Source organism: Cellulomonas shaoxiangyii (assembly GCF_004798685.1).
Lineage (GTDB): Bacteria > Actinomycetota > Actinomycetes > Actinomycetales > Cellulomonadaceae > Cellulomonas > Cellulomonas shaoxiangyii.
Window position 1 is genome coordinate 1318861 of sequence record NZ_CP039291.1, and the last position, 57022, is coordinate 1375882.

Sequence of the window (57022 nt, forward strand, 5' to 3'; positions counted from 1 at the left end):
AGGACGTGCGCGCGGCGAGGAGGTGATGCCGCCCCCGTGCCCCTGACGGGGCCGCAGACGTATGTCCCGCCCGGGCGGGCGCAGCCCGCCCCTGACCTCCCCAGGAGGCCCCCATGGAGATCGTGGTCGCAGGCCGGCACACCGAGGTGACCCCGCGGTATCGCGCGCACCTCGAGAACAAGCTCGCCAAGATCGAGCAGCTGGCCCCGCGTGCCCAGCGTGTCGACGTCATCGTGTCGCACGAGCCGAACCCGAGGCAGTCGGACAGCAGCGAGAGGGTGGAGATCACCGTCGTGGACAAGGGTCCGGTGATCCGCGCCGAGGCCTGCTCCGACGACGCGTACGCCGCGCTCGACCTCGCGCTGGGCAGGCTGATCGAGCGGCTGCGGCGCGCGCGCGACCGGCGCAAGGCGCACCGCAACCACGGTCAGGCCGCCCCGGGCGACGCCATGCCGCTCGAGCCGGAGGACCTGCCGGACGAGCCCGCGCCCGCGCCGCAGCGCGACGAGGACGGCGTGCTCGAGACGACCCTGGGCGACTCGCCCGTCGTCATCCGCGAGAAGGTCCACCACGCGCAGCCCATGACGCTGGACGACGCCCTCTACGAGATGGAGATGGTCGGTCACGACTTCTACCTCTTCGTCGACGCCGAGACGGCGCAGCCGGCGGTCGCCTACCGTCGGCGCGGCTGGAGCTACGGCGTGATCAAGCTCGACGCGCCCGTCCGTGACGTGGGTCCCGCCGCGGACCAGGTCGCCGGCTGACCGGTACGCGCGCGTCCGCACCGGCGGGCGCCGCGCGGCTGCACGGGGCGGCGGCCCGACACGGCCGCCGCCCCGTCGCAGTGACCACGCCCGCCGCGCGCGCCGTCCCGCCCCGGCGGGCGTTGTCGGCGCCTGGCGGCAGGATGCCGACATGAACGTTGTGCCCACCGGTGCCGAGGTCCGTCGCACCCCCGCCCGTCCGTCCGCGGGCCTCCTCGCCGCCGCGCGCCCCGCGCCGCGCGAGACGCTCACCGTCGCGCAGGTACGCCGCGCCGCGCTGCGCGCCTCCGGGCTCGACCGGCCGCGCCCGGGGCGCACCGGGCCCGTCGGCACGCGCGGCCTCCAGGCGGTCGTGGACCGGCTCGGGCTGCTGCAGATCGACTCGGTCAACGTGCTGGCCCGCGCGCACCTCGTGCCGGTGTACGCCCGGGTCGGCCCGTGGGACCCGACCGCCCTCGACCGGGCGGCCGGCGCGGCGCCGCGCCGGCTCGTCGAGACCTGGGCCCACGAGGCGTCGTTCGTGCCGCCCACGACCTTCCGCGACCTCGCCTTCAAGCACGACCGGTTGCGCGACCTGGCGCTGCGTCGGGGCGTGCACATCCACGGCGTCCCCATCGACCGGTCGGCCGAGGTCGCGGAGGTGCGGGCGCTCGTCGACGCGCACGGCCCCGTGACGGCGCGCGAGGCGCACGCGCTCCTGGGGTCCCGGCACGCGCGGCCGACGGACCACTGGGGGTGGAACTGGACGGTCGCGAAGCGCGCTCTCGAGTACCTCTTCGACGTCGGCGAGCTCACGTCGGCCGGTCGCAACGCGCAGTTCGAGCGCCGCTACGACCGTGCGGACCGCGTGCTGCCACCGGCCGTCGTGGCCCTGCCGCGGGCGGACGAGGCGGAGTCGGCCCGCCGGCTCGTGGCGACGGCGGCCCGCGCCCACGGCGTGGCGACCGTCCGCACGCTCGCCGACCACTGGCGGATCCGCGTCGACCGGGCGCAGCGGGCGGTCGACGAGCTCGTCGAGGAGGGCGTCCTGGTGCCCGTGCAGGTCCTGGGGTGGCGTGGGCCCGCGTACCGGCACCGCGACTCGACCGTGCCGCGGCGGGTGGCGGGCAGCGCCCTGCTCAGCCCGTTCGACCCGCTCGTGTGGGAGCGGTCGCGCACGGAGGCCCTGTTCGGCCTGCGCTACCGCATCGAGATCTACGTGCCCGCCGAGCGCCGCGTGTGGGGGTACTACGTGCTCCCGTTCCTGCTCGGCGACCGCCTCGAGGCGCTCGTCGACCTCAAGGCGGACCGCGCCGCGGGCGTGCTGCGGGTCGCGGCCGCCCACCGCGCCCCCGGCGGCCCGGTCGGGGGCGACCTGCGCGACGACGTCGTCGTCGCGCGCGCCCTCGCGGCCGAGCTGCGGACCGTCGCGCGCTGGCTCGGCCTGGGCGACGTGCTGGCGGACGGTGCCGCCGGCGGGCTCGCCGTCGCGCTCGGGCCCGCGCTGCGGGAGGTGGCCGACCCCGGCGCCTGACCGGCCGCCGAGCCGCCCGTGCCCCCGCCGGCGCACGCGACCCGCCCCACGCCGCGGCCGCACTCGCCTACGATGGACGCGCCCGGCCGAGCGGCCGGGACACGGACCGCCCCGGCGCAGTGCGCGGACGGGGCGCAGCACGTCGGGAGAGATGCGTGACGGCGATCCTCGAGAAGGTCCTCCGACTGGGCGAGGGTCGGGTCCTCAAGAAGCTCTCCGGCATCGCTGCGCAGGTCAACGCCCTCGAGGACAGCTTCACGTCCCTGTCCGACGCAGAGCTCCGCGAGGAGACGGACCGGTTCAAGGCCCGGCTCGCCGAGGGCGAGACCGTGGACGACCTCCTGCCGGAGGCGTTCGCCGCCGTCCGTGAGGCGTCGCGGCGCACGCTGGGGCTGCGCCACTTCGACGTCCAGCTGATGGGCGGCGCCGCGCTGCACCTGGGCAACATCGCCGAGATGAAGACCGGTGAGGGCAAGACCCTGGTCGCCACGGCACCCGCCTACCTCAACGCCCTCGAGGGCAAGGGCGTCCACGTCGTCACCGTGAACGACTACCTCGCGGGCTACCAGGCGGAGCTCATGGGCCGCGTCTACCGCTTCCTCGGCCTCACGACGGGCACGATCCTCGCGAACATGACGCCGGCGCAGCGCCGCGAGCAGTACGCCGCGGACATCACGTACGGCACGAACAACGAGTTCGGCTTCGACTACCTGCGCGACAACATGGCGTGGAGCGTCGACGAGCTCGTCCAGCGTGGCCACCACTTCGCGATCGTCGACGAGGTCGACTCGATCCTCATCGACGAGGCGCGCACGCCGCTGATCATCTCGGGCCCCGCGTCGGGGGACACCAACCGCTGGTACGCGGAGTTCGCCAAGGTCGTGCGCCGCCTGCAGCCGGAGCGCGACTACGAGGTCGACGAGAAGAAGCGCACCGTCGGCGTGCTCGAGCCGGGCATCGAGCGGGTCGAGGACTACCTCGGCATCGACAACCTCTACGAGTCGCTCAACACCCCGCTGATCGGCTTCCTCAACAACGCGATCAAGGCCAAGGAGCTGTTCAAGCGCGACAAGGACTACGTCGTGATGAACGGCGAGGTCCTCATCGTCGACGAGCACACCGGCCGCATCCTGCCCGGCCGTCGCTACAACGAGGGCATGCACCAGGCCATCGAGGCGAAGGAGGGCGTGGCGATCAAGGCGGAGAACCAGACCCTCGCCACGATCACCCTGCAGAACTACTTCCGCCTGTACGAGAAGCTCGGCGGCATGACCGGTACGGCCGAGACGGAGGCCGCCGAGTTCCAGGGCACGTACAAGCTCGGCGTCGTGCCGATCCCGACGAACCAGCCGATGATCCGCCTCGACCAGAAGGACCTCGTCTACAAGGCCGAGGAGGGCAAGTTCGACGCCGTGGTGGCCGACATCGTCGAGCGCCACGCCAAGGGCCAGCCCGTCCTCGTCGGCACCACGAGCGTCGAGAAGTCCGAGCTGCTGTCCTCGAAGCTGAAGAAGCAGGGCGTCCCGCACGAGGTCCTCAACGCCAAGCAGCACGCGCGTGAGGCCGCGATCGTCGCGCAGGCGGGTCGCAAGGGCGCGGTCACGGTCGCCACCAACATGGCGGGGCGCGGCACGGACATCATGCTCGGCGGCAACGCCGAGTTCATGGCGGTCGCCGCCCTCGCCGAGCGCGGCCTGGACCCGGCGGAGAACGCGGAGGAGTACGAGGCCGCGTGGCCCGACGCCCTCGCCGCGGCGAAGGCAGCCGTGGCGGCGGAGCACGAGGAGGTCACCGACCTCGGCGGCCTGTACGTGCTCGGCACCGAGCGGCACGAGTCGCGGCGGATCGACAACCAGCTGCGCGGCCGCTCCGGCCGGCAGGGGGACCCCGGCGAGTCGCGGTTCTACCTGTCGATGCAGGACGACCTCATGCGCCTGTTCAACGCCGGCCTCGCGGAGTCGATGATGACCCGCGCCGGCTTCCCCGAGGACATGCCGCTGGAGTCGAAGATCGTCACGCGCGGCATCCAGTCCGCGCAGTCGCAGGTCGAGGCCCGCAACTTCGAGATCCGCAAGAACGTCCTGAAGTACGACGACGTCATGTCGCGCCAGCGCGAGGTGATCTACGAGCAGCGGCGGCGCGTCCTCGAGGGTGAGGACCTGCGGGAGCAGCTCGCCCACTTCCGCACGGACGTGCTGACCGACTACATCGCGTCGGCGACCGCCGAGGGGCGCCCGGAGGACTGGGACCTCGACGCCCTGTGGACGGCGCTCAAGGGCGTCTACCCGGTCTCGATCACGCCGGAGGAGGTCGTGGAGGCCGCGGGCGGCGAGACCCGCCTGTCGAGCGAGCTGCTCACCCGCGAGGTCCTCTCGGACGCCGAGCACGCCTACGCCGAGCGCGAGGAGCAGCTCGGCGTGGACAACATGCGCCAGCTCGAGCGGCGCGTCGTCCTCTCGGTCCTCGACCGCAAGTGGCGCGAGCACCTGTACGAGATGGACTACCTCAAGGAGGGCATCGGCCTGCGCGCGATGGCGCAGCGCGACCCCCTGGTGGAGTACCAGCGCGAGGGCTTCCAGCTCTTCAACGCGATGACCGACGCCATCAAGGAGGAGTCGGTCGCGTACCTGTTCAACCTCGAGGTGCAGGTGGCCCCGGCCGGGGCGGCGACCGATGCCGCCGGTCAGCCGGGCGGCCCGGTCGTGAGCGTCGAGTCCGCGGCGGCCGCCGCCGGCAGCGCGGGTGCGGCGGCAGCGGCGCGCCGGCCCGAGGCGGTCGCCGAGGCCCCGCAGGAGGGTCGCCTCGTCGCCAAGGGCCTGGACGGCCCGGCGGAGCGCACCCCCCTGCAGTACACGGCGCCGTCGGTGGACGGCGACGGATCCGTGGTGACGCGCGGTGACGGCAACGGCGCCCCCGCCGGGCAGCGCTCCGGTGGCTCCGGCGGCGACGGCGCGAACCGTGCCGATCGGCGCAAGGCCGCCAAGCGCAAGCGCTGACGGCGGCGTGCACGCGCCGACGCCCGTCCGTGGCACTCCAGACAGTGCGCGGGCGGGCGTCGCTGCGTGTCGGCGTCAGCCGATCTCCAGGATCGTGACCCGCCACCCCCCGCGGTGCGCCTCGAGCCGCAGGGCCACGGCGCGCACCCGGGTGCCGTCGTCCACGACGAGGCACGCCTCGGCGGTGCGCGCGTCGATCGCGCACACCCGCACGCGCCGTGCCTGGGGCCGCCGCGGGGGCGTCGGCACGCCCGCGCGCCGGGAGAGGGCCGCCCGCTCCTGGACCGCGTGCAGCACGCCCGGCGCCAGCCAGCGGGCGAGCTGACCCGCAGGACGGCGTCCCTGGACGACCTCCACGCACGCGAGCCCCACGCCGTGCGCGAACCGCCCGGCGTCGACGTCCGGCTCCGGCCCCGGCTCCTCGTCGGCGGCCTCGGCGACGAGCGCGCGGTCGCTGGCCACGAGGCGGACGCGGTCGGCGACCGTCGGCGGCGGACCCAGCGGGCGCTCGGCCCGCAGCCGCGGCGCCGGTGCGGCCGCGGGGACGAGACGCAGGCGGGGCGTCCGCGCCGGAGTGGGCAACGGGTCGACGGTGCGCGCGCGGACGTGAGGGTCCGCGGCCGGCGTCGTCGGCACGGGCGTCAGCGTCGCGGTGACGGGGTGCAGACGGTGCAGCGCGGCCTCCACGCCGGTCGGCCCCGTGGCGTCCTGCAGCAGCGTGGTCATCGGGTGCTCCCGTCGGCGTCGGCCGGTACGACGAGCACCTGGCCGGGGCGGATGAGGTCGGGGTCCGGGCCCACGGCGGCCGCGTTGGCGGCGTACCAGGCGGGCCATGCGGCGGCCACGGCGGCGTCGGAGGCCGCCGGGCCGAGGTGGCGGGCGGCGATCGCCCACAGCGTGTCGCCCGGCTGGACGACGACGGTCGCCGGGGCACCCGGCGGGGTTCCTGCGTGCGGCGCCGGGCCCGGCGCCGTCGCCTGCGTCGTCGCCGGCGTCGTCGCCGAGCTGCCCCGCGGGGTCGTGGAGGAGGCCGCGGCCGGTCCCTGCGAGACGTGCGGCGGCGCTGCCGGGGCAGGAGGCGCCGACGCATGCGCTGCGTCCGCCGCGGTCCCCGCCACGCCGCCGGCGGGCGCCGGTGCGTCCGCAGCGGCCACGGCATCCGGGGCCGTCCCCGTGGCCGCACCGGGCGCCGGCGCGGCGGAGCCGTTGCCCGGGGCGGGCCCCGCCGGGTCCGACGACGGCGCTGCGGAGGATGCGCCGCGCGGCGAGGTCGACGTGGGTGCCCACCCGAGGTCCGCCGCGACGGGCGCCACCGCGACGGGCGCCGCCGTGACGGGCGCCGCCGTGACGGGCGCCGCCGCGGTGCGAGCCGCCGTGACGGCGTCGACGGGCTCGCCGTGGGGTGGTGCGGTGGCGTGCGCGCCGGTCGCCGCGCCGACGCCGACGGCCGCGACCACGGCGACGGCGAGCGCGCGCCGCACGGCGGCGGGCGCCCACCGGCGCACGGCGGTCTCGCCCCGGCTCCACACGTGACCCCCGGCGCGCACGACGGCGCAGGCGCCCGCGAGCACGGCGCTCGCCGCGATCCACGCCGCCGCGGCCGAGCCGACCAGCAGCACGCCGGCCGCCACGGTGGCGTCGACGCGGTGCAGGGGCGGGCCCATGAGGGCGGGCAGGGCGTGGGCGGCCAGCAGCACGGCGACCGTCGCGGCCCCGACGCCTCCGAGCAGGAGGCCGGCAGCGAGCGCCGCCGTCCGGCCGGGTGCGGGACGCGGGGGAGTGGGCGGTCGGATCATCGGTGACCTCACGATCATGCAGTTTGATGTCGTTTGATGTCGGAAGAGTGCCCTAGGTGTATCGACGTGCGTCGGCTCTGTCCACAGTTGTCCGGTCTGTGGCCGCCGCTGGGGCGGCGTACCCGCGGACGGTTACCGTCCGCGCATGCGGTGGGAGCGGCTGTTCGCCGACCTCGAGAGCCAGCTCGCGGCCGGTGCGGCCGAGCAGGGGCGGTGGGACGTCGCCGACCTGGTCCGCGCCGAGCGTGCACAGGTCCGCCTGCTGGACCGGGTGCGGGCCGCCCTCGGCACCCGCGTGCGTGTCGACCTCGCCGATGCCGGCGAGCCGCTCGCCGGGGAGCTGCTCGAGGCGGGGGCCGACTGGCTCCTGCTGGGCGTGACCCCGCACCGGCGGGCGCTCGTCCCGCTGGCGGCCGTCGACACCCTCACCGGGCTGCCCGGCGCGGTGGCGCCACCCGCCGGCCGCGTCGAGAGCAGGCTCGGCCTGGGTCACGTCCTGCGGGCGCTCGCGCGGGACCGTGCGTCCGTGGCCGTGCGCACACGGGGCGGGGCGTTCGGCGGGCGGGTCGAGCGCGTGGGCGCCGACCACGTCGAGTTCCTGCCGGAACCCGCCGGCGCGGGGTGCGCGACCGTGCCGTTCGCTGCGCTGTGCGCGGTGGTGTCGTCGTGAGCGCCCGCACGACCGCGGGCGCGCCGGAGGTCGTCGGAGCGGGCGCCCCCGCCGGTGCCGGACGTCGGGCCGGACCCGCCGGTGGGCAGCGGCGTCAGTGCCCGGCGTCGCCCTGCGAGCCGGCGTGGGCGTTGCGGGCGCGCGTCTGCTCGTACATCCGCTCGATGTACCGCTCCAGCTCGGTCGCCTCGACGCGCCACTGCAGCCGCCCGCCGATCTGGATCGCGGGCAGCTCGCCCGAGCGCACCAGCGCGTACGCCTGCGGCGCCGAGACGTTGAGGATCTCGGACACGTCGGCGAGCGTCAGGAACCGCGGGGCCATGGCGGCAGTCTGGCACGCGGCACCTCGCCGCCGACGTCGTCCACAGGCGTCGCGGTGCGGCCGTCACGGCCCCCAGGAGGTGCGCCACACTCGGGCCTCGTGCGGCGCCCGGGCGCCGTCCCGAGCAGGGCCGGTGCCCGTCCCGACCGGTCCTCGCCCGACCGGTCCCCGCCCGACCGGGCACCCACCGTGCTGCCTGGCCCGCACCTGAGCCACCCGCCCGCACCCCCGTCCCGCCGAACCGTGGAGACCCCGTGGACACCACCGTGCTCGACCTCCCCGCGCCCGCCGCGGTGCGGCTGCGCCGCCCCGGCTGGCGCGACCCGCGCCTGCTCGTGGGTCTCGTGCTGATCGCCGCGTCGGTCGCGCTCGGCAGCTGGGCGGTCGGCACCGCGCAGCGGACCGTGCCGGTCTGGGTCGCGCGTGACGCGCTCACCCCCGGGGACGCCCTGCGCACCGGTGACCTGGTGGTCGCGGACGTGCGGCTCGGCGCGGCCGCCGGCGGCTACCTGCGCGCCGACACCGGGCTGCCCCAGGACAGCGTCGTGCTGCGGACCGTCGGCGCCGGCGAGCTGGTCCCGGTCGCGTCCGTGGGGGCTGCCGACGCGCTCGAGGTGCGCCCGGTGGCCGTGCCGCTGAGCGCGCCCGCCTCGCGCGGCCTCGTCCCGGGCGCGTCGGTGGACGTGTGGTGGACCCCGGCCGGTGCGGACGCCGTCGAGGACGGGGGCGAGGCGGCCGAGGGTGCGGGCCCGCGGCAGCTCGCGGGAGGCCTGACCGTGGCGGAGGTGAGTGCACCCGACGGCGCGTTCGGCTCGGGCGGCGCGCGCAGCGTGCACCTGCTCGTCCCCGTCGACGACCTGCCGGCCGTCCTCGCCGCGCTCGCGGGAGACGGCGTCGTCGACGTCGTGCCCGTGCCGGGCAGCGGGGGCTGACGTGGGCGTCGGAGTGCTGTGCGCCGTGCAGGGCGCCGCGGAGTCGGCGATCGTGCAGGCGGTGGAGGGCTCGGGCGGCCGCCTCTCCGTCACGCGGCGCTGCGCGGATCTCACGGAGCTCCTCGCGGCGGCCGAGGCGGGCCTCGGGGGCCTCGCCGTGGTGTCGGCGGACCTCGACCGCCTGGACCGGGAGGCGGTCGCGGTGCTGCACCGCTGCGGCGTCCGCGTCGTCGGGCTCGGCGACCCGACGCGCCCGTGGCTCGCGGAGCGGCTCACCGCGCACGGCGCCGACCTCGTGGTCGAGGTGCCCGCCGACGCCGACGCGGTCGTGCGGGACGCGCTCGGGGTGCTCGCCGGCGACGCCCCGCCGCGGGCGGTCGTCGCACCCGACCCGGTGCCCGTGGCCCGTCCCGGTGCCACGGTGGCCGTCTGGGGACCGACGGGTGCGCCGGGCCGCACCTTCGTCGCCGTCAACCTCGCAGCCGAGCTGGCCGACCTCGGGCAGGACGTGCTGCTGGTCGACGCCGACACGTACGGCGGGGTGGTCGCACAGGTGCTCGGCGTCCTGGACGAGTCGCCGGGCCTGGCGGCTGCTGCGCGCGCGGCCGGTCAGGGCACTCTCGACCTCCCGGCCCTGGCCCGGCTCGCGCCCGTGGTGCTGCCGCGCCTGCGGCTGCTGACCGGGGTGTCGCGCGCGGACCGGTGGCCGGAGCTGCCCGGGTCGTCGCTCGAGGAGGTCCTGCGCGTCGCCCGCGGGCTCGCGGACGTGACGGTCGTCGACACCGGCTTCTGCATCGAGCAGGACGAGGTGCTCAGCTACGACACCCGGGCGCCCGTGCGGAACGCGGCGGCGCTCACCGCCCTCGAGCAGGCGGACCTGGTGCTCGTGGTCGGCGCGGCCGACCCCGTCGGGGTGCAGCGCCTCGTCCGTGCCCTCGGCGAGGTGTCCGAGCGGGGGCTGGCGGCCACCCGCCGCGTCGTGGTCAACCGGCTGCGCCCCACCGTGGCGGGCCCGCGTCCGGCCGAGGCCGTGGCGGGAGCGCTGGCGCGGTACGCCGGGGTGCGCGACGTCGTCCTCGTGCCGGACGACCGGGCGGCGGCGGACGCGGCGCTGCTCGAGGGGCGGGCCCTGCGGGAGGTGGCGCCGGGCTCCCCGGCGCGCCGCAGCCTGGCCGCGCTGGCGGCGGACGTCGTGGTCGCCGTGGGCGCGGACGTACGCGCGAGCGTCACCTGACGCCGGCGGGCGGCAGACTGTGCCCGTGCGCGTCTACATCCCTGTCACCCTCGACGAGCTGCAGGAGTCCTCCCCGGTCCTCCTCGACCCCCGCCCTGCCCACGCGGTCACTGCCGCGCTGCGCGCGGCCTGGAGCGAGGAGGACGAGGAGGGCTGGGAGTACGCGGCGCAGGCGAGCGCGGCGGACGGCAGCCTCGTCCTGCTCGCCGGTCGGCCGGACGCACCGCGCCTGCGCGTGCTCGTCGCCGCCGACGTCGCCGACGCCTGCGTCACGGCGCCCGCGACGACCACCGTCCCGTCCGCCGTCGACGTCGTGTGCGGAGTCGGCCTCGACCAGATCGTCAGCATCCACGTCGACGAGCCGGAGGCCGCGGAGGACGTCGCCGCGGCGGCCGCGGGTGACGAGGACGCCCTCGAGCGCCTCGAGGAGCGGGACCTGCTCTGGTACGACGTCACGGAGGTGGCGGACATCCCGCGCGCGTGAGGTGGGTCACGAACGCGCGGCCCGGGGTGCGTCCGGGCGCGACCGGTTGGACCGAGTGCCCGTCGCTCGGGTAGTGTCCACTGCCGGTGCGGCGCCCACGGGTGCGGCACCACGGCGCTGGTGATCGACCCCCGGGTCGCGCTCCGAGACGTATCGGTGCAGGTCACAGCCCTTGGGGTATGGTGTAATTGGCAGCACGACTGATTCTGGTTCAGTTAGTCTAGGTTCGAGTCCTGGTACCCCAGCGCAGTCCGCGGAGCGATCCGTGGGCAGCACGGACACCCGTCGTACGCGGCGGGCCCGGCTCCGCCCGAGTTTCCGACTCGGACGGGACGTCGGGTAGAGTGTCCACTCGGCACGCGACCTACGGGTCGTGCGCAAGGCCCCCGTTGTGTAGCGGCCTAGCACGCCGCCCTCTCACGGCGGTAGCGCCGGTTCGAATCCGGTCGGGGGTACAGACGAGGCCCGGTCACCATCTGGTGACCGGGCCTCGCTGCGTCGTGGGCGTGGGTCGGGGCGTGCTCGCGTCGTACGGCGAGGGTGGCCAGGGACGACCGGCCGGCACGGGCGGCGGTCGCGCACCGGCCGACGATCGCCGACGCGTGCCCGTGCGGACAGCACGACGCCCCGGTCTCGAGGACCGGGGCGTCGGCGCAGAGCGGCGAGGACGGACGCGTCAGTCGGCGGTGCGGCGCAGCACCTCGGTGAGCCGGTTCGCGGCCGACACGACCGCGGCGGCGTGCAGCCGGCCCGGCTGGCGCGAGAGGCGTTCCAGGGGGCCCGACACGGAGACGGCGGCGACGACGCGGCCGGAGGGCCCGCGGACGGGCGCGGAGACGGAGGCGACGCCGACCTCCCGCTCGGACACGGACTGCGCCCACCCGCGGCGCCGGACGCCGGAGAGGATGGTCGCCGTGAACTTGGCTCCCTGGAGCCCGCGGTGCAGGCGGTCCGGCTCCTCCCACGCGAGGAGGATCTGGGCGGCCGAGCCGGCCTGCATGGTCAGCGTCGCGCCCACCGGGATGGAGTCGCGGAGTCCGATCGGGCGCTCGGCGGCGGCGACGCAGATGCGCTGGTCGCCCTGCCGGCGGTACAGCTGCGCGCTCTCGCCCGTGTGGTCGCGCAGCAGGGCGAGCACGGGCCCCGCGGCCGCCAGCAGCCGGTCCTCCCCGGCGGCGGTCGACAGCTCGGAGAGGCGCGGCCCGAGGATGAAGCGACCCTGCAGGTCGCGGGCGACGAGCCGGTGGTGCTCGAGCGCGACGGCGAGGCGGTGAGCGGTGGGGCGCGCCAGATGGGTCGCGGCGACGAGCTGTGCGAGGGTCGCCGGACCGGCCTCGAGGGCGCTCAGCACCGACGCAGCCTTGTCCAGGACGCCGACTCCGCTAGAGTTGTCCATAGGTCGATATTGACGTCTCGCTGACTGAGATGCAAGACAGACACGCGAGACGGGGCCCGAGAGTCGGGTCGCGAGCCGGGTCCCCCGCCCGGAGGAGAGGAACTGACGACATGGCCGGCACGCTGGCGGAGAAGGTCTGGGACGCGCACGTGGTGCGCCGCGGCACGGACGGCGCACCCGACCTGCTGTACATCGACCTGCACCTGGTCCACGAGGTGACCAGCCCGCAGGCGTTCGAGGGCCTGCGGCTCGCGGGCCGTCCCCTGCGTCGGCCGGACCTCACGATCGCGACCGAGGACCACAACACCCCGACGCTCGACATCGACCGCCCGATCGCGGACACGACGAGCCGGACCCAGATCGAGACGCTGCGCCGCAACGCCGCGGAGTTCGGCGTCCGCATCCACTCGCTCGGGGACGCCGACCAGGGGATCGTCCACCAGGTGGGACCCCAGCTCGGCCTCACGCAGCCCGGGCTGACGGTGGTCTGCGGCGACTCCCACACGTCGACGCACGGCGCCTTCGGCGCGCTCGCGTTCGGCATCGGCACGAGCGAGGTCGAGCACGTGCTCGCGACGCAGACGCTGCCGCTGGCGCCCTTCAAGACCATGGCGATCACGGTCGACGGCCAGCTGCCGCCGGGTGCGACGGCGAAGGACATCATCCTCGCGATCATCGCGAAGATCGGCACGGGCGGCGGGCAGGGCTACGTGCTCGAGTACCGCGGCGAGGCGATCCGGTCCCTCTCGATGGAGGGCCGCATGACCATCTGCAACATGTCGATCGAGGCCGGCGCCCGCGCGGGCATGATCGCTCCGGACGAGACGACGTTCGCGTACCTCGAGGGGCGTCCGCACGCGCCCGAGGGCGCCGACTGGGAGGCCGCGGTCGCGTACTGGCGCACGCTGCGCACGGACGACGACGCCGTGTTCGACGCCGAGGTCGTGCTGGAGGCCGCCGACCTCGAGCCGTTCGTCACGTGGGGCACGAACCCGGGCCAGGGCCTGCCGCTGTCGGGCGCGGTCCCCGTGCCGGAGGAGATCGCCGACGCCAACGAGCGAGTCGCCGCCGAGCGCGCCATCGAGTACATGGGTCTGACGCCCGGCCAGCCGCTGCGCGACATCCACGTGGACACGGTCTTCATCGGCTCGTGCACGAACGGCCGCATCGAGGACCTGCGCGCCGTCGCCAAGCTGGTCGAGGGCCGCAAGAAGGCCGAGGACGTCCGCGTCCTGGTCGTCCCGGCGTCCGCGCGCGTGCGCCTGCAGGCCGAGGCCGAGGGGCTCGACCGGATCTTCCTCGACTTCGGCGCCGAGTGGCGCAACGCCGGCTGCTCGATGTGCCTGGGCATGAACCCCGACCAGCTCGCGCCGGGCGAGCGCTCCGCGTCGACGTCCAACCGGAACTTCGAGGGCCGGCAGGGCAAGGGTGGCCGGACGCACCTCGTCTCGCCGCTGGTCGCCGCGGCGACCGCCATCCGCGGCACGCTGTCGTCCGTCGCGGACCTGGGCCCGGACGTGCCGGTGCCCGACGGCAGCCCGCTCGTGCGCACCGACGCCCTGCAGTCCGCCTGACGCCCCCACCTTTTCGGACAGGACCACCCTCATGGAGAAGTTCACCCAGCACACCGGTGTCGGCGTCCCGCTGCGGCGCAGCAACGTGGACACCGACCAGATCATCCCGGCGGTGTACCTCAAGCGGGTCACCCGCACGGGCTTCGAGGACGCGCTGTTCGCCGCGTGGCGCGGCGACCCGTCGTTCGTCCTCAACCAGGACGCGTACCGCGCCGGATCGGTGCTCGTGGCCGGCCCCGACTTCGGCACGGGGTCCTCGCGCGAGCACGCCGTCTGGGCCCTCAAGGACTACGGCTTCCGCGTCGTCATCGCGTCGCGGTTCGCCGACATCTTCCGCGGCAACTCCGGCAAGCAGGGCCTGCTCGCCGCGCAGGTCGCGCAGGAGGACGTCGAGCTGCTCTGGAAGGTCCTCGAGACCCGTCCCGGCACCGAGGTGACGGTCGACCTCGAGGCGCGGACGGTGCTCGCGGACGACGTGGTCGTGCCGTTCCAGGTCGACGAGTACACGCGCTGGCGCCTGCTCGAGGGCCTCGACGACATCGGCCTCACGCTGCAGCACGTCGACGAGATCACCGCGTTCGAGGAGCGTCGCGAGGCGTGGCGGCCGCGCACGCTGCCCGCCAAGCACCTCCCCTCGGTCGAGGTGCGCCCGGCGCGTCCCGTCGTGGGCGTCGAGCTGGGGACGACGCGGCTCGCCTGAGCTCGCGCGGCGCGTCCGCGTCGCATCCCGGGTCCGCCCGCTAGCGTGGCCGTGAGGCGCGCTGAGCGTGCGGGTCCGGGAGGAGCGTCGGACATGGCGGGTACGAGCGACATCGTGGCGAGGGTGGCCGCGCGGACGGCCGACGGCGGAGGGACGCGCACGCAGGCGTCGACGGCGGTCGAGGCGGTGCTGGCGGAGATCACCGCCGCGCTCGTCGCGGGCGAGCGCGTGACCCTGACGGGCTTCGGGACGTTCGAGCCGGTGCCGCGCGCCGCCCGGGCCGCCCGCAACCCGCGGACGGGTGAGCCCGTCCAGGTGCCCGCCACGACCGTCACCCGGTTCCGGCCGGGGTCGGGGCTGCGCGCCGCGGTCGCCGGGCGCCGGGGTGCGGCCGACGTGCCGGGGGGCACGGCGGCGGGCACTGCGGTGAGCACGGCGGTGGACGGCGAGGCCCTGACGGCCTCGACGGGCGCGTCCACGGGCCGCACGACGTCGGGCGGCGCGAAGGCCGGGAAGAAGTCGGCGGACGCGAAGGCCGGGAAGAAGTCGGCGGACGCCAAGGGCGGCAAGAAGTCGGCCGACGCGAAGGCCGGGAAGAAGCCCGCGGACGCCAAGGGCCGTAAGAAGTCGACGGCCGCCAAGGGCGGCAAGAAGTCGGCCGACGCGAAGGCCGGGAGGAAGGCGGCGGACGCCAAGGGCCGTAAGAAGTCGACGGCCGCCAAGGGCCGCAAGTAGTCGACCGTCGCGATGTCCGGCAGGTAGTCGACGGGCTCCACGCCGGGCTCGAGGTCCCGCTCCACCGCGACGGGCCGCGGTCGGTGCCTGCACGCTCGCACCCGCGGACGCGCGCGCCCGCACCCCGCACCACACGCCCCCGCGAATGTGAGAGTTTCGCGATGACCGCCCACGCCGGCAGCGTCGTGGTGCGGCACGGGTGGTGGGTAGTGGAGCATGGGGCCATGACCGACCTGCTGTATGTCGACGGTGGCAACCCGCTGCGCGGAGACATCACCGTCCGTGGCGCCAAGAACTTCGTCTCCAAGGCGATGGTCGCCGCACTCCTCGGCGAGACCCCGAGCGAGCTGCGCAACGTTCCCCAGATCCGCGACGTGGCTGTCGTCACGGGGCTGCTGGAGCTGCACGGCGTCCGGGTGGACGCCGACGCCGAGGGCGGGATCCTCCGCCTCGACCCCACGGACGTGGAGCAGGCGCACGTCGCGGACATCGACGCGCACGCCGGCTCGAGCCGGATCCCGATCCTCTTCTGCGGCCCGCTGCTGCACCGTCTCGGCGAGGCGTTCATCCCCGACCTGGGCGGCTGCCGGATCGGCGACCGGCCGATCAACTACCACCTCGACATCCTGCGCCAGTTCGGTGCCGTGGTGGACAAGACGGACAACGGGATCCACATCCGTGCGCCGCGCCGCCTGCAGGGCACGAAGATCGCGCTGCCGTACCCGAGCGTCGGGGCGACCGAGCAGCTGCTGCTCACCGCCGTCCGTGCCGAGGGCATCACGGAGCTGTCGAACGCCGCGATCGAGCCCGAGATCATGGACCTCATCAACGTCCTGCAGAAGATGGGCGCGATCATCTCCGTCGCGACCGACCGCGTGATCCGGATCGAGGGCGTCGACCGCCTCTTCGGCTTCCAGCACACCGCGCTGTCCGACCGCATCGAGGCTGCGTCCTGGGCGTCGGCCGCGCTGGCGACGGGCGGCGACGTGTACGTGCGCGGCGCGACGCAGCCGGAGATGACGACGTTCCTCAACACGTTCCGCAAGGTCGGCGGCGAGTTCACCATCGACGACGACGGCATCCGGTTCTTCCACCCCGGCGGGGACCTGCGCTCCCTGCAGCTCGAGACCGACGTGCACCCCGGGTTCATGACCGACTGGCAGCAGCCGCTCGTCGTGGCGCTGACCCAGGCGCGCGGCCTGTCGATCGTGCACGAGACGGTGTACGAGAACCGGTTCGGCTTCGTCGACGCCCTGGTGGGCATGGGCGCGACGATCCAGGTCTACAAGGAGTGCCTGGGCGGGCGGCCGTGCCGCTTCGGGCAGCGCAACTTCTACCACTCGGCCGTCATCTCGGGCCCCACGCCGCTGTCCGCCGCGGAGATCGAGGTGCCGGACCTGCGCGGCGGGTTCAGCCACCTCATCGCGGCCCTCACGGCCAAGGGCACGTCGGCCGTGCGCGGCATCAGCCTCATCGACCGCGGGTACGAGCGCTTCACGGACAAGCTCGACGCCCTGGGCGCCCAGTTCAGCCGGGAGCCGGTCCCCGTGCGCTGACGCGCCGCCGCAGCCCGCACCAGCCGCAGCCCGCACCAGCCGCAGCACACGCCCTCCGCAGTCCGCAGCCACGGGGCCGGTCGCACCCGCGACCGGCCCCGTCGCGCGTCCCCGCGTCCCCGGACCCGGGCGACCCGCGCCGGGGCGCAGGGGGGTGGGCGGGGCGGCGGACGGTGCAGCGGTGACGGCTACGATCCTGTCCCGTGCCGTCGCCGCAGCGTTCCACCCGTGCCTACCGCGCCATCGCCCGCGTCGTGCGGCCGCTCATGTTCGCGGTGTCGCGGCCCGACTGGCACGGGGGGGAGCACCTGCCGACCGACCGCGGGTTCATCGCGGCGTCGAACCACATGACCGAGGCCGACCCGCTCACGCTCGCCCACTACCTGTGGGACCACGGTCACGTGCCGCGCGTCCTGGCGAAGGCGTCGCTGTTCTCCGTGCCGGTCCTCGGGCGGGTGCTGCGTGCGACGCGACAGATCCCGGTGCACCGCGAGACGGCGTCGGCCGGGGACTCCCTGCTCACCGCCGTGACGGCGCTGGCGGAGGGGGAGTGCGTCGTGGTCTTCCCCGAGGGCACGCTGACCCGGGACCCCGACCTGTGGCCGATGACGGCCAGGACCGGGGTGGCCCGTCTCGCCCTGACGACCCGGGCGCCCGTCGTGCCGATCGCGCAGTGGGGTCCGCAGGACCTGCTGGCCCGGTACGGCAAGGTGCCCAGGCCGTTCCCGCGCAAGAAGGTCACCGTCGTGGCGGGGCCGCCGGTCGACCTGTCCGACCTCTACGACCGCCCGCAGGACACCGCGACGCTGCGGGAGGCGACGGGCCGCGTGATGACCGCGATCACCCGGCAGCTCGAGCAGGTGCGGGGCGAGCAGGCGCCCGCCGAGCCGTTCGACATGCGCCGCCCGCCCGCGGCCCCTGCCGCCCCCACCGGCGACGGGCGGGAGGGCGAGTGACGTCCGTCGACGCGCCGCTGCGCGCTGCGGTGCTCGGGTCGGGGAGCTGGGGGACGACGTTCGCCGCGGTCCTGGCGGACGCCGGCTGCACCGTCACCGTCTGGGGCCGGGACGCGGCGACGGTGCGGGAGATCGCCACGGAGAGCCGCAACAGCCGCTACCTGCCGGGAGTCGAGCTGCCGGCGGGCGTGACGGCCAGCGACGATGCGCGCGCCGCGCTGCGCGGGGCCGACGTCGTCGCCGTGGCCGTGCCGTCGCAGCGGGCGCGCGACGTGCTGGTGCCGCTCGCCGACGCGATCGGCCCGCAGACGGTCGTCGTCTCGCTCATGAAGGGCGTCGAGCTGGGGACCGACCGGCGGATGAGCGAGGTCGTCGCCGAGAGCCTCGGGCTCCCGGCGGCCCGGGTCGCGGTGCTGTCGGGGCCGAACCTCGCGCGCGAGATCGCCCTGCGTCAGCCGACCGCCACGGTCGTGGCGTCGGCGAGCGACGCGACCGCGCGGATCGTCGCGCGTGCGTGCGCGTCGTCCTACTTCCGTCCCTACACCAACCGCGACGTCGTCGGCGTCGAGCTGTGCGGGGCGGTGAAGAACGTCATCGCGCTCGCGGTCGGCATATCGCAGGGCCGCGGCATGGGCTACAACACGATGGCGACCGTCATCACGCGCGGCCTCGTCGAGATCACGCGTCTCGGCCTGGCGCTCGGCGCCGACGCCGACACGTTCCCCGGCCTGGCCGGCATGGGCGACCTCATGGCGACGTGCGCGTCGCCGGACTCGCGCAACCACACCCTGGGCGTGCACATCGGGCGCGGCATGACGCTCGACGACGCGATCGTCGCCACGGGCGGCACGGCGGAGGGCGTGAAGTCGTCCCGGTCGGTCCTGGAGCTCGCGACGTCGCTCGGTGTCGAGATGCCGATCACGTCCGCGGTCGTGCAGGTGCTGCACGAGGACCTGCCGGTCGACCGCCTCGCCGGGCTGCTGCTGGCGCGCCCGCACAAGGCCGAGGGCGTCTAGCCCTCCGCGCTCCCGGGCCGGGTGCCGGCCTGCGGGGCCGGCCGGGACCTGGCCCGCAGGGGCCCGTGCCGGTCAGTCCTCGGCGACCGCCCGTGCCGCGTCGAGGGCGGTCTCGAGGTCCGCCCACAGGTCGTCGACGTCCTCGATGCCGACGCTCATCCGGACGAGGTCCTCCGGGACCGTCAGCGACTCCGTGCCGAACCGGCGGCGCCTCTCGAGCGTGGACTCCACGCCGCCCAGGCTCGTCGCCGGCACCCACAGGCGCACCGCCGCGACGAACGCGTCGGCCCCCGCGGCACCACCGACCGGCCGCACCCCCAGCACGGACCCGTACCCGTCCATCTGCGCGGTGGCGCGGGCGTGGCCGGGGTCGTCCGGGAGGCTCGGGTGCCGTACCTCGCGCACAGCCGGGTGGGCGGCCAGGCGGCGTGCGAGCTCGGCGGCGCTGCGCTGCGACCGCTCGACGCGCAGGGCCAGCGTGCGCAGGCCCCGCAGGGCCAGCCAGACCTCGAAGGGCCCGGCGATCGCGCCGTGGGTCGTGCGGTGCGCGACCACGCGCGCGTGCAGGTCCGCGTCGTCCGTCACCACGGCGCCGAGGACGACGTCGGAGTGCCCGGCGAGGTACTTCGTCACCGAGTGCACGACGAGGTCGGCACCGAGCGCGAGCGGGCGCTGCACGAGCGGCGTGGCGAACGTGTTGTCGACCGCGACGAGCGCCGCGACCCCGTGCGCGGCGGTGACCAGCGACGCGACGTCCGCGACCTCGAGCATCGGGTTGGTCGGGGACTCGAGCCACAGCATCGCGGCCGGCGGGACGTCCCCGCTGCCGCGCACGGCAGCCGCGACGGCGTCGGTGTCCGCGACGTCGACGAGGTCCACCGTCAGGGCGCCCCGCTCGGCCAGCTCGCGCAGCAGGACGAGGGTGACCTGGTACGCGTGCCGCGGCACGACGACGCGCCCGCCGACGGGCACGAGCGCCAGCACGGCGGCGATCGCCGCCATGCCGGAGGCCAGCACGACCGCGGGTGGGCCGTCGGTCGCACGGCCGGCGTCCGCGTGCCCCGCGCGCTCGAGCGCGGCCAGGGCCTCCTCGAACGGCTCCCAGGTGGGCGTGCCGCTGCGGGCGTAGAGGTGCTCGCCGGCCCCCGGTTCCCCCTGGGAGACGTACGTCGACGACAGCACGACGGCCGGGTTCACGGCGGCACCCGGCGTGCGCGCGGGCCGGCCCGCGCTGACGGCGATCGTGTCGGGGGAGAGCCGCGCGGGGGGCGACGAGGCGTGCGGCGGGGTGTGCGGACGGTCCACCCGGGCAGGGTAGCCCGCAGGACGCACCCGGGCCCCGTCCCCGCCCGGTAGGGTCGGTCGGCGATGGACGCCACGATTGCCCCCGCGACCGACCCGACGACCGACGGACACCCCCACGCCCGGGGAGGTGACCGACCGCGCGTCATGGTCCTCTTCGGGGGCCGGTCGGGCGAGCACGCGATCAGCTGCGCGACCGCGGGCGGTGTCCTGCGGGCGATCGACCGTGCACGGTACGACGTGGTCGCCGTCGGCATCACGCGCACCGGGCAGTGGGTGCTCGCCGACGACGACCCCGACCGCTGGGCGATCCGCGACGGGCACCTGCCCGAGGTCGACGGCGCGTCGGCGCGCGTCGTGCTGCCGCAGGGCACGGTGGACCGGGACGTGCAGGTGGTCGAGGACGGGCGCGTCGCACGCACGCTGGGCGCCGTCGACGTGGTCTTCCCGCTGCTGCACGGTCCGTTCGGCGAGGACGGCACGCTGCAGGGGCTGCTCGAGCTCGCCGACGTGCGCTACGTCGGCTCGGGGGTGCTCGCGTCCGCCGTCGGCATGGACAAGCACATGATGAAGCTCGTGCTGGCCGGCTCCGGCCTGACCGTCGGGCCCTTCCGCGTGCTGCCCGGCGGGGCCACCGCCGACGCCGCGACGCTCGACGCGTTCGTGGCGGACCTCGGGCTGCCGCTGTTCGTCAAGCCCGCACGGGCGGGCTCGAGCCTCGGCATCACGCGCGTGGTCGAGCGCTCGCAGCTCGAGGACGCCGTGGCGGAGGCGCGCCGGCACGACCCCAAGGTCGTCGTCGAGGCCGCGATCGTCGGGCGCGAGGTCGAGTGCGGCGTCCTCGGCGGCCGCGCGGGGGCTCCCGCACGCGCGTCGCTGCCGGGCGAGGTCGTCGTCACCCACGACCGGCACGCGTTCTACGACTTCGAGGCGAAGTACCTCGACGAGGACGGCGTCGTGCTCTCCTGCCCCGCCGACCTGCCGCCCCACGTCACGGAGCGCGTCCGGGAGGTGGCCGTCCGGGCCTTCGACGCCGTGGGGTGCGAGGGGCTGGCCCGCGTCGACGTGTTCGTCACGGCCGACGACGAGGTCGTGGTCAACGAGATCAACACGATGCCCGGGTTCACGCCGTACTCGATGTACCCGCGGATGTGGGAGGCGACGGGCGTGCCGTACGCCGAGCTCGTGGACGAGCTCGTCGGCCTGGCGCTCGAGCGGTCGACCGGCCTGCGCTGACCCGGCGCGGGCGCGCGCTGCTCAGAGGCAGGCGCGCTCCTGCGTCGTCAGGGCCACCGCGGGACCGAGCAGGTCGACGAACGACGTGGTGCTGAACTCCGTCACGGCCTCGGGCACCCGTACCTCGACGGCGGGCACGCGCCCGTAGGTCGTGAAGCGCCAGTCGCCCGACTCCTCGACGACGACCCAGTCGATCGTCGGGCCGTTCGGCGTCGTCACGGACTGGCACCGGTCGGTCGTCGGGCCGAGCGGCTCGACCCCGCAGCGGAGCACGACCGCGGCGTCGGGACGTCCCCAGGCGGTCGTCGCCTGCGCGTCGGTCTCGAGGCGGGGCAGGTCCTCCGACAGCTGGTCTGGCAGGGCGAGCACGACCGACGCGCACACCGGGTCCGCCGCGTGCGGGGCCACGTCGACCGCGACCGTGGGGGCGCACGCCGCGAGGGTCACCAGGACCGCGGCGGCGAGGGGCAGGGCACGGCGGGGTGACACGTCTCCACGGTACCCGCCGCCGCCGGACGTCCCGGCCCGCGGTCGGGACGGGGCGCGTGCGCGGCCGTGCCGGTGCGCGGGCGCGGCGCCGCAGCGCATAGCGTGTGGCCGTGGCCGCCGAGAGTCCCCGCGTCCGTGACCTCACCGAGCAGGACTTGCTCGACCGGATCTTCCCGCACCTGCCGGTGGGCTCGCGCACCCTCGTGCCGCCCGGCGACGACGCGGCTGTCGTCGCCGCACCCGACGGCCGCGTCGTGGTCACGTGCGACGTGCTCGTCGAGGGTGTGCACTTCCGGCGCGACTGGTCGACCGCCGCCGACGTCGGCCGTCGGGCGGCGATGCAGAACCTCGCCGACGTCGCCGCGATGGGCGCCCGCCCGACGGCCCTCGTCGTCGGGCTCGTCGTGCCGGGGGACACGCCCGCGGCGTGGGTGGAGGGGCTCGCGGCGGGGCTGGGCGACGCGTGCCGCCCGCTCGACGTCGGCGTGGTGGGCGGTGACCTCTCGTCCGGGCCCGTGCTCGTCGTCGCCGTCACGGCGCACGGCGACCTCGAGGGCCGCACCGCCGTCCGGCGCACGGGTGCCCGGCCGGGCGACGTCGTCGCGCTGGCGGGACGCTGCGGCTGGTCGGGGGCCGGGTGGGCGCTGCTGGCCGCGGGCCGCCCCCAGCTCGACGCCGGCCTGGTGGCCGCCTACCGCTCGCCCGAGCCCCTGGTCGAGGCGGGCGCGCTCGCGGCGCGGGGCGGCGCCACCGCGATGCTCGACGTGTCCGACGGCCTGCTGCGGGACGGCCGCCGCCTCGCCCGGGCGAGCGGCGTGACGCTCGACCTGGGCCCGCCGGGCACCGTGCTCGCGGACGACGTGGCCCGGCTCCGCGGTGCCGCGGACGCGCTCGGGGTGGCCGTCGACGACTGGCTGCTCGCCGGCGGGGAGGACCACGGGCTCCTCGCGACGTTCCCGGCCGACGCGACGCTGCCGGAGGGCTTCCGCCCGGTCGGCGTGGTGCGTGAGCGCGGCGGCGAGCCGGTGCTCGTGGACGGGCGCCCGCCGCGCGCGGGGTCCGTCGGCTGGGACCACTTCGCCGACTGAGGATCCCGCGGAGGGCTCAGCCGCGGCGGTAGCGGATCTCGAGCAGCTCGGCGCCGCCGACGTCCTCGAGGCGCTCGACGCCGTCGGGCTGGAACCCGTGGCGGCGGTAGAAGTGGCGTGCCCGCTCGTTGGCCGCGAGGACCCACAGCACGAGGGGCGTGTGCTCGCCCGCCTCGGCGACGACGGTCCGGATGAGCTCGCGCGCGACGCCGTGCCCCCAGGTGCCGGGGTCGAGGTAGATCGAGTAGATCTCGCGCTCGCCGCGGCGGGCGTCCTCGTCGCGCGAGGGGCCGTAGGAGGCGAAGCCGAGCAGCCGACCCCCGGACTCGGCGACGAAGGTGCGGACGTGGTCCGCGGGGCCGGCGGTCAGGAGCTCGCGCCAGCGGCTGCCGCGCGCGGCCGCGTCCAGACCGCTCAGGTACTCGGCGGGGACGATGCCGGCGTACGCCTCCTGCCAGGAGCGGACGTGCACGTCGGCGATGGCCTGCGCGTCGTCGGGCGTGGCGGGGCGGATGGTGACCTCGTCGACGATCTGCTCGACCATGACGCCAGCGTGCCACAGGGGTCGCACGCAGCACGAGGGCCCGCGAGCGGATGCTCGCGGGCCCTCGTCGGGTCCTGCTGTGCGGGTGCGCCGTCCGCCCGGGGGCGGCGGCGCGGCACGGGGGTCTCAGACGGCGCGCTGGACCTTGCCGGCCTTGAGGCACGAGGTGCACACGTTGAGGCGCTTCGGGGTACCCGCCACGACCACGCGCACGCGCTGGATGTTCGGGTTCCAGCGGCGCTTCGTGCGCACGTGCGAGTGCGAGATGCTGTGCCCGAAGCTCGGGCCCTTGGCGCAGACGTCGCAGTTGGCAGCCACGATCTTCTCCTGGTTCTGTTCTGTCCCGGGGCCGGCGGGCGGTCCGGTTCGTGCACGACCCGCGCACGCGGCCTGGGCCGGGCCTGCCACCAGGGTCTGGTGACCGGCCACGACCGCACGACGATGCGTCGGGAAGTCGGTGGGGATGCCGGACGGGGTCCGGGCAACCGGACAAGGCTAGCCCATCGACGACCTGGCACCCAAATGTGGGCGCGGTGCGGCACAGTGCTCCGGTGACGCGGCGGCTCGGAGCCGTCGGCGGGCCCGTGCGCGCGGGCCGGCGCGGGCGTCCCCACGACGACGGAGGCGACGGATGGCGGTGCAGCCGGCGGTGGACCGTGACGGGTCCGTGCACCCCGCGGCGGGTCCGGGAGCGGCGGCGCTCGGCGACCCCGTCGTGCTGCGCGCGTGGGCGGCGGGTGCGCGGGCGGTGTGCGCGGCCGCGCGCGAGCGGGTCGACGCGGTCAACGTGTTCCCCGTCGCCGACGCGGACACCGGGTCGAACGTGCTGCTCACCGTCTCGGGCGGCGCGGACGCCGTCGCGGCGCTGCCCGGCGGCGCCGGTGCGGCCGAGGTCGCGGGCACCCTCGCCGCCGGCGCCGCCGCCGCGGCGCGCGGCAGCTCCGGGATCATCCTCAGCCAGTGGCTGGTCGGGCTCGCCGCGGCCGTCGCCGCGGGCGAGGACCTCGCGGGTGCGCTCACGCGGGCGGCCGCGGCAGCCCGCGACGCGGTGCCGGACCCGCAGGAGGGGACGGTGCTGACGGTCGCCGCGCAGGTGGCCGCGCACGTCGGCAGGCACGACCACGGGTCCGCCGTCCCGCACGGCAGCGCCGACGCCGACGTCCTCGCGCACGCGCTCGCGGCCGCCCGGTCCGACCTCGGACGCGTGAGCGCGGGGCACGACGTCCTGCGGGCGGCGCACGTCGTCGACGCGGGCGCGTGCGCGCTCCTCGTCGTGCTCGACGCCCTCACGCACGCCCTGCGCACGCGGACCGCCGCCGAGGTCGCCGACGTCGACCTGGCGTGGCTGCCCACGGGCGCGGTCGCGCTGCCCGGTGCGCACGCGGCTGCGGCCGGCGGCGCGTTCGAGGTCATGCTGCTCGTCCGCCCGGGGCCCTCGTGCTCGTCGACGGACGGCGCCGCGGGCACCGACGCCCTCGCCGCCGCGCTGCGGGGCGTCGGCGACGCGGTCGCGGTCGTCGCGGCAGGCGACCGCTGGCACGCGCACGTGCACACCGACGACCCCGCCGCGGCCCTCGCGCTCGTGCCCCCCGGCGCGCGCGACCGCGTGGTCGTCCGGGCCGTCGACCCCGGTCCCGTGACAGGGCCCGGGCTCGTCGTCGTGACGGCCTCCGGCGGGTTGGCCGCCTGGTACGCCACGGCGGGCGCGGTCGCGCTCGTCGCCGACCCGGGGGCGCCCGTACCGGCCGAGCACGTCGGGCGCGCCGTGGTGGACGCGGAGGGCTCGCACGTGGTCGTGCTCGACGCGGTCGGCGGCGTGCCGCCCGGGACGGTGCCCGAGGCGCCCGGGGTGCCGCCCGCCACGGTGCTGGCGGCCGCACCGGACGGCGCCGCGGTCGTGGCGTGCCTGGCGGTGCTGGCGGACCCCGCGAGAGGGTCCGGCGCCGCCCGTGCGGCGCTGGACCGCCTGCTGTCCGTGCGGGTGCCGGCGCACGCGCCGGGTGACGCGGGCGGCGACGCGCCCGGTGGCGTGCCGGCGCTCGTCGGCGCCGTGCGCGACCTCGTGCGCAGCCGACCCGCGGCCCAGTCGGTCACGCTCGTGCACGGCGCCGACGTCGGGGCCGACGCGGCGGCGGCCGTGGACGCGGTCCGCGCGGCGCTGCCGGACCACGAGGTCGTCGTGGCCGGGCCGGCCGCGGAGGCAGGGTGGTGGGTGGGCGTCGACTGACCGCCGCCCGCGCGCACGGGCGACCGCCGGCGGCACGTGGCCGGTGCGCGCCCGCGGGACGGGCCGGCCGGAGCGCGGCCCACGACGACGCACGGACGAGGACGAGGAGGTGGGGGCGCGGATGCTGACGACGGATCCGCTCGCGGTGCCGCTCGCGCGGGCCACGAACCCGCGGACCGGCAAGGCGCTGGGCAAGCTGGGCCTGGAGACGGCCGAGGACCTGCTGCGGCACTACCCGCGCCGGTACGCGGAGGCGGCGACGCTGACCGACATGACGCGCCTCGCCGTCGGGGAGCACGTCACCGTGGTGGCGGAGGTCGTCCGCACGTCGCTGCGCACCACCGCGCAGGGCAAGGGGCTGCTGCAGTCGACGATCACGGACGGCACGAGCCGGCTCGAGCTGACGTTCTTCGCCACCCACCGGCGCAAGCTCGAGTGGCGTGAGAGCCAGCTGCGCACGGGCCGGCGCGGCCTGTTCACCGGCGTCGTCTCGCTGTACCGGGGGACGCTGCAGCTCATGCACCCCGAGTGCCGCCTGTTCGGTGCGGAGGACGACGTGCAGGACGAGGAGGAGGCGCTGCTCGACGCGAGCCGCCCCATCCCGATCTACCCCGCGTTCGCGGGCTTCGAGTCGTGGAAGGTCGCGCAGGCGGTCCGCACGGTGCTGGACCCGCTGCGCGAGGTCGACGTGCCCGACCCCGTGCCGGACCGCCTGCGCGAGGCGCACGCCCTGCCGACGCTGCTCGAGGCGCTGCGGTTCGTGCACGTCCCCGCCGACGAGGCGGAGTGGCAGCGCGGGCGTGACCGGCTGCGCTACGAGGAGGCGCTCGTGCTGCAGGCGGAGCTGGCGCGCCGACGCGAGCGGGTCGCGCAGGAGGAGGCGGTCGCGCGGCCGCGCCGGGCCGGCGGGCTGCTGGACGCGTTCGACGCGCGGCTGCCCTTCGAGCTCACGGCCGGCCAGCGGACGGTGGGGGAGGAGATCGCGGCGGAGCTAGCCGCGCCGCGGCCGATGCAACGGCTCCTGCAGGGCGAGGTCGGCTCGGGCAAGACCGTCGTGGCCCTGCGCGCGATGCTGCAGGTCGTCGACGCGGGCGGCCAGGCGGCGCTGCTCGCGCCGACGGAGGTGCTCGCCGCGCAGCACGTGCGCACGTTGCGCGCCCTCCTCGGGGACCTCGCCGACGGGGGCTTCCTCGGCGGCGCGGAGAACGCCACGCGCGTCGCCCTGCTGACGGGCTCGCTGCCCGCGGCGGCGCGGCGCGAGGCGCTCCTGGACGCGGCGAGCGGGCGCGCGGGCATCGTCGTGGGCACGCACGCCCTGCTGTCGGAGCACGTGCAGATCGCCGACCTGGGTCTGGTCGTCGTCGACGAGCAGCACCGCTTCGGCGTGGAGCAGCGGGACGCCCTGCGCGCCAAGGCGGCGCGCACGCCGCACACGCTCGTGATGACGGCGACGCCGATCCCGCGCACGGTCGCGATGACCGTGTTCGGGGACCTGGAGACGTCGGTGCTCGACCAGGTGCCGGCGGGCCGGGCCGGCATCACGACGCACGCCGTGCCGGCGGACAACCCGCGCTGGACGGACCGCACGTGGCAGCGGGTGCGCGAGGAGGTCGACCGTGGCGGGCGCGCGTACGTCGTGTGCCCGCGGATCGAGGCGGACGACGCCCCCGGTGGTGCCGCGGACGACGACGAGGGGGCCGACCTGCTCGCCGAGGCCGTGGAGACGGTCGGTGGCGGCGCCGTGCCGCCGCGCCGGCCGCTGCGGGCGGTCACGGAGGTCGCCGAGCAGCTGCGCGCCCGCGCCGACCTCGCGGGGGTCGGGGTCGGGGTGCTGCACGGGCGCATGGCACCGGACGAGAAGGAGCGGGCGTTCGCGGCGTTCGCGTCCGGGGCCGCGCCGGTGCTCGTCTCGACGACCGTCATCGAGGTCGGCGTGGACGTGCCCGACGCGACGGTCATGGTCGTGCTCGACGCCGACCGGTTCGGGCTCTCGCAGCTGCACCAGCTGCGCGGCCGCGTCGGCCGCGGGTCGCGTCCCGGCCTGTGCCTGCTCGTGAGCGCCGCGGAGCCGGGCACGGATGCGCATACCCGCCTCGAGACGCTCGCGAGCACGACCGACGGGTTCCGACTCGCGGCGCTCGACCTCGAGCTGCGGCACGAGGGCGACGTGCTCGGCGCCGCCCAGCACGGACGCGGCAGCTCGTTGCGCCTGCTGCGCGTCACGCGCGACGCCGACGTCATCGACCTCGCGCGCTCCGACGCCCGCGCGCTCGTCGCGGACGACGCCGAGCTCGCGGCGTGGCCCGCGCTGCGCGGCGCGATCGAGCAGCAGCTGGCGGGGGAGCGCGAGGAGTACCTGGACCGCGCGTGACGCCGGACCGGACCCCCGACACCGGCACCGCCCCCGGCACCGGCGCAACTACCCTGGCCGCCATGGCGACACCCGTGGTCCGCGTGCACGACGTCGAGGTGGGCTACGGGGCGACGCCCGTCTGCCCGCCGGTGGCCTTCACGGTCGACGCCGGTCGGGCCGTGGCACTCGTCGGCGCGAACGGCTCGGGCAAGTCCACGGTGCTGAAGACGGTCCTCGGGCTGCTCACACCGCTCGCCGGTCGCGTCGAGGTGCTGGGCCGGCCCGTCGACGAGCGGGAGCCGGAGTTCCGCCGCGAGGTCGCCGGGGTCCTCGACGACGACGCGTACTTCCCCGCGCTGACCGTCGCCGAGCACCTGTACCTGACCGCGCGGGGGCACGGCGTGCTCGACGCGCGCGACCGTGTCGCCGAGCTGCTGACGGAGTTCGGTCTGGCCGAGCACGCGCAGGCGCTGCCGGTCGCGCTCTCCTCGGGGCAGCGCCGCCGGCTGCTCCTGGCCGCCGGCTTCGCCCGTCCGCGCTCGCTGCTCGTGCTCGACGAGCCCGAGCAGCGCCTCGACCGCGGCATGCGCGCCCGGCTCGCCGAGCGGCTGCGCGCGGAGACCGCCGCCGGCGGCGCCGTGCTGCTCGCGACGCACGACGCGGAGCTCGTGCGCGAGGTCTGCGACGCGGCCGTGCACATCGACGACCGGGCCGTCGAGCACGTGACGGCGGACGAGGCCGCGGCGCGCATCGCGCGGGTCGTGCTGTGACGGCCGTCCGCCCGTACGAGACGGGCCCGGTCCCGGCGGCCCGCTCGATCCGCCGGTTCACCACGCAGGCGGCCCGGGCGCACGCCGACGCGCACGTCGGTGCGCTCCTGGCCGACGTCTACTCGGCCGTCCTCAGCGTCGCGGTCGCGGTCGGTTTCGCGCTCGGCGTCGTGCAGCAGCTGCGCGTCGCGCTGCCGCCCGCGCCGGACGTCGCGACGCCGGGCGGGCTGAGCCTGCCCGTCCTCGTGGCGGTGCTGCTGGTGGGCGCGGCCGGTGCCCTCGTGGGGGTGGCCGGCCGGCTCGGGCCGGTCGGCGCGGGTGGGGCCGAGGGCGCGTGGTGGCTGACGCTGCCCGTGCAGCGCCGAGGGCTGCTCCGTCCGGCCGCGGTCCGGCTGCCCGTGCTCGCCGCCCTCGCCGGGGCGGTCGTGGTGGTGCTGCTGGACGCGGGGCTGCTGGCGCGGGCCGGGGCCGAGCTCGTGCGCGGGGCGCTCGTGGGGGCCGCGGGCGCCGCCGCGCTCGTGCTCGCCGCGGCGCTCGTGCAGTCGGCCGGCGTGCCGCGGCGCACGACCGCCCTCGCCGGCGACGCCCTGCTGCTGGCCGCGCCGGTCGCGGCGGCGCTGCTCGTGGCGACGGGCACGGCGCCGGCCACGACGCCCGTCCCGGGCTGGGCGCTGGTCGCCGCGGGCGCCGTGGCCGTCGCGGCGCTGGGGGCCGGCGTCGACGCACGGCTCGGCCGGCTGCCCGCACGCACGGTGCGGGAGAGCGGGTCGGTGGCGACGCAGGCGGTCGGAGCGGTCGTGTCCCTCGACACCCGCGAGCTCGGCCGCGCGCTCGGGGGCGGGACGCTGCGGCCCGCGCGCCGGCGGTCGTCGCGGCTGCGGACCGTGCGGGGGCCGGTCACCGCCCTGGTCACGGCGGACGTCGTCCTGCTGCGGCGGTCGCCGCGCCATCTCGTCCAGGTCGCCGTCGGCGTGCTGGTGCCCGCCCTCGTCACGGTCGTGCCCCAGCTCGCGAGCCCGGTGGGGGTGGTGCTCGCCGTCGTCGTCGGTGGCGCCGCTGCCGCGAGCGCCGGCGCGGAGGGGTCCCGCTGGGCGGAGATGGCGCCGGCCCTGGACCGGGCGCTGCCGTTGCGGCACACGACCGTGCGGCGGCTGCGGATGGTGGTGCCGGCGCTCGTCGCGCTCGTGTGGTCGGCGCTCACGCTCGCCGCCGTCGCGCGCTGGGCCGGCGGCCCGGTCGTCGACTGGCTCGTGCTCGCGCTCGCGTCGACGCCCGTGTGGGCCGCGGCGGCGGTGCGGGCGGCGTACCGGCCGGCGCCGGACTGGGGGAAGAACCTCGTGGCGACACCCGCGGGCGCGGTGCCCGCCGGTGCGTTCGCGGTGGTGGCCCGCGGACCGGACCTCGTGGCCCTGTGCCTGCTGCCGCTGTGGATCGCGATCGGCCTGTCGACGGTCACGACGCCGCTGGTCACCGCGCAGCTCGTGCTGTCCGTGGTGGCGGTCCTCATCGGCTCCTCGACGCACGAGAAGAGCTGGCTCGATCGCACGCTCGAGGGGGCGGACGCGAGCGCCCCCGCGCCCGCGCCGAGCGGGGCGGCGAGGTGACGCGCATCGTGGCCGGCACGGCCGGCGGCCGCACGCTCGTGGTCCCCGCCAAGGGGACGCGGCCGACGAGCGAGCGGGTGCGCGAGGCGCTGTTCTCGCGCCTGGAGCACCTCGACGCCGTCGACGGCGCCCGCGTGCTCGACCTGTACGCCGGCTCCGGTGCGCTCGGCCTCGAGGCCGTGAGCCGCGGGGCCGCGCACGCCGTGCTGGTGGACACCGCCCGGGTCGCCGTGGACGCGTGCCGGCGCAACGTGCGCGCGCTCGACCTCGCCGACCGGGTCGACGTCGTGGCCGACACCGTCGACCGCTACCTCGCGCGGCTCACCGACGGCGCGGTCGACCTGGTCCTGCTGGACCCGCCCTACGACCTGGCGGAGGCCGCCCTCGCGTCGGCCCTCGCGGCAGTCGCCCGGTGCACCGCCCCGGGGGGCGTGGTCGTCGTCGAGCGCTCGACCCGCGCGCCCGCGCCGACCTGGCCGGCACCGCTCACGGCGATCGACGACCGGCGGTACGGCGAGACGCACGTGTGGTTCGGCGAGCGCCCGGCCTGAACGCCGGAGGGACCGACGGCCTACGGGCTCAGGGTCACCCGCGCCCGTGCATGACGGTCAGCCGTGGGCCGTCCACGCCGAGGACGTGGCTGCCGGCCACGGCGAACCCGCGCCGGGCGTAGAACGGCACGTTGTGCGGGTCGCTCGTCGCGAGCCACGGCGTGCCCCGCCACGGGGAGCCCGCCAGCGCCCGCAGGCCGTGCTGCAGCAACACCCCGCCGAGCCCTCGGCCCTGGTAGGCGGGGTGGACCGCGAGGTAGTTGAGGTACGCGCCGGCGTGGGGCGGCGCGTACGCGGCGGTGTCACCCAGCGCCGCGAGGACCTCCTCGGCGCGGGAGGGCCCGACGAGCGCCCGCAGGACGCCTGCCGGCCGGGGGAGGCGCGGCGGCGGCTCGGGGGCCCCGTCCGCGTGCCGCGGGCGCCACGCCGCGACGGCGACCACCTCGTCCGGCCGGTCCGCACCCTCGCCCACCGCCCCGGCGGTGAGCACGTCGACGTACCCGATGTCGACGTAGCGCTCGAGCGCGGGGCCGAGCCACGCGGCGCACGCGTCCTCCCGCGTCGAGCGGACGGGCAGCACCCAGGCCATCAGCGGGTTCTCGGCGTACGCGAGCGCGCACACCGTGCGGATCGCGGGCACGTCGTCGGCCCGTGCCGGCCGCGGGTCGTCCATGGGTGCGGACGCTAGCGCGGCGGCGCGCGCGGGACGACCACCGTGCGGCGTGGCGCCCGCACGGGGGACGGGGCACGACCGGCCGCAGCACGGGGGGCGCCGCACCGGCGCCGGTGCGGCACCTCCACGTTCCGGCACGCGGCGCGCGGGGCGCCCGTCACGTGCCGTCACGGGTCCGTGACGTAGGTTGGCGTGCGTGAGGATCGCGGTGTGCCCCGGGTCGTTCGACCCGCTGACGCTGGGTCATGTGGATGTCGTGCGACGTGCCCGCGCCCTGTTCGACGAGGTCGTGGTGGCGGTCGCGCACAACTCCACCAAGCAGCCGCTGCTGACCGCGGACGAGCGCGTCGCGCTCGCGGCCGAGGCGCTGGCGGGCGTCGACGGGGTGCGCGTCGTCGGCACGCGCGGCCTGCTCGCGGACCTCGTGCGTGACGTCGGCGCCGTGGCGCTGGTCAAGGGTTTGCGCGGCGGGGCGGACGTCGACGCCGAGGTGCCGATGGCGCTCATGAACCGGCACCTGTCGGGCGTGGAGACGGTCTTCGTGCTGGGGGACCCGGCGCTGGCGCATATCGCGTCGTCGCTGGTCAAGGACGTGGCGCGGCACGGGGGTCGGATCGACGACCTCGTGCCCGCGCCGGTGGCGGCAGCGGTGCACCGCGCGCTCGACGCGCGGGCCCGCCAGGGAGGGGACGGACGATGACGGAGCAGACCGACCGCGGGGTCGACGAGGAGCGCACGGGCGGCGTGGCGGGGGTGCTCGACGCCATCGAGCAGGCGGTGCTGGAGGCGCGGGCCATGCCCATGTCGTCGTCGGTGCTGGTCAACCGCGCGGAGATCCTGGAGCTGGTGGAGCAGGTGCGCGCGGCGCTGCCGGCGCAGCTGCAGCGGGCCGACGCGGTGCTGGCCGACGCGGACGCGGCGCGCGCGGCGGCCCACGCCGAGGCCGAGTCGCTGGTCACCCGTGCCCGGGCGCGCGCGGCCGAGCTGGTCGAGCAGGAGGCCGTCGTGGCGCAGGCCCAGGCGCGGGCGGCGCAGATCGTGGCGGACGCGCAGGAGACCGCCGACGGGCTGCGGCGCGACGCCGACGACTACTGCGACCGGCGGCTCGCCGACTTCGAGATCGACCTGGGCAAGGTCCTGAGCCAGGTGCAGGGCGGCCGCGCGAAGCTCGCGGGCCGCCTGCAGCCGGGCGAGGGCGGCTGACCCGTTCCGTCGTCGGCGGGCAGCCGACCGGGGGCACCTCGTGGTTTGGGCAGCCCGCGGCGGTGCCGTACAGTTGTCGGTTGGTCCGGCCGGTCGCGGCGGGGCCGACTCGTCATCACACCGCACCACACCGTCCGGCGCGCCCGCGTGCCGGACGGGCCACAGGAATGAGGGGACCGGACCGTGCGTTCTGCCCGCCTCGATCCCCGTTCGCCGTTCGTGCTCGACACCCTCGAGCTCGGCCGACGTCCGGGATCGACGCGTACGGTGCCGCGGACGGTGCCCGCACCCGACGAGCTCGGCACCGCGATGATCGGCGTCCCCTCCGGGAGCGACCTCGAGCTGGACCTCCGGCTCGAGGCCGTCATGGAGGGGGTCCTGGTCACCGGCTCGATCCGCGGCGAGGCCGTCGGGGAGTGCGTGCGGTGCCTGGAGCGTGTGGTCGAGCCTCTCGACGTCACGCTGCAGGAGCTGTACGTCTACCCTGAGCGTGCGCAGGCCGCGGCCGCGGAGGGTGACGACGACGAGGACGTGCGCGAGCTGGAGGACGACCTCGTCGACCTCGAGCCCGCGCTGCGGGACACGATCGTGACCGCGCTGCCGTTCCGGCCCCTGTGCGGGCCGGACTGCCCGGGCCTGTGCTCGGAGTGCGGCGCGCGGCTCGCGGACGACCCGGACCACCAGCACGACACGATCGACCCTCGATGGGCCGCTCTCGGCGGCCTGACGAGCACTGACGACGAACAGAGAGAGAGCTGACCGTGGCGGTTCCGAAGCGCAAGATGTCGCGCAGCAACACCCGTGCGCGTCGCTCGCAGTGGAAGACCACTGCCACGACGCTCACGACCTGCCCCCAGTGCAAGGCGCACATGCAGCCGCACATCGCCTGCCCGTCCTGCGGTGCCTACAACGGCCGCCGGTACGCGGAGGCCGTGCGCAGCGAGCACGAGGCGAGCTGACCCACCGGCCCGATGACCGGCACACCTGACGCCCCGCGCGGCGCGCGTGCGGTCTCGGCTGCCGACTCGCTCCTCGAGAAGCTCGGGGTCCGTCTGGACCCCGAGCTTCTCGTGCTCGCGCTGACGCACCGGTCGTTCGCGCACGAGGCGGGTGGCATCCCGACCAACGAGCGCCTCGAGTTCCTCGGTGACACCGTCCTGGGGCTCGTGGTCACCGAGCACCTCTACCGCGCGTACCCCGATCTGTCCGAGGGCGACCTCGCGAAGATGCGGGCCGCGACGGTGTCGCAGCGTGCGCTCGCACGCGTGGCGCGCACCCTGGACCTCGGCGCGTACCTCCTGCTCGGCAAGGGCGAGCTCGCCACCGGTGGTGCGGACAAGGACTCGATCCTGTCCGACACGCTCGAGGCGCTGTTCGGCGCGGTCTACCTGTCCCACGGCCTCGAGACGGCGCGCGGCCTCGTCGACCGCCTCGTCAGCGCGACGCTCGAGGCGGCTGCGGACCTCGGCGCCGGTCTCGACTGGAAGACCTCGCTGCAGGAGCTGTCCGCGCTGCTCGGGCTCGGCGCGCCGACGTACGACGTCACCGGCGAGGGCCCCGACCACGCCCGCACGTTCACCGCGCACGCCGTGGTGGGCGGCGAGGTCCGCGGCAGCGGGACCGGCTCGGCGAAGAAGCTCGCCGAGCAGGAGGCCGCCGCCGCGGCGTACGCGACGCTGTCCGCCGCGCGGGACGCCGCGGCAGCCGCGACCGGCACGGGTACCGCCGGGGCCTGACGCCGTGCCCGAGCTCCCCGAGGTCGAGACGGTCCGCGACGGCCTCGCCCGGCACGTGCTGGGACGGACCGTCGTCGACGTGACGGTGCACCGCGACTACTCGGTGCGTCGCCACGACGGTGGCCCGGGCGACTTCGCGGCCCGCCTCCGGGGGCGGCGGCTCGACGCCGCGGTGCGGCGGGGCAAGTTCCTGTGGCTCCTGCTCGACGAGGGTCCGGGCCGGGGCGACGACGCCCTCATGGCGCACCTCGGCATGAGCGGGCAGCTGCTGGTCCGCGGCCCGTCCGCCGACGCCCGCGCCACCGACGCGGGCCCCGAGCCCGGCCTCGACCCCGTCGCGACCCCGGGGCCCGCGGGCTGGGTCGAGCACCCCCACCTGCGCGTCCGGATCGCGCTCGACGACGGCTCCGCGCTGGACTTCGTCGACCAGCGCACGTTCGGTCACCTCTCCGTCCCGGACCTGGTCGCCACGCCCGACGGACGCCCCGGCGGACGCGGCTCCGACCGGGCGGTCGTCCCCTCGCCCGTCGCGCACATCGCGCGCGACCTGCTCGACCCCGCGCTCGACCGGCCGGCCCTCGTCGACGCGGTGCGGCGGCGGCGGACGGGGCTGAAGCGCGCGCTGCTCGACCAGACGCTCGTGAGCGGCATCGGCAACATCTACGCCGACGAGGCGCTGTGGCGGGCGCGCCTGCACTACGCCCGTGCGACCGACACGCTGCGCCGCCCGGAGGTGGGCCGGGCGCTCGACGGCGCCACCGAGGTGATGACGGCGGCCCTCGCCGCGGGCGGAACGAGCTTCGACGCGCTCTACGTCAACGTGAACGGCGCGTCCGGGTACTTCGACCGGTCGCTCGCGGTGTACGGCCAGGACGGGCGCCCGTGCCCCCGGTGCGGCACGGCGGTGCGGCGCGACGAGTTCATGAGCCGCTCGTCGTACACCTGCCCGCGCTGCCAGCCGCGCCCGCGTCACGGCCGCTGGTAGCGGCGGGCCGCACCGACGCGCGCGGTGGGACGGGTCCCGATCCCGCGGCGCCCGTCCCTCGCTCGTCGCCCGACGTGCTCGGTGCTCGGTGCTCAGCGCCGATCAGCGCTCACGTGCTCCGCGCTCGACGACGTTGCGCAGCGGCCGCCCGGCGACGAAGCGCGCGACGTTGTCGGCGACCAGCTCCGTCCAGCCGACGGGCCGGCCCCCGGCCGCGTGCGGGCTGACGAGCACGCGCGGCTCGTCCCACAGCGGCGACGACGCGGGCAGCGGCTCGGTCGCGACCACGTCGAGCGCCGCCCCGGCGAGCCGCTCCTCGCGCACGGCGGCCAGGAGGGCGTCCTCGTCGAGCGTGCTGCCCCGGCCGGCGTTGACGACCCACGCACGGGCGGGCAGCAGCCCCAGCACGCGGGCGTCGACGGCGTGCCGCGTCGCGGGCAGGTCGGGCAGGAGCGTGACGAGGACGTCCGTGCCGGGCAGGAGGTCCGCGAGGGCGTCCGGCGTGACGACGGGGAAGCCGTGGCGCTCCCCGGCGGTGCGGGCCACGCCGGTGACGTCGGCGCCGAGCGCGTGCAGCAGGGGTGCGAGGCGGGCGGCGATCGAGCCGAAGCCCCAGACGGTGACGTGCGCGTCGAGCAGCGTGCGCACCTCGCCGGGCGGGTGCAGCGGCTGCAGCCCGCCGAGCTCCCCGGCCCACCGGTGGGCGTCGTGCGCGCGGACGAGGTCGGGGACCCGGCGCACGCACGCCAGCACGAGCGCCAGCACGTGCTCGGCCACCGTGGCGTCGTGCAGCCCGCGCCCGTTCGTCACGACGACGTCGTCGGCGAAGCCCGCCGCCAGCACGGCGTCGGGCCCGGCGGCGAGGGTCTGCACCCACCGGGCGCGCCGCGCGGCGGCGGCCAGCTCGGCGAGCCGGTCGCCCGGGTTGCCCCACACGACGAGCGCGTCGGCGTCGGCGGCCTCGGGGGGCGGGGGAGCGGAGACGTCGTACGGCACGGCGCGGACGCCCGCGGGCAGGCGCGGCACGCCGTCGGCCGTGGTGGGCAGCATGATCGTCGTCATGGCTCGATACGATGCCATCGTGTCCGCCACCAGCCAGTCGACGCCGCCCGTCCCGGACGCGCGCCAGAGCCCCGTGACCGTGATGATCGTCGACGACCACGAGGTCGTGCGGCGCGGGATCGCGGAGGTGGTCGAGCGGACGGACGGCATGACGGTCGTCGCCGAGGCCGGCTCCGTCGCCGACGGCGTCCGGCGGGCGGCGCTCGTGCGCCCGCAGGTCATGCTCGTCGACCTGCAGCTGCCCGACGGCACCGGCATCGACCTGCTCACCGCCGTGCGGGAGCAGGTGCCGACCGCCCGCGCCATCGTCCTGACCTCGTTCGACGACGACGACGCCCTCGCGGCGGCGCTGGAGGCGGGTGCGGTGGCGTACCTGCTCAAGAGCGTGCGGGGCGCCGAGATCACCGACGTCATCCGCGCGGTCGCCGCCGGGCGCACGCTCCTCGACGAGCGGACCGTCGCGCGCCGGCGCGCCGGGCACGAGGACCCGACGGAGAGCCTGACGCCGAGCGAGCTGCGCGTCCTCGACCTCATCGGCGAGGGCATGTCCAACCGGGAGATCGCCGAACGCCTCGGCGTCGCCGAGAAGACGGTGAAGAACCACATCACGTCGCTGCTGGCCAAGATGGGTCTGCAGCGCCGCACGCAGGTGGCGGCGTGGGTCGCGTCCCGCAAGCACGCCGGCTGGCGGTCCGAGCCCGGGCACTGACGCCCCGGGGCCCGCCGGCCCGGGAGCCGTGCTCAGTCGAGGGGCGCCTGCCACGTCAGCAGGGCCCCGCGCCCGCTCGGTGCGGCTCCGAGCGTGAACGTGCCGCCGTGCTGACGCGCCCGCGACGCGAGGTTCCCCGTGCCGGAGCTGCGGTCGCGCACGGCCGGCAGACCGGCCCCGTCGTCCTCGACCTCCACCTCGACGGACCCGCTCGGCCCGCGTCCGCGCACGGCGACGCGCACGGCCACGGACGACGCGTGCGCGTGCCGGGCCGCGTTCGCGAGCCCCTCGCGCACGACTGCGACGACGTCGTCGGTGAGGTCGGCGTCGAGCCGCTCGTCGAGGAGGTCCTCCTCGACGCCGTCACCGGAGGTGAGCGGCCGGCCGTCCAGCGTGAGCAGGAGCGAGGGCGCGAACCCGAGGCCCGTGCGCGCGAGCGACGTCTCGCGTCGCAGCCGCTCGACCAGGCCCGTGGCGGCGTCCGGGTCACGCAGGGCGTAGACGATCTGGCGGATCTGGCGCACGGAGCTGTCGACGTTGTCGAGCGCCTCCTCGACGATGTCCGTCAGCGCGCTCGCGTCGACGCCGCGCGCCGCGCGGCGTCGCACCGTCTCGAGCTGCATGCCGGTCGCGAAGAGCTGCTGGATGGCGAGGTCGTGCAGGTCGCGCGCGATGCGCTCGCGCTCGTCGAGGAGGGCGGCGACGTCCTGCGCGTGCCGCGCCTCGGCGAGCACGTACGCGAGCGCGGCCTGCGACGCGAAGGACTGCGCGGTGGCGAGGTCGCTCTCGTCGAACGGCGTCGAGCCGATGCGCCGCAGCAGCACGAGCACGCCGACGCCCCGCCCGGACGACTGCAGGGGAGCGAACATCGCCGGCCCGAACGTGCGCATCTGGTCGACCTTGACCGTCCGCGACGCGCTCAGCGAGGGCGTGAGCAGGCCGACGCCCTCCTCGAGCGCGGTCCACGCGCGGCCGTCCCGCGGCATGACGAGACCCGTCAGCTCGTCGGCGTGGTACCCCTCCACGAGCTCGAGGTACAGCTCGCCGCCCATGCCGGGCAGTGCGAGGGCGGCCGTGTCCGCGCCGGCGACCTGGCGCGCGGTGCGGGCGATGTGCGCGAGCGCGTCCTCCTCGTCGATGCCCTCGAGCAGCATCGTCGTGATCTCCTGCCCCGCGCGCAGCCAGTGCTCGCGCCGCTCCGCGTCGGCGTAGAGGCGCGCGTTCGCGACGGCGACGCCGGCGGCGGCCGCGAGGGCCACCACCATCTCCTCGTCGTGCGCGTCGAACGGGCCGCCCTGCTTCTCCGAGAGGTACAGCTGCCCGTACACGTGCTCGCCCACCTTCACGGACGCACCGAGGAACGGCCCCATCGGCGGGTGGTGCGCCGGCCAGCCCCGGAACGCGGGGTGCTTCGTGAGGTCCTCCAGGCGCAGCGCGCCGTCGACCGGGATCTGCCCCAGCACACCGTGCGCGTGCGGGGGGTGCGCGAGCATGCGGGCGACGGCCGTGGGCACGCCCGTGTAGACGAAGGTGGTCGACGTGCCGGTCTCGTCGAGGACGTTGATCGCGCCGTAGCGCGCCTGCGTCAGCTCGGCGCTGACCTGCACGAAGCGCTCGAGGACGGCGGGCAGGTCGAGCTGGCCGGCGACGGCGAGGATCGCGTTGAGCAGGTCGGTCAGGGCGTCGCCGGTCAGCGGCGCGGGCGTCCCGGTGACCTCGGTGAGCACCCCGTGGTCGAACGGCACCCCGACGGGGTGGGCCGCCGGCGAGCCCGGCGGGACGTGCCGCGGCTCGACCTGCCGCGGCTGGACCCCTCCCGCGCTCACGCGTCCACCCTGCTCGTCGGGCCGGTCGGGCCGGTCGCGGTCGCGTCGGTCGTGCGCTCGGACTCCACGGCCTCACGGTAGCCCCGCACCTCGGCGAGGAGCCGCTCGTGCGTGCCGCGCGCGGCGACGCGGCCGTCCTGCAGCCACAGCACCTCGTCGGCGGACGCCAGCGTGGCGAGGCGGTGCGTGACCACGAGGACGCCCCGGCGGGCGCCGGCCCGGGTGGGCGGCAGGTGCCACACGCGGTCGAGGAGCGCGTCGGCGGTGGCGGGGTCGAGGTGCTCGGCGGGCTCGTCGACGAGCAGCAGGGGGGCGTCGGACACGAGCGCGCGGGCCAGCAGCAGGCGCCGGCGCTCGCCCCCGGAGACGGTGCGGCCGTCGGGGCCGAGGAGCGTGCCGAACCCGTCGGGCAGGGCGGCGAGCCAGTCGCCGAGGCCGGCGCGCGCCAGCGCCTGCGCGGCCTCCGCCTCGGTGACGTCGCCGCGCGCGACGCGGAGGTTCTCGAGCACGGTGGTGCCGAAGACGTGTGCGTCCTCGGTGGTCGCGACGGCCGCCCGGACGACGCGCTCGCGCGGCAGGTCCGCGAGGTCGGTCCCGTCGAGCCGCACGGCGCCCGCGACCGGGGGGAGCAGCCCGGCCAGCGTGAGCAGCAGGGTCGACTTGCCCGCGCCGCTCGGGCCGACGACCGCGACGCGACGCCCGGGGGCGAGCGTGAGGTCGACACCGCCGACGGCGGCCGGGCGGGCGGGCCATCCCGCGGTGAGGCCGGTGGCGACCAGGTGCGGGTCCGTGGTCGCGTCGCTCGCCGGCGGGACCGGGGTCGCCGGGACGGGCGCCGCCGGTCCCGCGTCGTCGAGGAGCGCGAGGACGCGCGCGGCGGCGGCGCGCGAGCGCTGGACCTGCACCGCCGCCGCCGGCAGCACCGACGTGGCCTCGAAGGCCGCGAGCGGTGTGAGCACGACCACCGCGAGCTCCACCGGCGCGAGCAGGCCCGCCCCGACGGCCGGGACGCCCGTCACCAGCGCCGCGACGACGGCCAGGCCGACGGCGAGCTGCCCGACGGCCGCCGCCAGGGCCGCCGGGCGCGCGCCGGCGTCCGCTGCGGCGGCGAGGCGACGGTCGGCGTCGCGCAGCGCGTCGAGCTCGGCGTCCAGCCGGCCGGAGACCGCGAGCGGCCCGGCGTCGTCGAGGATGCCCAGGGCGGCGGCGGTCATGTCGGCGCGCGCGCGCACGCCGTGCTCCTCGGCGCGGCGCGCGCCGACCGCGGTCGCCCACGGCGCGACGACGCCCGCCAGCAGCAGGCACCCGGCGAGGGCGACGCCGGCGGGCGGCCAGAACAGCCCCATCGCGACGCTGGTCCCGACGCCGAGCACCGCGGCGACCGCCGCCGGCAGGAGCCCGCGGACGACGACGTCACCGACGGCGTCGACGTCCGCGCCGACGCGCGCGAGCAGGTCGCCGCGGCGCACCCCGAGGACCGCCTCCGGGCGTCCGGCCGCCAGCCGCGCGTACAGCGTCGTGCGCAGCGCGACCATGCCCCGCAGCGCGACGTCGTGGGAGACGAGGCGCTCGAGGTAGCGCAGCACGCCGCGGCCGATGCCGAACGTGCGCACGGCGACGGTCGCGACGGACAGCGTCAGCACGGGCGGCATCTGCGAGGCGCGCGCGATGAGCCACGCGGAGACGGCGGCGAGCGCGACCGCGCAGCCGAGCGCGAGCGTGCCGAGGAGAACGGCCAGCGCGACCCGGCGGGGGTCGGGGTCGAGGAGGCGGACGGCCCGGCGCAGCGTGCCCCGCGGTGGCCGGGTCGTGGCCGCCGGTCCGGTGGCGGACCCGTGGTCGGCGGCGACCGGGCGCGGGACGGAGCCGGGCCTCACGGGGCGCCCACCGGCACGGCGTCGGCGCCCGCGTCGGCGACCGCGACGACGTCGTCGGCCCGCGCCACGAGGCTCGGGCGGTGCGCCACGAGCAGCACCGCGCTGCCCGCCTCGCGCAGGGCGTCCAGCGTGTCGAGGACGACCCGCTCACCGGCCGCGTCGAGGTGCGCCGTCGGCTCGTCGAGGACCACGACGGCGGTGGGGCGCAGCAGCGCCCGCGTGAGCGCCAGCCGCTGGCGCTGGCCCACGCTGAGCCCGCTGCCCCCGGCGCCGAGCACCGTCGCCCAGCCGTCCGGCAGCCCGGCGACGACGGCGTCGAGGCCGGTGCGGGCGGCGGCGCGGTCGCGCTCGGCCGGGGCGGGGGAGCCGAGCAGGGCGTCGAGGGTGCCGGGCTCGAGCACGGGCCGCTGGGGCAGCCACGTCACCTGGCGCCAGTACGTCGCGGGGTCGACGTCGGCGACGTCGACGGAGGTGCCGTCCGCGGCCACGAGCCGGACGGCGCCGGCGTCCGGCGCGAGCAGACCGAGGACTGCCTCGACGGTCGTCGTCTTCCCGGCGCCGGACGGCCCGACGAGCGCCACGACGCGGCCGGGTCGCAGGGTCAGGTCCACCCCCGCGGGCGCCCAGCCGGTGCGTGCCCGCACACCGAGCCCGTGCACCTCCACCGCGCCGCGCGCGAGGTCCGGCGCCGTGACGCGGCCACGTGGGGGCAGCGGCGCGTCCAGCACCGCGAACGCGCGGTCGGCTGCGGCCACCCCGTCGGTCGACGCGTGGAACTGCGCGCCGACCTGGCGCAGCGGCGCGTACACCTCGGGCGCGAGGACCAGCACGGCGAGGCCGGTCACGAGGTCCATGCCCCCGTGCACCAGCCGGAGCCCGACGCCGACGGCGACCACGGCGACCGACAGCGTGGTGAGCAGCTCGAGCACCATGCCGGACAGGAAGGCGATGCGCAGGGTGCCGGCGGTCGCGCGCCGGTGGGCGTCGCCGAGCGCTCGTACGCGCGCCTCCGGGCCGCGCTCGCGGCCGAACGCCCGCAGCGTCGGCAGGCCGGCGAGCAGGTCGAGCACCTGGGAGCCGAGCCGTTCCATGGCCGCCAGCCCGCGGGCCGACCGGCCCTGCGTCATGACGCCGACGAGCCACATGAAGACGGGGACGAGGGGCAGCGTCCCGGCGAGCACGGCGAAGGAGACCCAGTCGAGCCGGAGCGCGACGAGCAGGGTCGCGGGCGTCAGCGTGGCGGCGAGGACCAGCTGCGGCAGGTACCGGACGAAGTACGGCTCGAGCGCCTCCAGGCCCCGCGTCGCGAGGGTGACGAGCGCCGCGCCGTCGTGGTCCGGCGACCGCCGAGGGCCGGTCGCGGCGGCGTGCGCGACGACGCGCTCCCGCAGCTCGGCGACGGCACGCGTCGCGGCCCGGTGCGCGTACCGCTCCTGCACCCCGGCGACGACGGTGCGCGCGGCGACGACCGCGACGAGCCACCCCACGAGGGGTGCGACGGCGGCCGGTGACGCCCCGCCGGCCACCGCCGACCCGAGCGCGTGCGCGAGCAGCAGGGCCTGGGCGACCACGAGGCCGCCCGTCAGCAGGCCGAGCGCGACGGTGAGGGCCAGGTAGCCGCGGGCGGCGTGCGCGTACCGCAGCAGGCGGGGGTCCAGCGGCTTCACGCCGACCGCCCGGCCACGTCGCGCGCCCGCCCCCGCCGCGGGCGGTCCTGCCTGCGGCTCACGACCGCTGGGTCACGCGGGCGAAGGTCAGGCCGGTCGACTCCGGGATGTGCTCCAGCGTGATCCGCTTGCGGAAGACCCAGTAGGTCCATCCCTGGTAGAGGAGCACGACCGGCGTCAGGATGCCGGCGACCCACGTCATGACCGTCAGCGTGTAGTCCGTCGAGGACGCGTTGTCGACGGTGAGGGAGTGCGCGGGGTCGAGGGCCGGCATGACCGCGGGGAACATCGACCCGAAGATCAGCACGACGGCGGCGACGATCGCGACCGCGGAGGCGGTGAAGGCGATGCCCTCGCGCCGGGCCCGGGTGGCGCCGACCACGACGACCAGGGCCGCGGCGGCGACGAGCACGGCCGCCCACGTCCACGGCACCGAGTAGGCGACCTGCGCCCACACGGCCCACGCGCCCGCCAGGACGAGCGTCACGACGGCGCTGCGCGACGCGAACGTCGCGGCGCGCTCCCGCACCTGCCCGTCGACCTTCATCGAGAGGAACACCGCGCCGTGCGTGAGGAAGATGCTCAGCGTCACGAGCCCGCCGAGCAGCGCGAACGGCGACAGCAGCGCGAGGAGGCCGCCGACGTACTGGTGGTCGGCGTCCAGCTCGACGCCCCGGACCAGGTTCGCGAACGCGACGCCCCACAGCAGCGACGGCACGAACGAGCCGACCATCAGCGCCCGGTCCGCCCAGCCGCGCCAGCGGTCGTCGTCGATCTTGCCGCGCCACTCGAACGCCACGACGCGGACGATCAGCGCGAGCAGGATGAGGAAGAGCGGGACGTAGAAGCCCGAGAACATGGTCGCGTACCACTCGGGGAACGCCGCGAAGGTCGCACCCCCGGCGGTGAGCAGCCAGACCTCGTTCCCGTCCCAGACGGGGCCGACGGTGTTGATGAGCAGCCGGCGCTCCTTCTCGCGGCGCGCGCGGTCCCCGCGCGGCAGGACCGCGAGCAGCATGCCGACGCCGAAGTCGAAGCCCTCGAGCACGAGGTAGCCGGTCCACAGGACGGCGATGAGGAGGAACCAGACGACGGGCAGGTCCATGGTCGGTCTCCTCAGTAGGCGAAGGACAGCGGACGGTCGGTGCCGTCGGCGTCGTCGACGGGCGGGTTGGCGTCCGGGCTCGGGTCGCGCTCGGTGTCGGCGACGCCCTCGACGGCGTACCGCTTCATGAGGCGGAACCACACGACCATGAGGACGCCGTACAGGAGCGTGAACCCGACCATCGAGAACACGACCATGCCGGGGCTGACGACCTCGCTCACGCCGCGGGCGGTGAGCAGCCACACGCCGTCGACGCCGGACGCGTCCGGGTTCGGTGCGACGACCCACGGCTGGCGGCCCATCTCGGTGAAGATCCAGCCGAACGCGGACGCGGCGAACGGCGTCGCGATGGCGGCCAGCCCGAGCCGGCCGAACCACACGTGGCCCGTCACCGAGCCCTTGCGGCGCAGCAGCCACAGGGCCGCGAGGGACAGCGCCGCCGATCCGGCGCCGAGCCCGATCATGAGGCGGAACGACCAGTAGGTGACCGCGAGGTTGGGGTAGAACCGCGTGTCCGCGTCGACCGGGGCCTCGACGCCGTTGGCCTCCTCCCACTCGCCGATCCACCGCGTGTACTGCTCCTGCAGCTCGTCGACGCCGCGGATGGGCGCGTCGAAGTCGCCGGTGGCCAGGTACGACGTCACGCCGGGGATCTCCAGCAGGTGCCGCACGCCCTCGCAGTCGTTCGTGAGGTCCCCGATCGCGAGGATCGAGAACGGTGCGCCGTCCTGCGACGTGCACAGCCCTTCCGCGGCGGCCATCTTGGCCGGCTGCTGCTCGAACATGAGCTTGGCCTGCCAGTCGCCGGAGACCGCGACGCCCACGCCGGAGACGAGCATCGTGACGAGGCCCAGCACGACGGCGGGGCGGTAGACGTCGCGCGCCGTGCCGGCCTGGCCCGCCCGCACGAGCCGCACCATCCACCAGGCGGCGATGCCGGCGACGAACGTGCCCGCGGTGAGGAACGCGGCCGCGATGGTGTGCGGGAACGCGGCCAGGAGGGTCGAGTTGGTGAGGACCGCGACGACGTCGGTCATCTCGGCGCGGCCGGTCTCCAGGTTGAACGTCGTGCCGACCGGGTGCTGCATCCACGAGTTGGCCGCGAGGATGAAGTACGCCGAGAGGTTCGTGGCGATCGCCACGGCCCAGATGCACGCGAGGTGGATCTTCCTCGGCAGCTTGTCCCAGCCGAAGATCCACAGCCCGAGGAACGTCGACTCGACGAAGAACGCGGCCAGGGCCTCCATGGCCAGCGGAGCGCCGAAGACGTCGCCGACGAACCGCGAGTACTCCGACCAGTTCATGCCGAACTGGAACTCCTGCACGATGCCCGTGGCGACGCCGATGGCGAAGTTGATGAGCAGCAGCTTGCCGAAGAACTTCGTCAGCCGCAGCCACCGCTCGTTCCCGGTGCGCACCCAGGCGGTCTGCATGACGGCCACGAGCGGTGACAGCCCGATCGTGAGCGGCACGAAGACGAAGTGGTAGACGGTCGTGATGCCGAACTGCCAGCGGGCCAGGTCGAGGGCGTCCACTCAGGTCTCCGTCGGTGCGAGGAGGGCGGCTCGGGTGGTACGAGCGGGCGGGCGGCGACCGCCCTCACGACCGTAGGAAGACCGCCGCGCCACGGTGGGGGACCTAGGTCCCGAGTGCTGACACGGTGTCGTCACGTGCACCCGACGCGCCGACGCGGAGCGCCCCCCGGGGCGGAGCGGCCGCCTTGTGCGATACTCGTCGCGGTCCTTGCGCCACACCGCCGGGACCGACGGCCGCACCGGCCGTCCGTGCAGCCTCACCGCCGCCCTCCTCGGCGCCGCTCAGAAGCGGAGCGCCGAGACGGCCCGGCCGGCGATGGCGCCGGACACCCGCGCGGTGGCCGCGACCAGCGACTTCCGTCGCCGTTCCGGGCAGTCCCGGGCGAGCGACGACGACCTGCCCGGGGGAGCACGACGTGTGGGCGGCCCGCCCGGGCGCACAGGAGCACCGCGCGTGAGCCCCGAGAACACCCCCGACATCTCCACCGACGCCACGACCACGGGGGGAGAGGCGCCGACCCGGCGCCGACGCCGCGTGACACGCGACGTCGTGACCCCGCCGATCGCCGGGTCGACCGGCACGACCGGGGAGCCCGCCGCTCCGGCGACCGAGCCGTCGGCCCCCGCGGCCCAGACCGCCCCCGTGGCCGCCCCGGCGCCCGCCGCCGAGTCCGAGCCGGCGCCCGCGGCTGTCGCCGACCCGGCGTCCGCCCAGGCCCCCGCCGCTCCGGCCCGCGCGCGCCGCTCGCGCCGTGTCACCCGCACCGTCGTGCTGCCCGACACCGCCGCGCAGGCCGACGTCGCCACGCCGGCCGTCGAGGCGACGCCCACGGCCGTCGAGGAGACGGACGAGGCGGCCGCCGAGCTGGCCGCCGCCGAGCTGGCCGCCGCCGAGTCGGCGCCGGCCGAGACGCCCGCGCCCCGCGCGCGCCGCAGCCGCCGCAAGACGGCCGCGCCCGTGGAGGCGCCCGACGCCGCCGCGCCGGTCGACGGTGAGCCGGTCGCCGCCGAGCCGGTCGCTCCCCAGACGTCCGCCACAGAGGTGCCGGTCGCCGAGGCACCGGCGGCTGACGAGACGGCCGAGGCGCCCGCGAAGAAGGCGCCCCGCCGCCGCGCGTCACGGCGCGCGACTGCGTCGGTCGAGGACGCCGGCATCGACACCGCCCTCGAGACGACGGCCGCCGCCCCGTCGGCCGCCGACGAGACCGTGACGCAGGGTCGGGCGCCGCAGCTCGACGTGCTCGCGGAGCTGGGCGGTGTCCGCACCGAGTCCGCCCCCGAGACCAGCGCGCCCACACGGGCGCGGCTCGCCACGACCGCCGTGCTGTTCCAGGCGCCCGACCCCGCGGCACGTCCCCGCCGTCGGCGCGCGCAGGTCGCCACGGGCTCCCCGGAGGAGATCTCGCAGGCCGCGCAGACGGCCGAGCAGAGCGCCGCCGACGAGCGCGCCGCCGCGCAGGCGGCCACCGCCGAGCCGGCCGCCGCCGAGCCCGACGCCACGACGCCCGCCGCCGAGGAGAACGAGGGCGCCGGCCGCTCGCGCCGCCGAGGCCGCGGGGGGCGGGGCCGCAGCCGCCGTGCCGCGGACGACGCGATCGAGCAGGAGGCGACCGTCGGCGCCGAGGAGCCCGACGACGACGCCGCGCCCGTGCCGGACGACCTCCCCGCCGAGGTCGACCTCGACGCCGAGGCGGCGGACGACGACGAGGACGAGGACGGCACGCCCCGCCGCCGTCGTCGTCGGGGCGGACGCGGTCGCCGGGGGCGCGCGGAGACCGCGGACGACGACGACGCCGAGGGCTCCCCGGGCGCGGGCGACGTCACGGACACCGACACCGACACCGACACCGACGCCGACACCGACGCCGACCGCGAGACGGACCACGACGACGCCGCGGGTGACGACGACGCCGGCGGGTCGAGCCGTCGGCGCCGCCGGCGCCGTCGGGGTACGCGTGGCGAGGCAGCGGTCGAGGAGCCGCGTCGCTCGCGGCCCGCGGGCGACGAGGTCACGGCCCTGCGGGGCTCCACCCGGCTCGAGGCGAAGCGCCAGCGCCGCCGGGAGGGCCGCGACGCCGGCCGCCGCCGCCAGATCATCACCGAGGCCGAGTTCCTCGCGCGCCGCGAGTCGGTCGAGCGCTCGATGATCGTGCGCGAGCGCCACGGCCGCACCCAGATCGCCGTGCTCGAGGACGGCGTGCTCGTCGAGCACTACGTCTCCAACCAGGCGCAGTCGTCGATGGTGGGCAACGTCTACCTCGGCCGCGTGCAGAACGTGCTCCCGAGCATGGAGGCCGCGTTCGTCGACGTCGGCAAGGGCCGCAACGCCGTGCTGTACGCCGGCGAGGTCAACTGGGACGCCGCGGGCCTGGAGGGCCAGCCGCGCCGCATCGAGCAGGCGCTGAAGTCGGGCGACCCGGTGCTCGTGCAGGTGACGAAGGACCCGATCGGGCACAAGGGCGCGCGCCTGACGAGCCAGGTCACGCTCGCCGGCCGCTACCTCGTGTACGTGCCGGGCGGCGGCATGACGGGCATCAGCCGCAAGCTGCCCGACACCGAGCGCTCGCGCCTGAAGAAGATCCTGCGTGACGTCGTGCCCGACTCGGCGGGCGTGATCGTGCGCACCGCCGCCGAGGGGGCGAGCGAGGCCGAGCTGCGCGCCGACGTCGTCCGGCTGCAGGCGCAGTGGGAGGCCATCGAGAAGAAGGCCCGCACGGCGACGGCCCCGGCGCTGCTGCAGGGTGAGCCGGACATGGCCATCCGGGTCGTGCGCGACATCTTCAACGACGACTTCTCCTCGCTCGTCGTCGAGGGCGAGGACGAGTGGACGGCCATCTCCTCGTACGTCGGTGAGCTCGCGCCCGACCTGGCCGCACGCGTCTCGAAGTGGACGGGCACGCAGGACGTGTTCTCGGTCCACCGCGTCGACGAGCAGCTCGCCAAGGGCATGGACCGCAAGGTCTGGTTGCCCTCGGGCGGCTCGCTCGTGATCGACCGCACCGAGGCCATGACGGTCATCGACGTCAACACCGGCAAGTTCACCGGCGCCGGCGGCACTCTCGAGGAGACGGTGACGCGCAACAACCTCGAGGCGGCGGAGGAGATCGTCCGCCAGCTGAGGCTGCGCGACATCGGCGGGATCATCGTCATCGACTTCATCGACATGGTCCTCGAGTCCAACCGCGACCTCGTGCTGCGGCGCCTGGTCGAGTGCCTCGGCCGGGACCGGACGAAGCACCAGGTCGCCGAGGTGACCTCGCTCGGCCTCGTCCAGATGACGCGCAAGCGCGTGGGCCAGGGCCTCGTCGAGGCGTTCAGCGAGACGTGCGAGCACTGCCACGGGCGCGGCTTCGTCGTGCACGCGGACCCCATCGAGAAGAACGGCCGCCCCGACGCGGGCGCGCCGCAGGCGCCGGAGGGCGAGTCCAAGCGGGCGCGCCGCAAGCGCGGCAGCGGCGGTGCCACGGCCGAGCCGACCGCGGCGGCGGCGGCGACCGTGCCGGTCCTGCCCGAGGCGCGCGAGGCGGTCAAGGCCACGCTGGCGACCATCGCGGCCGCCGCGGCGCACGCCCACGAGCACGAGCACGAGCACGAGCAGGTGCGGACCGAGGTGGTCGTCACCGCCGAGGGCGCGGACGACGCCGACCACGACGACGCGCACCACGACGACGCCGCGGGCTTCGTCGTCGAGGAGACCGTGGTCGACGTGACGACGGAGGTCGTCGTCGAGGCCGAGGTCGGGCCGGGCGCGCCCGCGGGCGCCCAGCCGGCGCTCGACGTGCTGGCCGAGCTCGCCGCCGCGGGCGTCGCCTCGGCGCCCCGCCGCCGCGGTCGGGCCACGCGGGTGCAGGCGGCGCCCGCGGACGCCCCCGCACCGGCGTCGCCGCCCGCGCCGGCCGCGCCGGCCCCGGAGGACGCCGTGCTCGAGCTGCACGCCGTGGCGCCGGAGGTCTTCGAGACCGCCGACGACGACGAGACCGACGCGGCGGTCGCGGACGCGGTGGCCGACGTGGCCGCCGAGGACGAGGCCGTACCGGGTGGGCCGGCGCAGGGCGAGCCCGGCGAGGAGTGAGACCCGTGGGGGCGGCACGTCGTGGCGCCCCCACGGCAGTTTGACCCGGCGGGACGGGGTCCGTACCCTAGAACGTCGGTGCGCCCCGTGCGCCCCGGTGCGTGCGTGCCCCTCGGGTACGCGCCCCGTGCCGGTGCACGTGCCGTCGATCCGCCGACGCGAACCCTTCGCCCTCGTGGCCGGGGTGGTGCGCGGGCACCGGTGGTGAGATCACCGAACGAGCAGTGACGAAGGTCCGACGAGCAGAGATGAGCAGCAACGTGGTGTACGCGATCGTGAAGGCCGGCGGCCGCCAGGAGAAGGTCGCCGTGGGCGACGTCGTCGTCGTCGACCGCCTCGCCGCGGGGACGGGGTCGACGGTCCAGCTCCCGGCGCTCCTGCTCGTCGACGGCGAGAAGGTCACGACCGACGCTGCGGCCCTGGCCGCGGTGACGGTGACGGCGGAGGTCGTGCGGGACGAGAAGGGTCCCAAGATCGACATCCTCAAGTACAAGAACAAGACCGGTTACCGCAAGCGCCAGGGTCACCGTCAGAAGCTGACCCGCCTGAAGGTCACCGGCATCCAGTGACCGGAGCCGCGCGAGCGGCCCGTCGATCGTCCTCCGCCAGCAAGAGAGCAGGTCAGTCATGGCACACAAGAAGGGCGCGAGCTCCTCGCGCAACGGTCGCGACTCGAACGCGCAGCGCCTCGGCGTCAAGCGCTTCGGCGGTCAGGTCGTCAAGGCCGGCGAGATCATCGTCCGCCAGCGCGGCACCCACTTCCACCCGGGCGCGAACGTCGGCCGTGGCGGCGACGACACGCTGTTCGCGCTGACCGCCGGCGCGGTCGCGTTCGGCACGCGTCGCGGCCGCAAGGTCGTCGACATCGTCGCCGCGGACGCCTGAGGCGCGACGCACGCAGCACTCGACGGGAGGGGCGCACCGGTGCGGTGCGCCCCTTCGTCGTGTGACCATCGACGGAGGGTGAGCGGCCGCGGCTGCCGCCGTCGGACAGGCGACGAGGCACGCGCGACGAGCGCGGCCCGCGCGAGACACCAGGCGCCCAGGCGCCGAGGAAGGACACACCGTGGCGACGTTCGTCGACCGGGTCGTGCTGCATGCGACCGGCGGTGACGGTGGGCACGGCTGCGCGTCCATCCACCGCGAGAAGTTCAAGCCCCTGGCGGGGCCCGACGGCGGCAACGGGGGCAACGGCGGCTCGGTGATCCTCGAGGTCGACCCTCAGGTCACGACGCTCCTGCCGTTCCACCACCTGCCGCACCGGCACGCCGGCAACGGCTCGCAGGGCATGGGCGACCACCGCAGCGGCGCCACTGCCGAGGACCTCGTCCTGGGCGTCCCCGACGGCACGGTCGTCAAGTCGCCGGCGGGCAAGGTCCTGGCCGACCTCGTCGGCGCCGGCGCCCGGTACGTCGTCGCCGCGGGCGGGCGCGGAGGGCTCGGCAACGCCGCCCTGTCGTCCCCGCGCCGCAAGGCGCCCGGGTTCGCGCTGCTCGGCGAGCCGGGCGACTCCGCGGACGTCGTGCTGGAGCTCAAGACCATCGCCGACGTGGCGCTGGTCGGCTTCCCCAGCGCCGGCAAGTCCAGCCTGGTCGCGTCGATCTCGGCGGCGCGGCCCAAGATCGCCGACTACCCGTTCACGACGCTGGTCCCGAACCTGGGCGTCGTGCAGGCCGGGGACGCCCGGTACACCGTCGCGGACGTGCCCGGTCTGATCCCGGGGGCGTCGGAGGGCCGCGGCCTCGGCCTGGAGTTCCTGCGGCACATCGAGCGCTGCGCGGTCGTCGTCCACGTGCTCGACTGCGCGACGCTCGAGCCCGACCGCGACCCGCTGAGCGACCTCGACGTCATCGAGGCCGAGCTCGCGGCGTACGCGGAGGACCTCGAGGTCGCCGCGAACGGCGTGCCCCTGGCCCAGCGTCCCCGCGTCGTCGTGCTCAACAAGATCGACGTGCCCGAGGCGCGCGACCTCGCCGAGCTGGTGCGGCCGGACCTGGAGGAGCGCGGGCTCCCGGTGTTCGAGGTGTCGACGGCGAGCCACGAGGGCCTGCGCGCCCTGACGTTCGCCCTCGCCGAGCGCGTGGAGCACGCCCGCCGGGCCGCGCCCGCGCCCGAGCCGACCCGCGTGGTGCTGCGCCCGCGTGCGGTCGACGACTCCGGCTTCACGGTCACGCGCCGCGAGGCCGCCGGTCAGGTGTGGTTCGCCGTCCGCGGCGAGAAGCCCGAGCGGTGGGTGCGCCAGACCGACTTCACCAACGACGAGGCCGTCGGCTACCTGGCCGACCGGCTCGCGCGCCTGGGCGTGGAGGACGAGCTGTACAAGGCCGGTGCGGTCGCCGGCGACGAGGTCCGCATCGGGCGTGAGGACAACGCGGTCGTCTTCGACTGGGAGCCGACGCTGCTCACCGGTTCCGAGCTGCTCGGTGGTCCGCGCGGTACGGACCTGCGCCTGGAGGACCGCGCGCGCCCCACGCGCGGCGAGAAGCGGCAGGAGTACAAGGAGCGCATGGACGCCAAGTCCGCCGCGCGCGCCGAGCTGTGGACCGAGCGCGAGCAGGGCGTCTGGACCGAGCCCGAGTGACGCACGGCGGGGCCCCGGCGCCCGTCCGCGCGCCGGAAATGGCGTCCGGGTCGGGCGCCCCCGGCGGGCATCATGGGCGCGTGACCTCCGCCGCCCTGCTGGGCCGAGACCAGCTGCCCACCGCCGGCCGGCTCGTCGTCAAGGTCGGGTCGTCCTCGCTGACGACGCCCGACGGCCACCTCGACCCCGAGCGGCTGCGCGCGGTGGTCGACGTGCTCGCGGCGCGGCGCGCGGCGGGGACGCAGGTCGTGCTCGTGTCGTCGGGTGCGATCGCCGCCGGCATCGGGCCGCTCGGGCTCGCGGCCCGGCCGCGGGACCTCGCCACGCAGCAGGCCGCCGCGTCGGTGGGGCAGGGGCTGCTCGTCGCGCACTACACGCGCGCGTTCGGCGCGCACGGTCTGCGGGTCGCGCAGGTGCTGCTGACGGCCGAGGACACGTGGCGGCGCGGGCAGTACCGCAACGCGCACCGGGCGCTGACGCGGCTGCTGGACCTCGGCGTCGTGCCGATCATCAACGAGAACGACGCCGTCGCCACGGACGAGATCCGGTTCGGCGACAACGACCGCCTCGCCGCGCTCGTGTCCCACCTCGTGCACGCCGACGCGCTCGCTCTCCTGACGGACGTCGACGCGCTGTACACCGGGGCGCCGTCACGGCCCGGGTCGCGGCGGGTCGCGGAGGTGCGCGGCCCGGCGGACGTCGCCGGGGTCGACGTGTCGGCCCGGGGGAGCGCCGTGGGCACCGGCGGCATGGTGACGAAGCTGGACTCGGTGGCGATCGCCACGCAGTCCGGCATCCCGGTCGTCCTCACGTCGGCCGCGCTGGCGGGCCGCGCCCTGGCCGGGGACGACGTCGGGACGTGGTTCGCCGCCACGGGCCGGCGCTCGTCCATCCGGCTGCTCTGGCTCGCGCACGCCGCCCGCACCCACGGGCGGCTCGTCCTGGACGACGGCGCGGTGCGTGCCGTCCTCGAGCGCGGCACGTCGCTGCTGCCGGCCGGCGTGACCGCCGTCGAGGGGACGTTCGAGGCGGGTGACCCGGTCGAGCTCGTCGACGGCGCCGGTGCGGTCGTCGCGCGCGGCCTCGTCGCCTACGCGTCCGACGAGGTCCCGCAGCTGCTCGGCCGGTCCACGGGGGAGCTGCGTGCGGCGCTCGGCGCGGGCTACGACCGTGAGCTCGTGCACCGCGACGACCTCGTCCTGGTGCGCCGAGGGCGCTGACCGTCCCGTCCGGCCGGGCGCCGGGTGCGGGCCGGAGCGGCCCGCGGACCGTCCCGCGGACGCCCGCGGCGTGCCGGGCGGCCCGGACTACCCTGGCCCGATGACGACCTCGCTCGAGCCCGCCGCCCCGTCGACCGCGCCCGCCGCGGTCCCGGCGCCCGCGGGCACGTCGCCGGCCGGCGCCACCGCGACCTCGACCCCGACGGCTGCAGCGGTCCTCGACGTCGCCCGCCGGGCCAAGGTCGCGGCACGCAGCCTCGCGACGGCGACGCGCGCGACGAAGGACGCGGCGCTGCACGCCATGGCCGACGCGCTCGTCGGCGCTGCCGACGCGATCGTGGCGGCGAACGCCGAGGACCTCGCGCGCGGACGGGACGCCGGCATGTCGCCCGGGCTGCTCGACCGCCTCGCGCTCGACCCCGCGCGCATCGGCGCGATCGCGGACGCGCTGCGCGAGCTGGCGGGTCTGCCCGACCCGGTCGGCGAGGTGGTGCGCGGGTCGACGCTCCCGAACGGCCTGCGCCTGCGCCAGCTGCGCGTGCCCATGGGGGTGGTCGGGATGATCTACGAGGCCCGCCCCAACGTGACGGTCGACGCCGCGGGCCTCGCGCTCAAGAGCGGCAACGCCGTCATCCTGCGCGGAGGGTCGGCCGCGGCGCGCAGCAACGAGGCGGTCGTCGCGGTCCTGGCCGGGGCGCTCGAGGGGCAGGGGCTGCCGGGCGACCTCGTGCAGTCGATCGACGCGTGGGGCCGCGAGGGCGCGGTGGCGCTCATGCACGCGCGCGGCCTCGTCGACGTGCTCGTGCCGCGCGGTGGCGCGGACCTCATCGCGACCGTCGTGCGGGAGTCGACCGTGCCGGTCATCGAGACGGGCGTCGGGAACGTGCACGTCTACGTCGACGCGACGGCCGACCCCGCCGTGGCGCTGCCGATCCTGCTCAACGCCAAGACCCAGCGCGTCGGGGTGTGCAACGCGGCCGAGACGCTGCTCGTCCACCGCGACGCGGCCGCCGGCTTCCTGCCCTCCGCCCTCACGGCGCTCGCGGAGGCGGGCGTGACGCTGCACGGTGACGACCGGACCCGCGAGCTGGCGCCGGCCGGCGTCGCGGTCGTGCCCGCGACGGACCACGACTGGGCGACGGAGTACCTCGCCCTGGACCTCGCCGTGCGTGTGGTCGACGACCTCGACGCGGCGCTCGAGCACATCCGCACGTGGAGCTCGGGCCACACCGAGGCGATCGTCACGCGCGACCTCCCCGCGAGCGAGCGCTTCGTCGCCGAGGTCGACTCCGCCGCGGTGATGGTCAACGCGTCCACCCGGTTCACGGACGGCGGACAGCTCGGGCTCGGGGCGGAGATCGGCATCTCGACGCAGAAGCTGCACGCCCGCGGCCCCATGGGCCTCGCCGAGCTCACCACCACCAAGTGGGTCGTGCACGGGGACGGCCACGTGCGCGCCTGACCTGCCCGACACGCCCCGGCACCCGTGCGACACTGGGACGCCGCGTCGCCCGCCGCCCGATCGGGTCGCGGCCGGGACGCCGGCACGTACGCAGCACCGCACCAGCCGTCACGCGACGACACCCAGGAGGACGACGTGCACGCCACCCTGATCGCCGCGGCCGAGGAGGCCGCAGCCCACGGGACCGAGCTCCCCTTCCCGCCCGCCGTCTTCGGCATCGGCGGCTTCGTCGGCCTCCTGGCGCTGCTCCTCATCACCTACGCCTTCCGCAGCGTCGGGTCGCGCCACTGACGGTGCTGTCCGCAGCGGAGGGACGCGTGTCGCGCATCGGGGTGATGGGCGGCACCTTCGACCCCGTCCACCACGGCCACCTGGTCGCGGCGAGCGAGGTCGCGGCACGGTTCGACCTCGACGAGGTCGTCTTCGTGCCCACCGGGCAGCCGTCGTTCAAGCAGGACACGGCGGTCACGGAGGCGGAGCACCGCTACCTCATGACCGTCATCGCCACGGCGTCGAACCCGCGCTTCACGGTGAGCCGCGTGGACGTCGAGCGCGAGGGACTGACCTACACGGTCGACACGCTGCGGGACCTCAAGGCGGAGCGCCCGGACGCCGACCTCTTCTTCATCACCGGTGCCGACGCGATCGCCCAGATCCTCACGTGGAAGGATGCTGGCGAGCTCTTCGACATGGCGCGCTTCGTGGCGGTCACCCGTCCCGGGCACGCGCTGTCGGTGGCCGGACTGCCCGAGGGGCGGGTCGACGTCCTGGAGATCCCCGCGCTGTCGATCTCCTCGACCGACGTCCGCGCACGTGCGGGTGCGGGGGAGCCGGTGTGGTACCTCGTCCCGGACGGGGTGGTCCAGTACATCGCCAAGCACAGGTTGTATCGAGGTCCTCATGAGTGAACCCGGAGAGCGCCGCCGTCGTCGCGAGATGGAACGGGCCGCCCTGGAGGGCGGTGCGCCGGTGACCGGTGCGGGCAGTGCCCCGTCGGCGTCGGCGAGCCCCGAGGGCGGTGAGAGCCCCACGCCGGGCTCACGCCGCGCGATGCGCAGCCGCCTGGTGACGCCTCCCGGCGGGACCGCCGGGTCGGCGCAGCAGGGCGGCACGCCGTCGTGGACCGCCGGGCCGCCCGCCGGTCCGTCCGCCCGCGGGCCGGTGCCGTCGGCCGGTGCGGGCCCGGACGCCGGGCGCTCGCGCCGCTCGTACCGCGACCCGTCGCTCGACCCGACGGCGGGCCCGAGGCCCGGCGCCGCGGCCGCGCCGGCACGTGCCCAGGCGGCGCCGGCGGCGCCCCCACGTCCCCAGGCCGCGCCGGGGTCGTCCGCACGTCCCCAGGCCGCACCCGCCGGGCCCGCACGTCCGCAGACCGCGCCGGGGGCGCCCGCCGGCACGTCTCGTCCCGGTGCGCCCGCGCCGTGGCAGGGCCCGAACACGTCCGCGCCGGGCGCGCGGCCGACCCCGGAGCCGGCTGCGCGACCCGCGCCGCGTCCCGCGCCGGGTGCCGCACCCGCTCCCGCAGGGCCCACGCAGGGAGGGCCCACGCAGGGAGGGCCCACGCAGGGCACGCCCCGTGGCTGGTCCCCGTCGCAGTCGGAGGCCGCACGTCCCGCGACGGCCCCGGACGGGCGCACGTGGTCCGCGGGCGCCGCGCCCACGGCACCGGCCGGCCCTAGCTGGGCGTCGGCGACCCCGTCGTCCGCTCAGGCGACGCCGCCGCGCACGTCGGCGTGGGGCTCGTCCGGTGGCACGACGTGGCCGCCCGCCGGCGCAGGCTCGGCCGCTCCGCCGGCCGCTGCCGGCCCCTCGGCCGGGGCACCGGGGCGCACCGCGTCGTCCGCGCCGCGGCCCGTGCCGTCGTCCGCTCCGGCCGGCCCGGTGTGGGGCGGTGGCGGCGCGCAGCCCACCGCCGACCCCGCTCGCCCCGCCCCGGCGGCCGTGGCGGCGTCCGCGCCGGTCGTCGACCCGCCCGAGCGGGCCGTCGGCTCCCGAGGCGCCGAGGCACCCGCACGCGGCGAGCCGTCGCCGCCGTGGGGACGCGCCGCCGCGCCCGCGGACGACCTGGACGACGACGAGGACCTGGACGACGACGAGCCGGAGTCCCGCCGCCACCCCTACACGTGGCTGCACCTGCTCGTGCTGGCGCTCGTCGCCTTCGTGCTGGGCTTCCTCATCATGCTGCTGCTCATCAACGCCCGCGGCGAGGAGACGGCGGCGGTCGCACCGGCGCTCACGCTCCTCGCGGCTGTCGCGGGAGCGCCGCCGCTCTGACCGCCGTGCGGGCGCCACGCGCCCGCGCCACCGACCAGGCGCCGTTCGGCGCCGACGAACCCGAGGAGTCCCGTGCCCGCGAGCACCCGTGCGATCGAGCTGGCCCACGCGGCCGCCCGTGCCGCCTCCGACCTGAAGGCCCAGGAGATCATCGCCCTCGACGTCAGCGAGCAGCTCGTGCTCACCGACGTCTTCCTCATCGCCTCCGGCACCAACGAGCGCCAGGT

General features: G+C 76.5%; 52 protein-coding genes and 2 tRNA genes (1 of these 54 cut by a window edge). 39 read left to right on the forward strand and 15 right to left on the reverse strand.

What is annotated here, in order from left to right; all coding sequences use genetic code 11:
* The first annotated feature begins 113 nt into the window (after window positions 1–113).
* The 3 genes from hpf (at window position 114) to secA (ending at window position 5273) form a co-directional block, all read left to right on the forward strand.
* The gene (hpf, locus tag E5225_RS05975) at window positions 114–764 is read left to right on the forward strand and encodes a ribosome hibernation-promoting factor, HPF/YfiA family (RefSeq protein WP_135975361.1); all 651 of its coding nucleotides are present in this window, start codon (window positions 114–116) and stop codon (window positions 762–764) included.
* A 151-nt stretch (window positions 765–915) separates the two neighbouring features.
* Complete coding sequence (locus E5225_RS05980; RefSeq protein ID WP_135975362.1) at window positions 916–2277, forward strand: winged helix-turn-helix domain-containing protein; 1362 nt, start codon at window positions 916–918, stop codon at window positions 2275–2277.
* 155 nt (window positions 2278–2432) lie between these two features.
* Window positions 2433–5273 carry a preprotein translocase subunit SecA gene (gene secA / locus E5225_RS05985; RefSeq protein ID WP_135975364.1) on the forward strand — a complete coding sequence of 947 codons (2841 nt, stop codon included), beginning with the start codon at window positions 2433–2435 and terminating at the stop codon, window positions 5271–5273.
* Window positions 5274–5348: 75 nt separating this feature from the next.
* Here secA and E5225_RS05990 read toward each other — a convergent pair whose 3' ends face one another.
* Window positions 5349–5999 (reverse strand): Rv3235 family protein, encoded by a 651-nt coding sequence (locus tag E5225_RS05990; protein ID WP_135975365.1) that lies wholly within the window; start codon window positions 5997–5999, stop codon window positions 5349–5351.
* Entirely contained in the window at window positions 5996–7069 is a 1074-nt protein-coding gene (locus E5225_RS05995; protein ID WP_136225345.1) for a LysM peptidoglycan-binding domain-containing protein, read from the reverse strand. Before E5225_RS05995 ends, E5225_RS05990 begins: the two co-directional genes overlap by 4 nt.
* Before the next feature lie 145 nt (window positions 7070–7214).
* Between E5225_RS05995 and E5225_RS06000 the strand changes: the two genes are divergently transcribed.
* Complete coding sequence (locus tag E5225_RS06000; protein WP_135974606.1) at window positions 7215–7739, forward strand: hypothetical protein; 525 nt, start codon at window positions 7215–7217, stop codon at window positions 7737–7739.
* Window positions 7740–7833: 94 nt separating this feature from the next.
* Here E5225_RS06000 and E5225_RS06005 read toward each other — a convergent pair whose 3' ends face one another.
* Window positions 7834–8061, reverse strand: a complete 228-nt coding sequence (locus E5225_RS06005; protein ID WP_135974608.1) for a helix-turn-helix domain-containing protein — start codon at window positions 8059–8061, stop codon at window positions 7834–7836.
* 254 nt (window positions 8062–8315) lie between these two features.
* On the opposite strand from E5225_RS06005, the gene E5225_RS06010 reads away from it, so the two are divergent.
* The 5 genes from E5225_RS06010 (at window position 8316) to E5225_RS06030 (ending at window position 11166) form a co-directional block, all read left to right on the forward strand.
* Window positions 8316–8993: a CpaB family protein gene (locus E5225_RS06010; protein WP_135974610.1), complete on the forward strand. Its 678-nt coding sequence runs from the start codon at window positions 8316–8318 to the stop codon at window positions 8991–8993.
* Window position 8994: 1 nt separating this feature from the next.
* A complete protein-coding gene (locus tag E5225_RS06015; protein WP_166436024.1) occupies window positions 8995–10227 on the forward strand; it encodes a CpaE/TadZ family protein in 1233 nt (410 codons plus the stop codon).
* Window positions 10228–10252: 25 nt separating this feature from the next.
* Complete coding sequence (locus tag E5225_RS06020) at window positions 10253–10711, forward strand: DUF6912 family protein (RefSeq protein WP_135974612.1); 459 nt, start codon at window positions 10253–10255, stop codon at window positions 10709–10711.
* 173 nt (window positions 10712–10884) lie between these two features.
* A tRNA-Gln gene (locus E5225_RS06025) sits at window positions 10885–10956 on the forward strand.
* A 137-nt stretch (window positions 10957–11093) separates the two neighbouring features.
* Window positions 11094–11166: transfer RNA gene (locus E5225_RS06030), tRNA-Glu, on the forward strand.
* Between the two features lie 221 nt (window positions 11167–11387).
* On the opposite strand, the gene E5225_RS06035 is transcribed toward E5225_RS06030, so the two are convergent.
* The gene (locus tag E5225_RS06035) at window positions 11388–12107 is read right to left on the reverse strand and encodes an IclR family transcriptional regulator (protein ID WP_135974613.1); all 720 of its coding nucleotides are present in this window, start codon (window positions 12105–12107) and stop codon (window positions 11388–11390) included.
* A gap of 110 nt (window positions 12108–12217) precedes the next feature.
* Here E5225_RS06035 and leuC point away from each other — a divergent pair, with 110 nt between their 5' ends.
* From leuC to E5225_RS06065, 6 genes are all read left to right on the forward strand, one after another.
* On the forward strand, window positions 12218–13681 hold the full coding sequence (leuC, locus tag E5225_RS06040; protein WP_135974615.1) for a 3-isopropylmalate dehydratase large subunit: 1464 nt from the start codon (window positions 12218–12220) through the stop codon (window positions 13679–13681).
* A 31-nt stretch (window positions 13682–13712) separates the two neighbouring features.
* Window positions 13713–14381: a 3-isopropylmalate dehydratase small subunit gene (gene leuD, locus E5225_RS06045; protein ID WP_135974617.1), complete on the forward strand. Its 669-nt coding sequence runs from the start codon at window positions 13713–13715 to the stop codon at window positions 14379–14381.
* Between the two features lie 93 nt (window positions 14382–14474).
* Window positions 14475–15116, forward strand: a complete 642-nt coding sequence (locus E5225_RS06050; RefSeq protein WP_135974619.1) for an HU family DNA-binding protein — start codon at window positions 14475–14477, stop codon at window positions 15114–15116.
* Between the two features lie 224 nt (window positions 15117–15340).
* Window positions 15341–16672, forward strand: coding sequence for a UDP-N-acetylglucosamine 1-carboxyvinyltransferase (gene murA / locus E5225_RS06055; protein ID WP_135974621.1), 1332 nt, complete (start codon window positions 15341–15343; stop codon window positions 16670–16672).
* A gap of 203 nt (window positions 16673–16875) precedes the next feature.
* Window positions 16876–17628 (forward strand): lysophospholipid acyltransferase family protein, encoded by a 753-nt coding sequence (locus tag E5225_RS06060; protein WP_135974623.1) that lies wholly within the window; start codon window positions 16876–16878, stop codon window positions 17626–17628.
* Window positions 17625–18644 carry an NAD(P)H-dependent glycerol-3-phosphate dehydrogenase gene (locus tag E5225_RS06065; protein ID WP_243738356.1) on the forward strand — a complete coding sequence of 340 codons (1020 nt, stop codon included), beginning with the start codon at window positions 17625–17627 and terminating at the stop codon, window positions 18642–18644. The genes E5225_RS06060 and E5225_RS06065 overlap by 4 nt, the downstream gene beginning before the upstream one ends.
* Window positions 18645–18716: 72 nt before the next feature.
* On the opposite strand, the gene E5225_RS06070 is transcribed toward E5225_RS06065, so the two are convergent.
* Window positions 18717–19949, reverse strand: coding sequence for a trans-sulfuration enzyme family protein (locus E5225_RS06070; protein ID WP_135974625.1), 1233 nt, complete (start codon window positions 19947–19949; stop codon window positions 18717–18719).
* Window positions 19950–20093: 144 nt separating this feature from the next.
* Between E5225_RS06070 and E5225_RS06075 the strand changes: the two genes are divergently transcribed.
* Window positions 20094–21182, forward strand: a complete 1089-nt coding sequence (locus E5225_RS06075; RefSeq protein WP_243738357.1) for a D-alanine--D-alanine ligase family protein — start codon at window positions 20094–20096, stop codon at window positions 21180–21182.
* Between the two features lie 21 nt (window positions 21183–21203).
* On the opposite strand, the gene E5225_RS06080 is transcribed toward E5225_RS06075, so the two are convergent.
* Window positions 21204–21671 carry a DUF3515 family protein gene (locus E5225_RS06080; protein WP_243738358.1) on the reverse strand — a complete coding sequence of 156 codons (468 nt, stop codon included), beginning with the start codon at window positions 21669–21671 and terminating at the stop codon, window positions 21204–21206.
* Window positions 21672–21781: 110 nt separating this feature from the next.
* Between E5225_RS06080 and E5225_RS06085 the strand changes: the two genes are divergently transcribed.
* Window positions 21782–22759 (forward strand): thiamine-phosphate kinase, encoded by a 978-nt coding sequence (locus tag E5225_RS06085; protein WP_135974631.1) that lies wholly within the window; start codon window positions 21782–21784, stop codon window positions 22757–22759.
* 16 nt (window positions 22760–22775) lie between these two features.
* Here E5225_RS06085 and E5225_RS06090 read toward each other — a convergent pair whose 3' ends face one another.
* Window positions 22776–23303: a GNAT family N-acetyltransferase gene (locus E5225_RS06090; RefSeq protein WP_135974633.1), complete on the reverse strand. Its 528-nt coding sequence runs from the start codon at window positions 23301–23303 to the stop codon at window positions 22776–22778.
* A 126-nt stretch (window positions 23304–23429) separates the two neighbouring features.
* Entirely contained in the window at window positions 23430–23621 is a 192-nt protein-coding gene (gene rpmB / locus E5225_RS06095) for a 50S ribosomal protein L28 (protein ID WP_135974635.1), read from the reverse strand.
* Between the two features lie 313 nt (window positions 23622–23934).
* Between rpmB and E5225_RS06100 the strand changes: the two genes are divergently transcribed.
* The 5 genes from E5225_RS06100 (at window position 23935) to rsmD (ending at window position 30808) form a co-directional block, all read left to right on the forward strand.
* Window positions 23935–25530, forward strand: coding sequence for a DAK2 domain-containing protein (locus tag E5225_RS06100; RefSeq protein WP_136225347.1), 1596 nt, complete (start codon window positions 23935–23937; stop codon window positions 25528–25530).
* 121 nt (window positions 25531–25651) lie between these two features.
* A complete protein-coding gene (locus tag E5225_RS06105; protein ID WP_135975496.1) occupies window positions 25652–27901 on the forward strand; it encodes an ATP-dependent DNA helicase RecG in 2250 nt (749 codons plus the stop codon).
* Window positions 27902–27963: 62 nt separating this feature from the next.
* On the forward strand, window positions 27964–28653 hold the full coding sequence (locus E5225_RS06110; protein ID WP_135975494.1) for an ABC transporter ATP-binding protein: 690 nt from the start codon (window positions 27964–27966) through the stop codon (window positions 28651–28653).
* A complete protein-coding gene (locus E5225_RS06115; RefSeq protein ID WP_136225349.1) occupies window positions 28650–30257 on the forward strand; it encodes a DUF6297 family protein in 1608 nt (535 codons plus the stop codon). Before E5225_RS06110 ends, E5225_RS06115 begins: the two co-directional genes overlap by 4 nt.
* A complete protein-coding gene (gene rsmD / locus E5225_RS06120) occupies window positions 30254–30808 on the forward strand; it encodes a 16S rRNA (guanine(966)-N(2))-methyltransferase RsmD (RefSeq protein WP_135974711.1) in 555 nt (184 codons plus the stop codon). Before E5225_RS06115 ends, rsmD begins: the two co-directional genes overlap by 4 nt.
* Before the next feature lie 34 nt (window positions 30809–30842).
* On the opposite strand, the gene E5225_RS06125 is transcribed toward rsmD, so the two are convergent.
* Window positions 30843–31481: a GNAT family N-acetyltransferase gene (locus tag E5225_RS06125; RefSeq protein ID WP_135974710.1), complete on the reverse strand. Its 639-nt coding sequence runs from the start codon at window positions 31479–31481 to the stop codon at window positions 30843–30845.
* 196 nt (window positions 31482–31677) lie between these two features.
* Here E5225_RS06125 and coaD point away from each other — a divergent pair, with 196 nt between their 5' ends.
* From coaD to mutM, 6 genes are all read left to right on the forward strand, one after another.
* The gene (gene coaD, locus E5225_RS06130; protein WP_135974708.1) at window positions 31678–32181 is read left to right on the forward strand and encodes a pantetheine-phosphate adenylyltransferase; all 504 of its coding nucleotides are present in this window, start codon (window positions 31678–31680) and stop codon (window positions 32179–32181) included.
* Entirely contained in the window at window positions 32178–32684 is a 507-nt protein-coding gene (locus E5225_RS06135) for a hypothetical protein (protein WP_135974706.1), read from the forward strand. The genes coaD and E5225_RS06135 overlap by 4 nt, the downstream gene beginning before the upstream one ends.
* Window positions 32685–32903: 219 nt before the next feature.
* Complete coding sequence (locus tag E5225_RS06140; RefSeq protein ID WP_243738363.1) at window positions 32904–33443, forward strand: YceD family protein; 540 nt, start codon at window positions 32904–32906, stop codon at window positions 33441–33443.
* A gap of 2 nt (window positions 33444–33445) precedes the next feature.
* Window positions 33446–33643, forward strand: coding sequence for a 50S ribosomal protein L32 (rpmF, locus tag E5225_RS06145; RefSeq protein WP_135974702.1), 198 nt, complete (start codon window positions 33446–33448; stop codon window positions 33641–33643).
* Between the two features lie 12 nt (window positions 33644–33655).
* Window positions 33656–34420: a ribonuclease III gene (gene rnc, locus E5225_RS06150; protein ID WP_135974700.1), complete on the forward strand. Its 765-nt coding sequence runs from the start codon at window positions 33656–33658 to the stop codon at window positions 34418–34420.
* A gap of 4 nt (window positions 34421–34424) precedes the next feature.
* Window positions 34425–35405, forward strand: coding sequence for a bifunctional DNA-formamidopyrimidine glycosylase/DNA-(apurinic or apyrimidinic site) lyase (gene mutM / locus E5225_RS06155; protein ID WP_135974698.1), 981 nt, complete (start codon window positions 34425–34427; stop codon window positions 35403–35405).
* 102 nt (window positions 35406–35507) lie between these two features.
* Here mutM and E5225_RS06160 read toward each other — a convergent pair whose 3' ends face one another.
* The gene (locus tag E5225_RS06160; protein WP_135974697.1) at window positions 35508–36467 is read right to left on the reverse strand and encodes an NAD(P)-dependent oxidoreductase; all 960 of its coding nucleotides are present in this window, start codon (window positions 36465–36467) and stop codon (window positions 35508–35510) included.
* Window positions 36468–36549: 82 nt separating this feature from the next.
* Between E5225_RS06160 and E5225_RS06165 the strand changes: the two genes are divergently transcribed.
* Window positions 36550–37176, forward strand: a complete 627-nt coding sequence (locus tag E5225_RS06165) for a response regulator (RefSeq protein WP_135974713.1) — start codon at window positions 36550–36552, stop codon at window positions 37174–37176.
* 32 nt (window positions 37177–37208) lie between these two features.
* On the opposite strand, the gene E5225_RS06170 is transcribed toward E5225_RS06165, so the two are convergent.
* From E5225_RS06170 to E5225_RS06190, 5 genes are read right to left on the reverse strand one after another with little or no spacing between them, the layout of a single operon-like run.
* The gene (locus E5225_RS06170; protein ID WP_135974696.1) at window positions 37209–39002 is read right to left on the reverse strand and encodes a sensor histidine kinase; all 1794 of its coding nucleotides are present in this window, start codon (window positions 39000–39002) and stop codon (window positions 37209–37211) included.
* The gene (gene cydC, locus E5225_RS06175; protein ID WP_135974694.1) at window positions 38999–40879 is read right to left on the reverse strand and encodes a thiol reductant ABC exporter subunit CydC; all 1881 of its coding nucleotides are present in this window, start codon (window positions 40877–40879) and stop codon (window positions 38999–39001) included. Before cydC ends, E5225_RS06170 begins: the two co-directional genes overlap by 4 nt.
* Complete coding sequence (gene cydD, locus E5225_RS06180) at window positions 40876–42546, reverse strand: thiol reductant ABC exporter subunit CydD (protein ID WP_135974692.1); 1671 nt, start codon at window positions 42544–42546, stop codon at window positions 40876–40878. The genes cydC and cydD overlap by 4 nt, the downstream gene beginning before the upstream one ends.
* Window positions 42547–42604: 58 nt before the next feature.
* The gene (cydB, locus tag E5225_RS06185; protein WP_135974689.1) at window positions 42605–43651 is read right to left on the reverse strand and encodes a cytochrome d ubiquinol oxidase subunit II; all 1047 of its coding nucleotides are present in this window, start codon (window positions 43649–43651) and stop codon (window positions 42605–42607) included.
* A gap of 11 nt (window positions 43652–43662) precedes the next feature.
* Window positions 43663–45186: a cytochrome ubiquinol oxidase subunit I gene (locus tag E5225_RS06190; RefSeq protein WP_135974687.1), complete on the reverse strand. Its 1524-nt coding sequence runs from the start codon at window positions 45184–45186 to the stop codon at window positions 43663–43665.
* A 454-nt stretch (window positions 45187–45640) separates the two neighbouring features.
* Between E5225_RS06190 and E5225_RS06195 the strand changes: the two genes are divergently transcribed.
* The 10 genes from E5225_RS06195 to rsfS all read left to right on the forward strand — a co-directional run.
* Window positions 45641–49258 (forward strand): Rne/Rng family ribonuclease, encoded by a 3618-nt coding sequence (locus E5225_RS06195; RefSeq protein WP_244243685.1) that lies wholly within the window; start codon window positions 45641–45643, stop codon window positions 49256–49258.
* Between the two features lie 260 nt (window positions 49259–49518).
* Window positions 49519–49827 carry a 50S ribosomal protein L21 gene (rplU, locus tag E5225_RS06200; RefSeq protein ID WP_208012643.1) on the forward strand — a complete coding sequence of 103 codons (309 nt, stop codon included), beginning with the start codon at window positions 49519–49521 and terminating at the stop codon, window positions 49825–49827.
* A 58-nt stretch (window positions 49828–49885) separates the two neighbouring features.
* Window positions 49886–50143 (forward strand): 50S ribosomal protein L27, encoded by a 258-nt coding sequence (rpmA, locus tag E5225_RS06205; RefSeq protein WP_135975417.1) that lies wholly within the window; start codon window positions 49886–49888, stop codon window positions 50141–50143.
* Window positions 50144–50324: 181 nt separating this feature from the next.
* Window positions 50325–51839: a GTPase ObgE gene (gene obgE, locus E5225_RS06210; protein WP_135975415.1), complete on the forward strand. Its 1515-nt coding sequence runs from the start codon at window positions 50325–50327 to the stop codon at window positions 51837–51839.
* A 38-nt stretch (window positions 51840–51877) separates the two neighbouring features.
* Window positions 51878–53059 (forward strand): glutamate 5-kinase, encoded by a 1182-nt coding sequence (proB, locus tag E5225_RS06215; protein ID WP_135975413.1) that lies wholly within the window; start codon window positions 51878–51880, stop codon window positions 53057–53059.
* A 100-nt stretch (window positions 53060–53159) separates the two neighbouring features.
* Window positions 53160–54521 carry a glutamate-5-semialdehyde dehydrogenase gene (locus E5225_RS06220; RefSeq protein WP_135975411.1) on the forward strand — a complete coding sequence of 454 codons (1362 nt, stop codon included), beginning with the start codon at window positions 53160–53162 and terminating at the stop codon, window positions 54519–54521.
* Window positions 54522–54656: 135 nt separating this feature from the next.
* The gene (locus E5225_RS17445) at window positions 54657–54812 is read left to right on the forward strand and encodes a hypothetical protein (protein WP_166436063.1); all 156 of its coding nucleotides are present in this window, start codon (window positions 54657–54659) and stop codon (window positions 54810–54812) included.
* A 26-nt stretch (window positions 54813–54838) separates the two neighbouring features.
* Complete coding sequence (gene nadD, locus E5225_RS06225; RefSeq protein ID WP_341765700.1) at window positions 54839–55429, forward strand: nicotinate-nucleotide adenylyltransferase; 591 nt, start codon at window positions 54839–54841, stop codon at window positions 55427–55429.
* A gap of 946 nt (window positions 55430–56375) precedes the next feature.
* Window positions 56376–56795 carry a hypothetical protein gene (locus tag E5225_RS06230; protein WP_136225353.1) on the forward strand — a complete coding sequence of 140 codons (420 nt, stop codon included), beginning with the start codon at window positions 56376–56378 and terminating at the stop codon, window positions 56793–56795.
* A gap of 72 nt (window positions 56796–56867) precedes the next feature.
* Window positions 56868–57022, forward strand: the beginning of a protein-coding gene (gene rsfS, locus E5225_RS06235; RefSeq protein ID WP_135974541.1) for a ribosome silencing factor. It continues 232 nt past the right edge of the window; the window shows 155 of its 387 coding nt (coding positions 1–155); the start codon lies at window positions 56868–56870; its stop codon lies beyond the right edge, outside the window.

Excerpts from the sequence above, each read along its gene's own strand:
- hpf (WP_135975361.1), top strand. The coding sequence starts at position 114 with ATGGAGATCGTGGTCGCAGGCCGGCACACCGAGGTGACCCCGCGGTAT.
- E5225_RS05980 (WP_135975362.1), top strand. The coding sequence starts at position 916 with ATGAACGTTGTGCCCACCGGTGCCGAGGTCCGTCGCACCCCCGCCCGT.
- E5225_RS05990 (WP_135975365.1), bottom strand. The coding sequence starts at position 5,999 with ATGACCACGCTGCTGCAGGACGCCACGGGGCCGACCGGCGTGGAGGCC.
- E5225_RS05995 (WP_136225345.1), bottom strand. The coding sequence starts at position 7,069 with ATGATCCGACCGCCCACTCCCCCGCGTCCCGCACCCGGCCGGACGGCG.
- E5225_RS06000 (WP_135974606.1), top strand. The coding sequence starts at position 7,215 with ATGCGGTGGGAGCGGCTGTTCGCCGACCTCGAGAGCCAGCTCGCGGCC.
- E5225_RS06005 (WP_135974608.1), bottom strand. The coding sequence starts at position 8,061 with ATGGCCCCGCGGTTCCTGACGCTCGCCGACGTGTCCGAGATCCTCAAC.
- E5225_RS06035 (WP_135974613.1), bottom strand. The coding sequence starts at position 12,107 with ATGGACAACTCTAGCGGAGTCGGCGTCCTGGACAAGGCTGCGTCGGTG.
- leuC (WP_135974615.1), top strand. The coding sequence starts at position 12,218 with ATGGCCGGCACGCTGGCGGAGAAGGTCTGGGACGCGCACGTGGTGCGC.
- leuD (WP_135974617.1), top strand. The coding sequence starts at position 13,713 with ATGGAGAAGTTCACCCAGCACACCGGTGTCGGCGTCCCGCTGCGGCGC.
- E5225_RS06050 (WP_135974619.1), top strand. The coding sequence starts at position 14,475 with ATGGCGGGTACGAGCGACATCGTGGCGAGGGTGGCCGCGCGGACGGCC.
- murA (WP_135974621.1), top strand. The coding sequence starts at position 15,341 with ATGACCGACCTGCTGTATGTCGACGGTGGCAACCCGCTGCGCGGAGAC.
- E5225_RS06075 (WP_243738357.1), top strand. The coding sequence starts at position 20,094 with ATGGTCCTCTTCGGGGGCCGGTCGGGCGAGCACGCGATCAGCTGCGCG.
- E5225_RS06090 (WP_135974633.1), bottom strand. The coding sequence starts at position 23,303 with ATGGTCGAGCAGATCGTCGACGAGGTCACCATCCGCCCCGCCACGCCC.
- E5225_RS06100 (WP_136225347.1), top strand. The coding sequence starts at position 23,935 with ATGGCGGTGCAGCCGGCGGTGGACCGTGACGGGTCCGTGCACCCCGCG.
- E5225_RS06105 (WP_135975496.1), top strand. The coding sequence starts at position 25,652 with ATGCTGACGACGGATCCGCTCGCGGTGCCGCTCGCGCGGGCCACGAAC.
- E5225_RS06110 (WP_135975494.1), top strand. The coding sequence starts at position 27,964 with ATGGCGACACCCGTGGTCCGCGTGCACGACGTCGAGGTGGGCTACGGG.
- E5225_RS06125 (WP_135974710.1), bottom strand. The coding sequence starts at position 31,481 with ATGGACGACCCGCGGCCGGCACGGGCCGACGACGTGCCCGCGATCCGC.
- E5225_RS06135 (WP_135974706.1), top strand. The coding sequence starts at position 32,178 with ATGACGGAGCAGACCGACCGCGGGGTCGACGAGGAGCGCACGGGCGGC.
- rnc (WP_135974700.1), top strand. The coding sequence starts at position 33,656 with ATGACCGGCACACCTGACGCCCCGCGCGGCGCGCGTGCGGTCTCGGCT.
- E5225_RS06160 (WP_135974697.1), bottom strand. The coding sequence starts at position 36,467 with ATGACGACGATCATGCTGCCCACCACGGCCGACGGCGTGCCGCGCCTG.
- E5225_RS06165 (WP_135974713.1), top strand. The coding sequence starts at position 36,550 with ATGATCGTCGACGACCACGAGGTCGTGCGGCGCGGGATCGCGGAGGTG.
- cydB (WP_135974689.1), bottom strand. The coding sequence starts at position 43,651 with ATGGACCTGCCCGTCGTCTGGTTCCTCCTCATCGCCGTCCTGTGGACC.
- rpmA (WP_135975417.1), top strand. The coding sequence starts at position 49,886 with ATGGCACACAAGAAGGGCGCGAGCTCCTCGCGCAACGGTCGCGACTCG.
- proB (WP_135975413.1), top strand. The coding sequence starts at position 51,878 with ATGGCGTCCGGGTCGGGCGCCCCCGGCGGGCATCATGGGCGCGTGACC.
- E5225_RS06220 (WP_135975411.1), top strand. The coding sequence starts at position 53,160 with ATGACGACCTCGCTCGAGCCCGCCGCCCCGTCGACCGCGCCCGCCGCG.